Genomic DNA, 54,976 nt, shown 5'->3' with positions numbered 1-54,976 from the left:
GCGTGCACGGATTTGCAGTCCGCTGCGTCACCACTCCGCCACCGGGCCATCCGGGTCAACGCAGAGCGTTGGCGAAGAGGGGCGTTGGCTATCAGACCGGGCACTGGCGGGCAATGGAAAATCACGCGCGCTGGAGGGGTCTCGAGCCGATCTAGAGTTCGGCGCCATGGCTCAAAGACGCTCGCGCGGCCTTGCCTGGATTGGCCAGCGCCGTGAGGCGCAGGCCAGAGCGCGCCTCGACGCCGCGCACCAGCTTCTCGCGATTATCGGTGACGATGGTCGCGCCGCGTCGGGCGCGAGAGATCGCGACATAGAGCGTGGCCTGGTCGACAAGATTGCTTCGGTTGCTTTCGGCGTGGAACAGGACCTGCTCGGTGGTGCGGCCTTGAGCGGCAAAGGCCGTTTGCACATAGGCATGACGGATGTGGCGGTCTTGGACGGCGTCCAGGGAAAGGGGGCGGGTGCGCCCCCGTTCGTCCCGCACAACAACTTCATGGCTGCCAGCGTCGACCGAGAGGACCTCGGCTTGAAGACCATTCACTCGTCGGGATCGCCGATCGTTCCGGGTGAACTCGATCCGGTCGCCAGCGCGGATTTCCCGGTCGGCGACCTCGAAGGTGTCGGCGCGACCCCAGCGATGCGGCGCCCAGTCAAGCCTGCCGCCGTTGCTATCAACGAGCGTGACGACCCGTCGCTCGGCGTCGATGTCCTGCACCGCGTAGGCGGCGCCCTTGATGATCGACCGGCTGGCGAGTGACTTGGCGAAGATGACGACATCGCCCGCCGCATAGCTGCCGGCGTTCTTGGACTCCGCGCGCGTGAGATCCTTGGCGACCAGAGCCTTCATGGTCACCGCCGCATCGCCAAGCTGTCCGCTCTTGATCAGGTCCGCGCGAATACGAGCCGTCAGGAGGTCGCGCCCCTCTCGCGATGGATCGATGACGAGGGTGTGCTGGCGTACGGCCGCGTCGAGGCCGGCATAGTGGGCCGCGATCAAGGCATAGCGATCCTGGGCCTGAGCGACCTCGACGATCCGGCCGCCGCCGCGGTCCAGCGCGTCGAGCGCCTTGCGCGCGTCGCCGACGATGGAGGCTTCAACCGCCTCCAGAGTCAGAGCGTTCGACTGTCGGACGATCTTGGTCAGGTGGGCCGCCTCGAGACCGGCCTCCTGCAGCTGGCGGAAGGCCGCGCCGGCCCCGACCGAGCCGAGCTGGCGCGTGTCACCGACGAGCAGGGTTCGCGCGCCGGCCCGCTGCGCGTCTTCGAGAAGGCGGGCCATGTCCTTGGCCGATACTAGGGAAGCCTCGTCGACGATCCAAAGCTGGCGCGATCCTGGGCGCACCGTCGAGCGCTCGAGCAGATGACGAGCGATGGTGCGCCCCTCCATCCCGAGCGCTTCGCCCAAGGTGAGAGCGGCGGAGGCGGACGGCGCCAGCGCCTTGATCTCGTACCCCTGCGCCTGTGCGGCCTTGGCGACCGTCGCCAGGACGGTGGTCGTCTTGGCCGAGCCAGCGTAACCCTGAACGCCGACCACGGCGTTGCGGCTTGTCAGAGCTTTTCGCGTCGCAAGCCGCTGGTCGTCCGACCAGGTCAGACCACGCTCTGCGGCTTGGAGGCTCGCCTCAGCCACGATGCGGCCGGCCAAAACAATAGACGCGATTGGAGCGAGCTTGTCTCTGCCGAGGCGCTCGATCTCGATCATCCGCCGCTCATGGGCGATCGCACGGTCTGTCGCGAAGCCCTCCAAGTCCACGCCGATCGTGTTGCGCAAGGCTCGGGCCTCCAGCTGCCGTAACGCCAGACGCTTCTCCACGGCGCGCGTGAGCTGATCCCTCGCAACCTTGCCGATCGCCTTGCGCCCCGCCTCGCGCTCGAGGTCGGCTCGGGAAAAGACCGCCTGACGCTCGCCCAACTTATCGGCGGCGAAGCGCACCGCTTCTTGGGCGATCAGCTCCGCCTGGCCTTGAGCCGCAAGTGACAGGCGCTTCGAGCGTTCCGTCGCCTTAGCAACCATTATGCGCCTTGTGCCCGCGTCAAAGCCGAGAACCTCGGCCTCGGCGCGCCAGGCCTTGCCGAGCTCCGCACGATCGGCCTGGCCCTTCGCCGCGCGCGTATATAATGTGGCGAGCTGCTTTTCCTCGGCGCTGGCGGTGGCGCGTGTCTGGCCTCGCGCGGCCAAGTGCGCCTCCACCTGCTGGGCGCGTTCGCTGAAGGCGGTGAGCAACTGCGCGGAAAGCCCGCGAATCTCGAACATCGACTCCTTGCCGATGTCGATCTCATAGCCCAGGCGACGAACGCCGACCGCCAACTCCTGGCGGTAGACTTCGCCGATCGCCTTCTGCAGCTGATAGAGGGGCCGCGAGTCCAGGCTGCGCCAGCCCCCGTTTTCGTCGCGCGTCATATTCAGAATGACGGCGTGGCTGTGGAGCTGCGGGTCTTGGGCGCGACTGGTGTCATGGCGGAAGGTCGCCGCGGCGACGTTGCCGGTGCGGACGTGCGCGACATGCTCGCCTTCCCGAATGCGCGTGCCGCCCGCATGACGCTCGGCGAAAGACAGCGCCGCCGCCACGGCTTGGGCGTGAGCCGCGTCCAGCCGGCGATCGCCGGCGACGAGCGCCATGATGGAAACCGACTTGGGCGCGCTGAAGGTCAGGTCCCAGCCGGGGCGATGCTGCCGGCCGCCCTCACGATGCGCGCCCAGCGTCTGCCCCGTTGGAAGGTGACCTTCGAGCAATTGACGGAATTGCTCGGGATCGACCTCCCCCTCCAGCCCCAGGAACTCGGCGCCGGATCCTTGCCAAAGGCTCGGGGCGGCGCCGTCCTCGGCATAGTAGTCGTCGGCCTCGTAATAGCTGGCGGCTTGGGCCGAGCTCGAAAGGCTGGAGAGGGAAGCGACCATTAGACCGGCCCGCCGTCGTTCAGCGGCGTTTCAGCCGGCGGGGGCGGAGGCTTGGGGCGGCCCCAGAGCGTCTGTTTGACGTCTATGGCGACGAAGCCCTGACGGCGCGGCGGTCCTCGGCGGACGATGTGGTTGTTGCGCAGGATGACGCTCGCCACCGGATAGCCGTCGGGCAGTTGCAGGAAGCCGTGGTGCGGCGGAAGCCGGAACTCGCTTTCCAGCAACAGAGGCAGGATCTGGCGACTGCTGCCCAGCGAGGTTCTACCTTTGCCGACCTGGTGGTCGAGGTTCTCCGATGCGCCGCGCACCTCCGTCTCTACCGTCCCGGTCGCCTGGCTGGCCCATTGGCGGGTGGCCGAGTCAGCAAGCTGCAGGAAGAGCTTGGTGTTGGCGTTGGCGAGCAGGGCTTCGGCGCCATCCGGTCCGTACCGGTCGCGCATCTGCCCGATCGCTTGGAAAGTCAGAACAACCGACGCCCCGAACTTGCGACCTTGCGGCAAGAGGCGGGAGAGGTTCTCGACCTTGGGCAGGTCCGCCAATTCGTCCAGCATCAACCAGACGCGGCGGGACGGGTCGGGGCTAAGGCCCAGGATCGCGGTGGCGGCGCATTCCAGGAAGCAGGCTAGTAGGGGACGTGTCGCGGCGAAGTACTGTTCCTGCCGGGGAACGAAGATCCACGGCCGGAAGCCACGCTTTTCGTCCAGCGCGGAGAAGTACTCTCGGAAGCTGAAGACCTTCGCCTCGTTGGGCGAGGCTCTGAGGTACTGCAGGAGCTGAACACAACGCGACAGCATGAACAGAACGCTGCTGGTGGCGCGCTCGGCGCCTTGTTCGAACATGCGAGCCGAGGAGGTGTCCGCCAGCCACTCGCGAAGATCTTCGCGAGAAACGCGGCTCAAGGTGTCGATCAGGGTCGGAAGATCGGTGCGGCCTTCGGCGTGCAGCTTTCGGAGGACGTCCGCGACGAGGATGCGGGCAGCCTCGAGCCAAACGTCCTGGTCTGAGGTTCCCGTCGAAGCGATCAGCTGGCGGGCGATGTGGTCGGCGTCGGCCGGGTGCTCGATTTCGTCGAACGGAGACCAAAAGGCGCCGCGGGCGTCGAACGGGTTGAGGATGATGTCGCCGCGTTCCGGTCGATAGTAGTGGGCGATGAACTCGCCGCTGGTGTCGTAGACGATCGCCGTGTCGCCGCGAGCCTCGACGGCGTCGAGCATCTGGCGCAGCGCGGTCGTCTTTCCGGATCCCGTCGAGCCGATCAGCGCGACGTGGCGCGTCTCGAGGTCTTGGGGAATAGGGACGCTGGCGAGATAGACGGGATCCTGCCCGGAGCGTCTTCGCGTTTTCCGAGCCAGTGTCTTCTCGGAGACGATGCTGGCGCCGCGGCGGGCGCTGTCCTGCGTGGCGCTCCGACCCCAACCCGCCGCGAGATGAGCCCAGAGAATGCAGAGCCCGATACCGACTAAAAGTCCGGCGACGGCACCTAACTGCATCTGCTGCAGCGCTTGGTCAGCAAGATGCCGGTAGCTGAGCGATGCCGTCACAGCGTAAGCGCTGACCGTCTGCGGTCCCGCCGTGGTATAGCGATCGATCGTGGCGTTATCGTTGAACGGAAGCTGCAGCACGGCCTTGGCCAGCAGGTAGTCCAGGGCGAAACGCCAGGTGTCTCCCGCGAAATAGCGAACGCCGAAACCCGCGCCCGCGGCCGCTGAGACGACGCAGGTGTTGAAGTAGCCGCGAGCTCGGCGAAGGATGTCGCCGATGGATCCCGCGAACAGCGCTTGGCCGCGGGACAGGTTCTGATGATAGCTGGTCATTGTTGAGCGCCTCGCGCGAGGTCGCGTTGGCGGCGGTAGGCATCCTGCGCCGCCTCCGCGATGAGTTGATCCATTTTGCTGTCGGTCTCGGACCGGACGACGCCGCGCCGCGCATAGGCGTAGGCCGCACTGGCGGTGAAGAGCGTCCGGTCGATCATGGCCTCTAGGCGCGCTGCCCGGGCGAGCAGTTCGCCTAGGCCGTCGGCCACCTCGTCGTCGGCCGCGCCAAGATGGGCGGAGCCGACTAGAACTCCGAGACCTGTTTCAAGTGCGCGGATCGCAGCCTGGTAGCGGCTGCAGTAGCCTGGCCCCTTGGCGTAGTCCGCCAGAACTGCGTTCAGGGCGGCGGGGATGCGGAGGGAAACCGTCACCTTGTTCATAGGACGCCTCCGCCCTTGAGCACGCCGACAGCGTTTGCATAGCGCTCAGAATTGGCTGGCCTTTTCCGAGCCGCCCATGGTCCGCACGCCATTGGCAGGCTGTGGAAAGCCTTGTGGACCGGTAGGCACGCGTGCGTGGGGTGTGTTCTTGCAATCCTTCGGCGAGACGAAGTCTCGTCGATACGGATCGCGGTGGTTGGGGAAAGTTGTCGTTGGCGCCATGCCGTTGGTTCGACGGGGCGTTGATCGGGCGCACGAAGGCGACCGCATAGCGGTTTAGCCATGATGGCTCCTTTGGACCGGCTGTGAGCCGGCCCGTTGCGTTGAGGTTTTGAGGGGAAGTGCTCGCGGAGCGAGCTGCGCCTAAGGCGCTATCGGCGGTCCTTGCTCGCCCACCAGGCGCGAGCTTCGGCCGTCGGCACGAGGGTCCGACCGCCGGCCTTGCGCACGCGCAGCCGGCCGGCCTTTACCTCTTCGTAGAAGTAGCTCTTGCCGACCGCGAAGGTTCGGCAGAACTCGGCCACCGAGATGGCCATGCGGGGGAGATCAGAGAGTTCTACAGTCATTGTCTGTTTCCAGCGCTTGGCGTGCTTGCTCAAGCCAGGACAGACAACATCGGATCGCCGCGGCTGTCGGACGACAATGGCGAAAACCTTATAGAGTCTAATTTTGGCTAAGTAATATTAAGCATCATTGGTCTTTTGTAGTTCATCATAGATGCGACGGGCATGCTTCTTCAGAATGCTGTCTTGAGGGCCGTTGTCAGGACCGTAGGCCGCCGTGAACACCCCGCGCAGCATCGCGATGATTTGTGTCTGGGTGGTTCGATCCGACAGTTCGTTGCTGACAAAAAGGTGCCTGATGCAAAGCTTTAGATAGGCGTCGGCCCAGTCGTATTTCTGCGGGCGCCCGCCCTGTGACTTCGGAAAAACAAACGCGTCGGCTCCGACGTTCACCAGCCGGTAAGTCCGCTCGAACCGACGCTGCTCGAGCTCCGGGTCTGCGCTGAAATCCTGGGTCGCACTGGACCGGGCTTCGATCCAGTCCTCGACGTCCTGCTTATTGATAAAGATGTCGAGGAGCGGCCGGCCGTCCGCGAGATTGATGCTGTTGTCGTGGATGTTGATGCTGATCGAGGTCGCCCATTGGTGCGGATAGACCGCGAGATAGAACTTCTCGTAGCTGACGGCATGGCCGCCATCGCGCTCGGTGACGTCGGTCCTCGTGATCGTTCCGTGGATGGCCAGGATCGATGCCGATTTGAGCGCGGCCACGAGAGTGACCAGGATATCGCCGCTGTTGCGTAGGATTTCGCTGCGCGCCACCAAATCGACCGCTGCCCGCAAACGGATCCAGTCGCTCGGATCGATCGGCGTGGCGCGGTCAAGCGTGCCGCCTGAGCTGATCTCGTAGCTACGCGCGCTATCGCCAGAGCTGGAGTCGTGGAAGTCACCGGCGTCGACGTAGTCTTCCCGGTCGGCCGCCGCGAACGCAAAACGTTCATTCATGGGCTACGCTCACTCCAGAGTGGAGCGCCTAGTTCGCCTGGCGAGTGTTTCGATTTGGGAAACGAAGAGCGCGGTGGCCGGTAAAGAACAGCTAGCCGCCTTCAAGAGCAGACCGCAGTCGCGGTAGACGCTGGGCGATCGCTCCATTGATGCTGTCATGGATGGCCTGATGGAACCCTGACGGCATCTGCGCCAGAGCGAAGGCGCCCGCGCTGGCGGATAGGTCGAATATCTCCTCGATCACCGCCCTGACCATCGCCGGACGAAGGCCCGCTTCCTTGGCGGTTTCGGCGAAGTGGCGTCCGTGAATGTCGAGGATCTTGTAGTGACGCTTCGCGCCCGCCGACATCGCCAAGGTGTAGGCGCGGTGGGGGATGGCCTTGGCGTCAAAGGCTGGTTGTGCGCTCAGCACATCGTAGAACGGGGTCATCGAGAAACGGCCGTTCGGCTTCAGGAAGAGGCTGAAGTTCTTGGCGTGGCCGTCGGTGGCGCCCATCAGCCAAAAGAGGATCTGGCTCTTGAGGAAAGCGGCCTGATCGTCCTGCGGCGTATCGGAGGCCTTGAGTAGGCGCAGGATATCGACCGCGCCTGGCCCCTGTTGAGTTTGATATTTCTGAGAAGGTGGTGTCGACAGGGCCTGGCAGAAATCCTCCTGCGGCAGGCGAAGAAGCTTGGCGTCGCGCCAGGCTCGGTCGAAGCGCTCGATCACCAGGACGGTGCGTTCGCCAAAGCGCGCGATCTGCGTCTTGGCGACCTTCAAGCCATAAGCCTCGATCAGTTTGAGGCAGTAGTGTTCATTCTCGACACTGTTGGACAAGTCGATGACCCCCGATGGGGTCGGAATCTGGCCCAGCTGTGGCTTGAGGATGTGGGTCGTGGCTGTGGCGCCCATCGGGCGCTTCCATTGGCCGTCCTGATGGAGCAGGGCGGTTTTCTCCTGAGCGCCGGCGACCGAGATGCGAAAATCCCGCTCGAGGTCCAGGCCTAGCGGCGCGCGGGCGAGATTGGCCAGGATGGCCTCGATCTGCGCGTCGGTAAGTGGCTCGCCGGTTGCCGGAGCGGTCGCGTCGACGACTTCGCCATCGGGCAGAAACTGCAAAGCGCCCACGCAGTCGCGCCCGATCTGTTCCAGCAAACCGTAGGCGTCAGCGCTGCTCGCGCCGGTGCGCTCGGCGACGATCCGACGCACGTCAGTGTTGTCGGGCAGCAGGTTCTCGAACACCGCCGCCACTTGCGCGCCCCTGTAGGCGCTCTTGCGCAAGGGGAGGGATAGCGACACCGGAAAAGCCGGCTCCCAATCTAGCCATGCTTGGTCGTAGCGGAAGTCGATGGCGCCGCTTGACGCCTTCTCCAAGCGACCGACCCGTCGATTGTTGATCAGAACCTGCAGAGGGGCATAAGCCCGGTGGCGTCCCATTAGAAGATATCGAGAACTTCGGTTGCGGTGGGCTTGGCCCGCGCGGCCAAGGTCAGATCGGCGTCGAGCGCCTGGAGCAAGTCGAGCAGCGTTGAAATCTTGGCCCCGCCATGGCCGCGTTCGATGATCGAGACCATCTCTTGGCGCGTTGCGGCCAAGTCGGCGAGCTGCGACTGGCTAAGGCCGCGTTGTTGGCGGAGATGCTTGATATGGGCCCCCAGCTGTTCTGGGGAGCGTGCAATCAGGGACATTGGGCTTCTCCGATCTCCCTTTATGGCGGAAAACGCATAAAAATGAAATATTCCATTTCCAGCATAACATTTTTTTATGCGATATGTCGCATATTATTGAGTCAGTCTGGTCTAGCGCGCAGCGTGAGATCGTTACGTGCGCTCCCCGCTGCCTCAAGGTTTCCCAGCGCTCAGGCGCTACAGTATGCCGCCCAATCCCGCATCAGCTCCCGGCGTTTCTCCAGCAGATCCCCCCGCCGATAGGCGGCCTCCACCTTGCCGCCGATCGTGTGGGCAAGGGCCATCTCCACCACCTCGTTCTGATAAGCCGTCGTCTCGGCCGCCCAGTCGCGGAAGGTGCTGCGGAAGCCGTGGGTGGTGAGATCGGGATGGCCCATCCGTTCGAGGGTCTTGAGCATGGCCATGTTGGACAGGCCTTTGCCGCGACGCATGCCGGCGAAGATGAAGCCCTCGAGCGCGATGTCTTTGGGGATCGGTTTCCCGTAGAGGCTGAGAAATTCACGCTGGCCCTTCAGGAAAGCGTCCCGCATGGCCTCCAGGATTTCCATCGCGGCGTCGGACAGCGGCACGCGGTGTTCCTTGTGGGTCTTGGTCCGCGTCGCTGGTTGGGTCCAGACCCGCGCCTCAAAGTCGATCTCCGACCATTGGGCGCCGATCACTTCGCCGGTTCGGGCGGCGGTCAGGATCGCGAACTCCAGGGCGCGGGCGGCGGCGCCGTCGCGTGTTTTCAGGTCGCCCATGAATGCGGGCATGGCTTTGAAAGGCAGGGCGGCGTGGTGCTCGACGCGGGCGACCTTCGACTTGGCGGGGAGGATCTTGTCGAGGTGGCCTTTCCAGCGCGCCGGGTTCTCACCGTCGCGATGACCACGCGCCTTGGCCCAATCGAGGACCGACTCGATCCGCCCGCGTAGGCGGCTGGCGGTCTCGGCCTTGGTCGACCAGATCGGCTCCAAGACCCTGAGGACGAGGACGGTGTCGATCTCATCGACGGGGCGATCGCCAAGCACCGGATAGGCGTAGGTCTTCAGCGTGCTCGACCACTGGGCCTCGTGCTTGGCGTTGCGCCAAGCGGCGCTGTTGGCGTCGATATAGGCGGCCGCGGCGTCCCTGAAGCTCGGCCCCCGATCGGTCTCGCGCGGCGGCTCGGGCGCTGGCCTTGAGGCGGCGCGCGCGTCGATCGGATCAACCCCCTTGTTCTTCAGGAGCCGGGCCTCCTGCGCCATTCCGCGCGCTTCGGCCAAGGACACGAGATGAGTCGGGCCAAGGCCCATGGCTCGCACCCGGCCATGGAGCGTATACCGATAGATCCACGATTTCGATCCGCCGGTGTGAATCTGCAGGTAGAGGCCCCGTCCATCGGGGTGCATCCCGACCCGGTCGAGACGCTTGACTTCGAGCGCGGTCAGACGGTCAACAAGGCGCGCCACTCTCCACTCACACTTTCACTCGCATTTTCACCCACATGTATAATACGGATTTGAGCGGACGTGCGCAAGCGGCTCTGAACGACGACTTGGTATAAGCCTTGGCTTTATTGGGATTTTTCGCGCTTCAGCGGACGTCTGCGGAAACTGGCGAAAGAGGGGGTGGCGGAGAGGGTGGGATTCGAACCCACGGTGCCCTTCCAGGCACGCCGCATTTCGAGTGCGGTACATTCGACCACTCTGCCACCTCTCCACAGGTGTTTTTTCGGGAGCTTTTTAGGGCCGCCCGGGTCGAGGGCGCGATAACTAGCGGCGTCGCCGCCGGGACGCAAGCCCCTCCTCCCGGCTTTTTTCGCCTCAGTCTTTCGGCCGCAGAATCATCTGGGTGCAGCGGAAAAGCGCGATGGTCTTGCCCGTCGTCTCGTTGGTGACGACGGCGTCCCAGACCTGGGTGTTGCGGCCGCCGTGCGCCAGCCTGGCCTCCACCGCCACGCCGCCGTCGCGCGCCGTGCCCAGGAAGTTCGACTTGAGCTCGATGGTCGTGAAGCTGGTCCCGCCCTCGGGCAGCGAGGTCATGCAGCCATAGCCGCAGGCCGAGTCGGCCAGGGCGATGACGCTGGCGGCGTGCAGGAAGCCGTTGGGGGCCATGTGCCGCTTATCGACGTCGAAGCGGCCCCTCACATGGCCGGGCGTCGCCTCCAGCCACTGCAGGCCCAGCAGGTCGGGCAGGCTGCCGGCCTGGGCGGCGGTCAGGGCGGCGCTGAAGTCTTCGGCCATGGGGACGCTCCGCAAAGGGTTTCAGACCCTATGCGGCCGCGCGTCGGCGCAAGTCAATTGCTAAAGAAAACGAAGTCTAGAGCTTGGTCAGGTCGACCGGGGCGAAGCGGGCGCCCGCGCCGATATCGGGCGGCAGGCGCCCGGCGCGGACGGCGACGCGAAGGGCGGGGCCCGCCACCATCGATTCCGGGAGCATCGCGTCGGCGGTCGTGCGCAGGGCGATGAAGTTCAACCGATCGACGGTGTCGTTCAGCTGGATGTTGGACGCCTTCTCCTCGGCCACGGTCGACTCGCAGGGAAGCGCCGCGCAGACGCCCGGCAGGATGCGGGTTTGGGGCGGCAGGCTGAGGATCTTGCGGGCGTCGTCGAAGGTCTTGCCGGCGTCGGCGCCAGGAACGTCGCAGCGGCCCGAGCCTTCGGACGGGGCCAGCAGCACGTCGCCGGTGAAGATGGCGTTGGCGACGCGGTAGGCCACCGCGCCCGGAAGTCGGCTTTCCAGCGCCAGGGCGGTGATCTTGAGTCCGCCCATCGGCAGGGACTCGCCGTGCTTGGCCAGCTTGTCGAAGTCCCAACCCTCGAGGTCGACGCCATCCTCGGCGAGGAGGGGGGCCAGGCGCTTCAGGCTTTCGACCACGCGCGCGCCGATGCAGATGGAGGCGCCGGTCTCGTATTTCAGGTGGCCGGCCGCCGACAGGTGGCCGGTATGCAGGCCGGTCTCGAGAATCCAGGTCGGGCCGAGGTCGCGCGCGCGGATGTCGGCGATGATCTTGTCCACGAAGCCGGTGTCGACCGCTTCGGTTTCGGGATCGAAATCCAGGACGGGATCGACGATGGCGCAGAGGAATGTCGCGGGGTCGATGATGAGATAGGTCACCGTCCCGGTCGCGGGATGGTGATAAGCGATGATTTCCGGCTGCATTCCGTAAGCCCTAGCCCCGAGGCGGCCACCTTGACCGCCAAGCCGTTAAACATCAGCGAACGGCAACCCTTGAAAAAAAGTATCCGGGAGACGGGATACGCTTTCAAGGACAGCCAAATACTGGCTGGGGAGTTGCGATGACCCAAATTGGGTCCTAGCGCGACGTTGCGTCGCAGGGGTGAGCGCCGTCGCGCATGCCCGCGACCCAGACGGGTTCGACATAGCGACCGCCGGTTCGGAAGCCGGGGGCGCAGCCTTCGGGCGTGTCGTCCGTCCGGCCTGAGCTCCCCGTCATGACCGACAGGGCGACCGACTGCTGCGAGCCGCCGCGCAGGCGACCATAACCGTAGCCATAGGGCCCGCCGTAGTAGGGACCGCCAGCGTACGGATCGGCGTAGAAGCCGCCGTGCTTGCCGAAATCGGTCTTGGAGACCGCGACGCCCACCGTCGTGTTCTCGCCGACGGGAAAGAGGGCCGAGGCGTAGGCGCTGCGGTATCCGCCGGTGCCGACCGAGACGCCCATCGAGCCGTGGACCTTGCGCTTGCCGTCCTCGTCCCGGTCAGCGGGCAGCAGACCGCGCGGACTGCTTTCGGAACGCGGCGCGGGGGTCTCGGCCAGGAAGGCGGCGATCTGCTCCTGGGTCGTCAGGGGCTTGGACGTCTGCGGGGCGATCGGCGCGGCCTGGGCGGCGGCCTTCAGCGCTTCGGGCGTGGGCTTGGCCTGAGCGGTGGCGATCACCTCATCGTCGCCGGCCGAAGCGAGCAAGGGCGTCGCGGCCAAGGCGGGAGCGGCGGCGGAAAGGCTGACGGCCAGGATCGCGATAAGACGCCGCATGGCTAAGCTCCAGGGTGGCACGCTACCACACTAGAGCGCCAAGCCAGCGCAATTAGGGCGCTTTTGTTGCGCCGGCGCAAGCTTGACCTGACGCGGGCGCGGAAGCCAGCTAGAGCGCTTCCAGGCTTCTCTGGAGCGTCGCCATGTCGGCTGGAAGCGGCGTCTCGAAGCGGAGGGTCTCGCCGGTGATCGGATGGACGAACCCCAGCACCGCCGCATGCAGCGCCTGACGCTTAAGCCCGGCCGCCTGGATGGCCTCTCGGACCGCGGTCGCCGGCTGGCCCGCGCCATAGACGGGGTCGCCCAGGCACGGACTGCCCTTGCTGGCCATGTGGACCCGGATCTGGTGCGTTCGGCCGGTCTCGAGGCGGCAGGCGACGCGGGCGGCCAGGGGCTTGTCCTGTGGACCGAACGCGGCCTCGACCCTGTAATGGGTGATCGCCTCGCGCCCGCCGGACCGCAACACGGCCATCTTCTTACGGTCGCCGGGCGAGCGGCCCAGCTGCGTGGTGATCGTTCCCGAGGGCGGCGACGGCGCGCCGCGGGTCAGGGCGATGTAGAGGCGATCGATGTCGTGCGTGGCGAACAGGGCCGAGAGGCCCTTGTGCGCGGCGTCGCTCTTGGCGGCGACCATCACGCCAGAGGTGTCCTTGTCCAGACGATGGACGATGCCGGGGCGCGCGACGCCGCCGACGCCCGACAGGCTGTCGCCGCAGTGGTGCAGCAGGGCGTTGACCAGGGTGCCGGTCAGGCTGCCCGGCGCGGGATGAACGGCCATGCCGGCGGGCTTGTCGACCACGATCAGGTGCGCGTCCTCGTAAAGCACGGCCAGGGGGATAGCCTCCGGCTCGGGATCCGCCGGGATCGGCGGCGGGACAAGCAGGACGTAGGTTCCAGCCTTGGCCTTGCGCGAGGCGTCGGCGACCAGCTGGCCGTCCAGCGACAGGCGGCCCTCGGCGATCAGCGCCTGCAACCGCGCGCGAGACAGGTCGGGAAGCAGCGCCGCCAGCGCCTTGTCCAGGCGCTGGCCGGCCAGCTCCGGCGGCAGGACGGCCGTCAGGGCCTCACCGCCCTCGTCGGATACGGCGTCGTCGAGGACGTCGTCGTCCAGCCTGTCTTCCGTGCGCGTCACCTGGGTTTCATCGCTCCTTCACACGTCCGTCGCACCAACGACACGCGTCATGCCTACGGGCCAGATCGAGTTTCGCATTCAGGGGGATAGTCGATGCGCGCTTTCCGCACCACCACGCTGTTGACCGCCAGCCTTCTGGCCCTGGCGGTCGCCGCCCCGGCCTTCGCCGCCGACGCGCCAACGACGCCGGCCGCCGATGATCAGGACACCCGCCTGGGCGAGGTCGTGATCACCGCCCAGAAGCGCGCCCAGGACCCCGTCGAGGTGCCGATGGCGGTCACCGCCTATTCCGGCAAGTTCCTGGAGGCGATCGGCGTCAAGGCGTTCGACGAGCTGTCGGCCTTCACCCCGGGCTTCCTGGTGCAGAACCAGTCGAACAACAACTCCGGCTTCGTAATGCGCGGCATCACCTCGGACTCCGGCTCGGCCACCGACGAGACCCGCGTGTCGATCTACCAGGACGGCGTGCCGATCTCGCGTTCGCGCGGCTCGTATGTCGAGCTGTTCGACATGGAGCGGGTCGAGGTCGCCAAGGGGCCGCAATCGACCCTGTTCGGCCGCGGCGCCCTGATCGGCGCGGTGAACCTGGTGCAGAACAAGGCCAATCCGGCCAAGAACGACTGGCTGCTGAAGGCCGAAGGCGGCACGGGCGGCTATTTCGTCGGCGAGGGCATGGTCAACTTCGCGTTCGGCGACGACAGCGCCCTGCGCATCGCCGCCCGCGCCCGCAAGAACGACGGCTATGTCGACGACGCGGCCGGCGGGGACGCCTACAACTCGACCAACACCAAGGCCGTGCGCGCGGCCTATCACCTGGAGCCGGGCCCGCTGAAGCTGGACCTGATCGGCAATTACCAGGAAGACTCCACCACGGGCACCTCGTTCAAGAGCCATACGTTCAACCCGACCAACCCGGTGACCGGCCAGGCGCTGGGGGACACCGGCGTCTCGTCGGCCGCCACCCTGGCGCCGGGCGCGGGTTTCGAGGGCGGCGCGCCGCTGGGCCTGGAGCGCAAGGTCTACGGCCTGACGGCCCTGGCCGAGTACAAGATCAGCGACAGCTGGACCCTGTCGTCGATCACCGCCACCCGCGCCTTCCATTCGGTTGAGGTCTTCGATCCGGACGGCTCGTCCCTGCCGATCCTGACCTTCGCCGAGGACGCGCAAGGCCGTCAGCAGAGCCAGGAGCTGCGCCTGCGCTATGATGACGGTGGCCGCTTCACGGGTTTCGTCGGCGCCAACTACTTCCACGAGACGGGCTCCTGGCGCATTCCCGGTCAGTATGACGAGCGTCTGGTGCTGGCCCTGCTGGCCGGCAATACGCCGCTGGGCATCAGCCGGCCGAACCCGCAGCCGTTGGCCGTGCTGACCAACCCGGCCTACCTGGCGCAGGTGCTGCAGCTGGGTTTTGGCATCCCGTCCGCGATCGCGCCGGGCATCGTCTCGAACCTGAAGCCGATCCACCGCGAGGAATTCGCCAACTACGGCGAGAACACCGCCTATGACGTCTATGCCGACGGCACGTTCAAGCTGACGGACAAGTTCGAGATCACCGCCGGCATCCGCTACACCAGCGAAGACCGCTGGGCGGCCTACCGCTCGAACGTCCAGAACGGCCGCTCGATCCTGGGCATCCTGCTGGCCGCGCCGACCGCGACCAACCTGTTCCTGGCCGCCCAGCCGAACGCCGTGAACAATCCGCTGCTGCCGACCGTGGGCCTGATCACCCAGCCGACCACCAACAACGGCGACACCTTCGCCAAGTCGATCGACGATAACGGCCTGACCTGGCGCGTGGTCGGTCGCTATGAGCCCGCCGACAATCTCAGCCTCTACGCGTCCTACGCCCGTGGCCGTCGCCCGGACGTGATCTCGTCCAGCGCGCCTTCCGCGCCGCTGGGCGCCGCGCGCTTCAACGTGGTCGACTCCGAAAAGGTCGACAGCTACGAGGCCGGCGCCAAGGGCAAGCTGATGGACGGCCGTCTCTACCTGTCGGGCGCGGTTTTCCGCTACGACTACGACAACTTCGCCACCAGCTTCCGCCAGGGCGCCCAGGTCGTGACCCTGAACGCCGGCAAGGCCAAGGCCTACGGCTTCGAAGGCGAGGCTCGCCTGCAGGCCGGCGACTACTGGACCCTGTTCACGACCTACGCCTACAACCACGCCCGCCTCGAAAGCGGCCTGCGCAAGGGCAATTCCTTCCGCCTGTCGCCCGACCAGAGCTTCTCGGCCGGCGCCGCGTTCAGCCGCGAGGCCCTGGGCGGAAAGCTGACCTTCACGCCCACCTACACCTGGCGCTCGAAGATGTTCTTCGACGACGACAACGACCGCAGCGATCTGCAGTCGTCGGGCCTGTTCCCCGACACCAAGGTCGACGAGTTCCAGAAGGCCTACGGCCTGCTGAACGTGCGCGTCGGCTTCGGCGCGGTTGACGATCGCTGGAAGGTCGAGGCCTTCGTCGAGAACCTGGGCGATGTCAGCTACCTGAAGGACGCGGGCAACACCGGCGACAGCTTCGGCATCCCGACCTTCATCGCCGGCAAGCCGCGCTTCATGGGCGTGGGGATCACCTTCCGCCACTAGGATCAGGGGATCGCCTCTCCCGGCGGATGTCGGGAGAGGCGATCACGGCTGCTCGACAGCCTCGTCTTTCCATTGTCTCGTTCCGCGTATCCAGGGGGAGAGCGCATCATGACCATCGACCGCCGTAAGGTGCTGGGCCTTCTGGGCCTCTCGGGCGCCGCCGCCGGCGAAGCCGCCGCCGCCACGGTCAAGGGCCTGCACGAGGGTCCCGTCCGCTTCGAGCACGGCGTGGCCTCGGGCGATCCGCTGCAGGATCGCGTGATCCTTTGGACGCGGGTGACCGCCCCGGGCGCCAAGCTGCCGGTGGGCGTGCGCTGGGATGTCGCCGCCGATCCGGATTTCAAGACCATCGTCCGCCAGGGACACGCCACCACCGACGCCAGCCGCGACCATACGGTCAAGATCGACGTCACCGGCCTGAAGCCGGGGACCGAGTACCACTACCGCTTCCGCGCCAGCCGCGCGGGCGAGGCCGTGGGCGAGGCGGTCGTCGGCCGCACGCGCACTCTGTCGGTCGGCGCCGTCAAGGACGTCGTCCTGGCGGTCACCTCGTGCAGCCTCTATCCGAACGGCTACTTCAACGCCTATGACGCGATCGCCAAGCTGCCGCGCGTCGACGCCGTGCTGCACCTGGGCGACTACATCTACGAGTACGGCGCCGCGCCGGGCGACTACGGCATGAATTCGCCGACCGCCAAGACGCGCGTACCCGATCCGCCGCACGAGATCGTCACCCTGGACGACTATCGCCGCCGGCACCGCCTCTACAAGACCGACCCGATGCTGCAGGCGGCCCACGCCCGCGCGCCGTGGATCGTGGTCTGGGACGATCACGAGACGGCCAACGACAGCTGGATCGGCGGCGCCGAGAACCATCAGCCGAAGACCGAGGGCGACTGGGCGACCCGCAAGGCCGCCGCGCTGAAGGCCTATTACGAGTGGATGCCGATCCGCGAGGCCGCGCCGGGAACCCTGCCGGAGGCTGCTTGGCGCGGCTTCCAGTTCGGCGACGTGGCCACCCTGCTGATGACCGAGACGCGGCTGACCGCGCGCACGCATGAACTGGATTATGAAACCGACCTGCCGATCGTCGACGGCAAGCCGGACGTCGCGGCCTTCGTCGCCAAGTGGAAGGATCCTTCGCGCCGGATGATGGGCCAGGACCAGGAGCGCTGGCTGGCCAGCCAGGTCCAGGCCTCGGTCAAGGCCGGCACGGCCTGGCAGGTGCTGGGCAACCAGGTGGTCATGGCGCGCGTCGCCACGCCCAACCTCCAGAAGACGATGGGCGAGGAGAAGTTCGCGGCCCTGGTGGCCCAACTGCCCGACTACGCCAAGAAGCGTGTCGCCCAGTCCGTGGCGATGTCGGCCTACGACATTCCGTCGAACCTCGACGCCTGGGACGGCTATCCGGCCGACCGCCAGCGGGTCTACGACATTTTCACCGCCGCCAAGGCGCGGCCGATCGTGCTGGCGGGCGACAGCCACATGTTCTGGGTCAATGAGCTGTGGAACGACGCGGGCGACAAGCGCGTGGCCGCCGAGTTCGGCGCGACCTCGATCACGTCGCCCGGCTATGGCGACCTGATGCCGGGCGCCCCGATCGGCGAGGCCTTCGTCCAGCGCAACAAGGAAGTCCGCTACAGCCATGGCAGCGCCAAGGGCTTCGTCCTGCTGACGCTGGAACACGGCAAGGCCACGGGCGAGCTGATGACGGTCTCGACGATCCTGGATCCGAAGTACGAGACCAGCGTGCTGAAGCGCTTCGTGGTGACCCCGTCGGCCGACGGCGGGGTGGAGGCGTTGAAGGAGGGGTAGGGGCGACTTCAGGATGCTCCCCTGCGATGCGGGGGAGCTGTCGCGGAGCGACTGAGGGGGCAAGCTGGGCGAACCGCCGCGTTAGCCCCCTCCGGCCCTCTGGGCCACCTCCCCCGCGGCGCGGGGGAGGAACTAGGCGACCGCCGCCGGCGCGTCGAAACGCATCACGTGGATCGCCACCCGCACCTTGCCGCCGACGAAGTTTCCGCCCACCGCCGTCAGCATCACGGGCGTGTCGGCGTAGTAGGCCGTCGGACCGACCACCCCGATATTGCTGGAGTTCTTGGCCACGCCCAGCGAGCCGCCGAACTTGCTGGCCTCGCCCGCGACGCCGCAGTTGTAGGCCGTCGCGCCGGTGATCGCGGCGGTGGTCCGGGTCGAGACCGCCAGCACGATCGCGCGATTGGGAATGACGATGCTGGTCGCGGTCGAGGCGCCCGCCAGCGTCACCTCCTGCTCCAGGATTTCGACACGCGTGTTGGCGAGGTTCGGCGAGGCGGCGGCGGTCAGGCTTCGGAAGGTCGTCGACAGAGGCGTCCAGGCCGCGCCGTCAAAGGCGACCATCTGGTTCTCGTCCTTGACCCAGGCCAGCACGCCTTCGGCCGGGGCGAGCGGCTCCCAGGCGCCGGTCTCGAAACGCATGAGGGTTCCGGCGGGTTGGCCGCCCCAAGCCGCGCCACTAGCGCCGGCCGGGAGGATCCAGACGCCGCCGACGGAAGGACTGGCCGGCTGGACCGTCACGGCGCGGCTTTCGACGGCCAGTTGGACGAGGCCGTCCAGCCGGGCGAGGCTTTCATTGATGGGGATATGCTTCTGGGCCTGGGCGGCGACCACATAGGGCAGGCCAAGGCGGGGCGTGACGTCGTCGAACATGGAGCGGCTCCGGGAGCGATGGAAGACGCTCCCAGCATCAGGTCGCCGCTAGGACCGGGGACGAAGCGACCTCCGTCCCCGTCGAACGCCCGTCTACTCGGCGGCGAAAGCCAAGTGATTTCCGGAGGTAAGCGCGGTCTTGGCCGCCAGTTCGGCCTTGGCTTGCTCGTACTCGGCCGCGAAACGCGCGATGAGTTCGGCGGCCGGCAGCACTTCCTTGATCGCGCCGATGCCCTGACCCGAGCCCCAGATGTCGCGCCAGGCCTTGGCCTCCTGGTTGCCGCCCGAGCCGAAGCTCATCTTGGACGGATCGCTTTGCGGCAGGTTGTCGGGATCCAGGCCCGCGGCGATGATCGACGAGCGCAGATAGTTGCCGTGCACGCCGGTGAACAGGTTCGAATAGACGATGCCGTCGGCCTGGCCCTCGACGATGGCGCGCTTGTAGCCCTCCACCGCGTTGGCCTCCTCGGTCGCGATGAAGGCCGAGCCGATATAGGCCAGGTCCGCGCCCATGGCCTGGGCGGCCAGGATCGAGCGACCGCAGGCGATCGAGCCCGACAGCGCCACCGGCCCGTCGAACCATTGGCGGATCTCCTGGATCAGCGCGAACGGCGACAGCGTGCCGGCGTGACCGCCGGCGCCGGCCGCGACCGGGATCAGGCCGTCGGCCCCCTTCTCGATCGCCTTTCGGGCGAAGCGGTCGGTGATGACGTCATGCAGGGTGATGCCGCCATAGGAATGGATCGCCTGGTTCAGGTCCTCGCGGGCCCCCAGCGAGGTGATGACCACCGGGACCTTGTATTTGACGCACAGCTCGATGTCCTCCTCGAGCCGGTTGTTGGTCTTGTGGACGATCTGGTTGACGGCGAACGGCGCCGAGGGGGCGTCCGGGTTAGCCTTGTCGTAGGCGGCCAACTCCTCGGTGATGCGCGCCAGCCATTCGTCCAGCTGGGAGATGGGTCGGGCGTTCAGAGACGGAAACGAGCCGACGATGCCCGCCTTGCACTGGGCGATCACCAGGTCGGGATTGCTGATGATGAACAGCGGCGAGGCGATGACCGGAAGGCGCAGACGGTCGCGCAGGATCGGCGGCAGGGCCATGGGCGAAGGTTCTCCCCTTTTGGAGATCGGCTTGAGCGCCGAATATATGATCACCGTTCAGCTTAAACGCTCGTTTGGCGCCCGCGCAAGGCTTGACGGCCGTAGCGGCAGGGGCGCATCACGATCGAAAATAAAAATGCTGCAGTGCAGGAGAGAGACGCTTTGACCGAGGCGACCACGCCCCTGGCCGAGGATTTTGGTCTACAAGGCGACGACGCCACGCGCGCGCGCTGGATGGCCCTGGTCGAAAAGACCCTCAAAGGTCAGAGCTTCGAGGACGCGCTGACCACCTCCACACCCGACGGCGTCACGATCCAGCCGCTCTATACCGCCAAGGACGGCGTCGCCGTCGCTCGCGACCTGCGCATCCGTGACGCCGAGCGTCCGTGGGACCTGCGCGTTCGCGCCGCCCACCCCGATCCGGCGCGATCGGCCAAGGACCTGCTGACCGACCTCGAGAACGGCGCGGCCTCGGTGCTGCTGCAGCTGGATCCGACCGGCGCGAACGGCGTCGCCGTCGGCTCGGCGGATGACCTCGCCAAAGCGCTTTCCGGCGTCCTGCTGGACCTCGCGCCCGTGGCGCTGGACGCCGGCTTCCTGGGCCCCAAGGCCGCCGACTGGCTGGGCGCGCTGGCCAAGGCCGCGCCCAACGCGCCGCTGGCCTTCCACCTCGATCCGCTGACCGCCTTCATGCAGGCCGGCGCGAGCCCTGGGCCGATCGAGAGCCACATGTTCAACGCCGCGACGGTGGCGACACGCCTGGCCGCGACCTACGCCAAGGCCAGCCTGTTCCTGGCGACCGGCCGCGCCGCGCACGAGGCCGGCGGCTCCAATGTCGAGGAGCTGGCCGCCATGACCGCCGCCGCCCTCGCCTACGCCAAGGCGCTGACGCGCTCGGGCCTGTCCACCGAGGACGCCTTCAGCCGTATCGTGCTGGGCGTCAGCCTGGACGGCGAATACTTCACCGGCGTCGCCAAGATCCGCGCCGCCAAGGCGATGTGGGCGCGGCTGACGCAGGCTTGCGGCGTCTCGGTCCCCGCCAAGATCGAGGCCCGCTCGTCGCGCCGGATGCTGGCCAAGGCCGACGCCTGGACCAACCTCCTGCGCCTGACCTCGGCCGGGTTCGCCGGCGCGGTCGGCGGGGCGGACGCTATCGTCCTGGACGCCTTCACCGACGCGATCGGCCAGCCCACCGCCTTCGCCCGTCGCCAGGCCCGCAACACCCAGCTGGTCCTCATGGAAGAGAGCAACCTGGGCCGCGTCGCCGATCCGGCGGGCGGGGCCTGGTACCTCGACAGCCTGACCGACCAGTTGGCCCGTGCGGCCTGGAACGGCTTCCAGGCCATCGAGGCCGCCGGCGGGATCATCAAGGCGCTGGAAAGCGGCTTCGTCGCCAGCAACGTCGCCAAGACCCGCGCGGCCCAGGAAGCCGCCTTCGCCGACAAGACCCGCAAGATCCTGGGCGTCACCGTCTTCCCCAACGCCGACGACAAGCCGCCGGAGGTCGAGACGCCCGATCCGGCCGCCTTCGCGGTCGCCGCGCCGGACGTCCGCCTGCCCGGTCCGGATAGCAAGTGCCCCGCCCTGACGCCCATCCGCTTCGCCGCCGCCTTCGAGGGAGCCTGAGCCGTGACCAAGTTCCCCGACTTCACGACGATCGACTTCGCCGAGATCGCCCCCGGCGCCGCGCCGGACGGCCAGGCCTGGAGCACGCCCGAAGGCGTCGATGTCGCCCCCGCCTTCGACGCCGGCGACATCCAGGGCCTGGACTTCCTGGGCGGCTATCCGGGTGTCGCGCCGTATGTGCGCGGCCCCTACCCGACCATGTACGTGACCAACCCGTGGACGGTGCGGCAGTACGCGGGCTTCTCGACCGCCGAGGATTCCAACGCTTTCTACCGCCGCAACTTGGCGGCGGGTCAGATGGGCTTGTCGGTGGCCTTCGACCTAGCCACCCACCGCGGCTATGACAGCGACCATGAGCGGGTGAAGGGCGATGTCGGCATGGCGGGCGTGGCCATCGACTCGATCCTGGACATGCGCACGCTGTTTTCGGGCATTCCGCTCGACAAGATGAGCGTGTCGATGACCATGAACGGCGCGGTGCTGCCGATCCTGGCGCTCTACATCGTCGCGGCCGAGGAACAGGGCGTCAGCCCCGACAAGCTGTCGGGGACGATCCAGAACGACATCCTCAAAGAGTTCATGGTGCGGAACACCTACATCTATCCGCCCTCGCCCTCGATGCGGATCATCTCGGACATCTTCGCCTACACCTCGGCGAACATGCCCAAGTTCAACTCGATCTCGATCAGCGGCTATCACATGCAGGAGGCCGGCGCGACGGCCGACCTGGAGTTGGCCTACACCCTGGCCGACGGGGTCGAATACGCCCGCGCCGGCGTCGCGGCCGGCATGAGCATCGACCAGTTCGCGCCGCGCCTGTCGTTCTTCTGGGCGATCGGCATGAACTACTTCATGGAAGTGGCGAAGATGCGCGCCGCGCGCCTGCTCTGGGCCCGCCTGATGAAGCGCGAGTTCGATCCCAAGGACGACCGCTCGCTCAGCTTGCGCACCCACAGCCAGACTTCCGGCTGGTCGCTGGCCGCGCAGGACGTGTTCAACAACGTCGCCCGGACCTGCGTGGAGGCCATGGCCGCTGTGAACGGCCAGACCCAGAGCCTGCACACCAACAGCCTCGACGAGGCCCTGGCCCTGCCGACCGACTTCTCGGCCCGGATCAGCCGCAACACCCAGCTCTTCCTGCAGATGGAGAGCGGCACGACCCGCGTCGCCGACCCCTGGGGCGGCAGCTACTATGTCGAGCGCCTGACCTACGAGCTGGCCCAGAAGGCGTTGGCCCACATCGAGGAGGTCGAGGCCCTGGGGGGCATGGCCAAGGCCATCGAACAGGGCCTGCCGAAACTGCGCATCGAGGAAGCCGCCGCCCGCACCCAGGCCCGCATCGACAGCGGCAAACAGAGCGTAGTCGGCGTCAACCGTTACAAGCCCGAGGTCGCCGACGACATTCCGGTGCTGAAGGTCGACAACAGCGCCGTGCGCGCCGCCCAGCTGGAGAAGCTGGCCCGCCTGAAGGCCGAGCGTGATCCGGCCGCCACCGAGGCCGCCCTGAAGGCGCTCGAAGATGGCGCGCGCGGAAACGGCAACCTGCTGGCCCTGGCCGTCGACGCCGCCCGCGCCAAGGCCACGGTGGGCGAGATCAGCTACGCCCTGGAGAAGGTGTTCGGCCGCCACCGCGCCGAGATCAAGTCGATCCAGGGGGTCTATATGAAGGAGGCCGGCAACGATCCGAAGACCGCGCGCGCCAAGGCCATGGTCGAGGCGTTCGAGCAGGCCGACGGCCGCCGCCCGCGCATCCTGATCGCCAAGATGGGCCAGGACGGTCACGACCGCGGCCAGAAGGTCATCGCCACAGCCTTCGCCGACCTCGGCTTCGACGTCGACATCGGCCCGCTGTTCCAGACCCCGGCCGAGGCCGCCCGCCAGGCGGTGGAGAACGACGTCCATGTGGTGGGGGCGAGCTCGCTGGCCGCTGGTCACCTGACCCTGGCGCCAGAGTTGAAGGCGGAACTCGCCAAGCAGGGCCGCGACGACATCCTGATGGTCGTGGGCGGGGTCATTCCGCCCCAGGACTTCCAGGCCCTGCGCGACGCCGGCGCGGCGGCGATCTTCCCGCCTGGCACGGTGATCGCCGACGCGGCGATCGAACTGCTGGACAAGCTGAACCGGCAGCTCGGCTACACGCAGGAAGCGGCCTGAGGATCGAGTGCGCCTAACCGTACGGTGTGGTACGATCAGGGTATGAACGCCCTGGCCCGAGCGCTGGAGACATCGCAACAGCACCGCTTCACGCTGGACGATGTCCTGCGCATGCAGGAAGCTGGCATCCTCGACGAGGGCGCCCGCGTCGAGTTGATCGACGGAGCGCTGGTCGAAATGGCCCCGGAAGGCACGCCCCATACGCGGGTGAAGATGCAACTGGCCATGCGGTTCATGGCCAGCGCTGGCGACGCCATCCGTGTGATCGTCGACTCGACCTTGCGCCTGGCGCCGACGTACGCCCCGGATCCGGATCTCTATCTGTACGACGCGACGCTGCCGCTCAGCGCGGTGAATGGCGCCAACGTCGGTCTGGTGATCGAGGTCGCGCACTCGACCCTGAAGAACGACCTTGCGGTGAAAGCCGAGATTTACGCTCAGCACGGCGTGCGAGACTATTGGGTCGTGGATGTGAACACCGACACGCTGATCGTGCATCGCGGTCTGGCGGGCGGCGTCTATCGCGACGTGACGCATCACGCGGCGCGCGAGACGGTAACGGCCCTTGTTCTGCCAGGCGTGTCGCTATGCCTGGCGGAGCTGCCAGTCATTCGCTAGCCAGCTTTTCGCCGGAAGAGGCCCCGCTTCTTCTGGCTGCGCTCGAAGGCGACTTCTTCGGGCAGGCCATGGCGGGCCTCGATGTCCTTCTGCAGCGCCTTGGCCGCCATCAGGTGGCCGGGGAACAGGGTGTCGACGGCCCATCCCAGGACCGGCACGGTGTCGGACAGGTTATCGGCGGCGAGATAGGCGGCCATCCGGCCCATGGTGGCGGGCGAAGCCTTGGCGTGAGCCGCATGGAACAGCAGCAGCGCCCCGGCGCCCAGGCCATAGGCCAGACCAACGCCCGGCACCCAGGCCAGCACGCCGTCGAGGCCGATGCCGACGGGGCCGACGCCGATCAGGCGGTCGGAGAGACGCTTGATCGTTTCGGCCGCGCGCCAGGCGCGATGCGCCTTGAAGCGCTGGTCGTCCACCAGACTGGCTTGCGGCTCGGCATAGGCGGAAGCCATGGAGAAGTCGTCGGTCATGATCCCAGAACGTTCCGCTTCGTCCGTCGTTGCCTCGACCTCAGATCGTCGACCTTGCCCGGCGCCGCAAGACCGATTGACCGTTTTGGTTTCGCGATCGGCCGGCCTCGGCTAAGCGAGGTCTGGTGAATCCTGCTCTCGACATCGACGCCCTGGAACAGCGCCTGGTCGCCGGCGACCGCGCCGCCTTGGCGCGCGCCATCACCTTGGTCGAAAGCCGCCGCGCCGATCATCAGGTCGCGGCCCGGACGCTGCTTTCGCGGCTGATGCCGTTGACGGGCCGGGCTCAAAGGATCGGGATCACCGGCGTGCCTGGCGCGGGCAAGTCGACCACGATCGAGCGTTTTGGTTGCAACCTGGTCGAGGCGGGCTGCAAGGTCGCGGTGCTGGCGGTCGATCCGTCGTCCGGCCGCCACGGCGGTTCGATCCTGGGCGACAAGACGCGGATGGAGCAGCTCAGCGTCCAGCCCAACGCCTATATCCGCCCTTCCCCCTCCGGCGGCGCGCTGGGCGGCGTGGCGCGCAAGACCCGCGAGGCGATGCTGCTGTGCGAGGCGGCCGGCTTCGACGTGGTGATCGTCGAGACCGTGGGCGTTGGGCAGTCCGAGACGGTGGTGGCCGACATGGTCGACATCTTTCTGGCGCTGCTGATCCCCGGCGGCGGCGACGAGTTGCAGGGCATCAAGAAGGGCCTGATCGAGCTGGCCGACCTGCTGGTCATCAACAAGGCCGACGCCGATCCCGCCAAGGCCGAGCGCTCGGCGCGCGACTATCGCAACGCCCTGCACATCCTGACGCCAGCCCACCCCGACTGGACGCCGCCGGTGCTGACCGCCTCGGGTTTGACCGGCCAGGGTCTTGATGTGCTGTGGACCCAGATCCAGCGCCACCGCGAAATCATGACCGCCAATGGCGCGCGCGCCGCCCGCCGCGCCGACCAGGACGCGCGGTGGATGTGGGCGATGGTCGAGGACCGACTGCGGGATGCGTTCCGGACAGCGCCCGCCGTGGCCGCGTTGGCGCCAAACCTCGAAGCCTCGGTTCGCGCTGGCGAGGTCCCAGCTTCGGTCGCCGCCGATCGCCTGCTCGCCGCTTTTGGGCTGGACTGACCCCGTCCGAGGCGGCGTACGGCTTCGGGATCAGAGTTGTCGACACTTTGGCAATTGCGTCGGTTTGGGTCTAAAGACCCCGCATGCTCAAGAAGACGATCGTCAGCAAGGTCACCGATCCCGCCGCAGAGGCCGACCGCGCGTGGTTCGAAGCCAACGCCGAAAGGCGCTTCCGCCTGCGCGATCCCGCGCCGCTGGAGTTCAAGGACCCTCTCGGCGATCCCGGCGACGGCTTCTCCTGGCGCGTCCTGGTCGCCCTGCTGCCGGATGGCGGCCGTCTGCGTCTGCCGGTCTCGCTGTCGTGGGAGCTGCACAACGACCACGCCAAGGACCAGCACCTGCGCATCCTGTTCGACCAGATCGCGCCCGCCGAGGCCAAGGCGCGACTGGGCTGAGAGGCCATTGACGACGGCCGGGGATCGCGCCCCCTCGGCCGCGTGACCCGTACGATCCTGATCTGGGCGCTGGTCCTCGCGATCGGCGCCTTCATCCTGCAGTGGCTGGAGCAGCAGTTCCTGCTGCGCGTGCTGTCCTGGAAGATCTCAGCGCGGCGCTGCTGCGCAATCCGCGGTTCCTGCCGGCCAAGGCCTAGGGGAGTCGAGCAGGCGGCCTCAGGCCGCCTGCAACTGCTGCTTGACCCGCTCGGCCAGGGTCTTGATGTCGATCGGCTTGGGCAGGAAGGTCACACCCGTCTCGCCCTCCAGCAGGTCGCTAAACTCGGCCTCGGCGTAGCCGGAGATGAACATCACCGGCGCGGTCCCCAGATAGCCGCGCGCCTTCTTCAGCAGGGTGGGGCCGTCGATACCCGGCATGATCACGTCGCTGATCAAGAGGTCGATCGTGCCGGCGTGCTCCTCGGCGATCAGCAGGGCCTCCTCGCCGTCGGCGGCCTCCAGCACCTCGTAGCCGCGAGCGCGCAGCAGGCGGGCGGCGACGCTGCGGACCGCGTCCTCATCCTCGACGAACAGGATGCGGCCGGCGCCCGAGAGGTCGCGGGCGGCGCGCGGCTTGGCCGGCTCGGTCGTCGCGGCCTGAGCGGCGGCGACGCCCACCGGCGCGTCATACACGGGCAGGAAGATGCGGAACGCCGCGCCTTCGCCCGGACGGCTGTGGACGTGGATCCAGCCGTCGCTCTGCTTGACGATGCCGTAGACTGTGGCGAGGCCCAGGCCCGTGCCCTCGCCCACCGGCTTGGTGGTGAAGAACGGGTCGAAGATCTTGCCCATGACGTCGGGCGGAATGCCCGGGCCGTCGTCGCTGACCTCGATGAAGGCGCAGTCGCCATCGGCTGCGGGGAAGCCCAGTTGGATGGCCTCGTCGCGGTTCAGGCGCGCGGTGCGGATACGCACGACACCGCCGCCCTTGGCCGCGCGCACGGCGTCGCGGGCGTTGACGGCCAGGTTCATGACCGCCGTCTCGAGCTGGCTCTTGTCGGCGCGGACCTGCGGCAAGTCGCGGCCGTAGTCGGTGATCAGCTTGACGTCTTCGCGCAGCAACCGGCGCAGCAGCACCTCGAACTCGGAGATCAGTTCGCCAAGGTCCAAGACCTCGCGCTGGACGGTCTGCTTGCGCGAGAAGGCCAGCAGCTTGCGAACGAGGTCGGCGGCGCGCACGCCCGTCTGGCGGATCTCGTTGAGGCCCTCATACGAAGGGTCGCCGACCGGGTGACGGTGCAGCAGTTCGTCCAGGCGCAGCTGGATGGCGGTCAGCAGGTTGTTGAAGTCGTGCGCCACGCCGCCGGCCAGCTGGCCGATCGCCTGCATCTTCTGGGCTTGGGCCAGTTGCAGCTCGATCTGCTTCTGCTCCGACACGTCGATCATGTAGGCCACCAGGCGGCCTTCGGCGCGGTAGAGGTAGAGGTGGGCGATGCGGGTCGCGTCGCGCGCCAGGCGCACCTCGTAGGGACCAGCCCGCCCCTCGGCCAGACGTGTCTCGGCGTCCGCGCGCGAGCCCGCGTCGATCAGGTCGCCGAACACCACGCCGGCCTTGGCGCCGGTCATGGTCGTCAGGGCCGGATTGGCCTCCAGCACGCGCGAGGTGAACGGCTCCAGACCTTCCAGCAGGGCCGCGCCGAACGGCGAAGCGCCGGCGAAGGCGTCCAGAGAGTTGGGCGGCGGCGCGGCGCGCTCGGCCGTCGGCGCGATCGCGACGGGCTCGGCCGCCGGCTCGGGCGCGGCGACGGGCGACAGACGGATCAGCAGGCGGCCGCCGGGCAGGCAGGAGACCTTGGCGAGATGATCGGCGTCGCCGGCGCGCAGCGCGCCCTCGGCCATCTCGCCATGACGGGCCTGGATCATGGCGGCGAACAGGCCAGCGCCGGCCACGCCCTTGGGTAGGCGGCGCTGCGAGCCCATCAGGGCGCGCCAGGCGGCGTTGGCGGCCAGCACCCGGCCGTCCGGCGCGGCCAGGCTGGCGGGCTCGCTCAAGGCGGCGATGAAGGTCTCGGCCTGATCGGAATCATCGCCGCTCTGGGCGGCGCCGCGGATGGCCAGCAGGCCCAGCACGGCCACGCCCGCCACGCCCAGCAGCAGCAGCAGACCCGCCAGCGTGGCCGGCCCCGCCTTCAGCGCCGGCGCGGCCGAGAAGCCCGCCGCCGCCAGGAAAAATAGCGCCGCGCCCGCCAGCCACGGATCGAAGCGCCGACGCCCCGCGCCGGCCATGGCTTTGTCCTGGAGGTGAAGATCGGCCATCGGCGGCATGAATACCTTGGTTACGGCGAGGCTGCGACTCACCGGAGATCGTTGAAACAATAACCTTTCCCGAGGGCTAGGTCTTTTTCGGAAGTAGGGCCTACAGCGGACGCGCCCGTGACTGAGGCTTCTTGCCGTTGAGGATGAAGCTGATGACCTTGGCCACCGCCTCGAAGTGCTCGACGGGGATCTCCTCGTCCACCTCGACGCTGGCGTAGAGGGCGCGCGCCAGAGGCGGATCCTCCAACACCGGCACCCCGTGCTCCTCGGCGATCGCGCGGATCTTCAAGGCCAGTTCGTCAACGCCCTTGGCCACGCAAAGCGGCGCGGGCGTCTCGCCGGCCTCGTATTTCAGCGCCACGGCGTAGTGGGTCGGGTTCATGACGACCACGGTCGCCTTGGGCACCTGCTGCATCATCCGCTGGCGCGAGCGCTGCATCTGGATCTGGCGGCGCTTGCCCTTGATGTGCGGGTCGCCGTCCGACTGCTTGAACTCGTCCTTGACCTCTTGGAGGGTCATCCGCATCCGGTTCATGAAGCGGTGGCGTTGCCAGAACCAGTCGAAGGCCGCCGTGCCGGTCAGGAAGATGATCACGGCGATCAGCAGCGACTTGGACAGCTTCATCGCCTCGGGCAGCATCAGAGCCGGGTCGAGGCCCACCAGATTGCGCACCTCGCCGACATGCGGCTTCAGCACCATCCAGGCGATCAGGCCCGTGACCAGGAACTTCACCGCCGACTTCGCGAACTGAACGAAGCCGTCGATGCCGAAGATGCGGCCCAGGCCCTTGATCAGGTCGAGCTTGCTGAAATCGGGCTTCAGCTTGGAGGGCGTCAGAAGGAAGCCGGACTGGGCGATGTGGGCGACCGCGCCGGCGAAGGCCGAGACCAGCATCACCAGGATCAGCGGCGGCAAGGCGGCCATGGTCGCCTGCTTCATCACCACCATCGCGCCGCCGCTCGAAAGGTCGATCGTGCCGGCGTGGGCGATGAACGGGTAGAGCGCGGCGGAAAGGTCGCGGGTCAGCCAGCCGCCGGCCAGGATCACCACCGAGACGGCGCCGACCAGCGAGGCCAGTTGCGGGATATCGGCCGACTTGACGACGTCGCCCTTGGCGCGCGCGTCCGATAACCGTTTCGCCGACGGTTCTTCTGTTTTCGACTCGGGATCCGTATCGTCCGCCATGCGCGCCCCCTAGGCGAAGACCTGCAGGAGCTCGCGATAGCGATCGGTCCAGACCATGGCGATGCCGCCCAGGGACAGGGCCAGCAGCGACAGGCCCAGGATCACGCTGAGCGGCGAGGCGACGAAGAAGATCTGGAACGCGGGCATCACCCGGCCGACCAGACCCGTGGCGAGGTTGAAGACCAGCGAGAAGACGATCACGGGAGCGGCCAGTTGGACGCCCAGCGAGAACGACTCCGCCACCGTCCGCACGGCCAGGGTGACGGCGTCGTTGACCGGCACGGCGCGCGTGAACGGGAACAGGGTGTAGGACTTGACGATCGCGCCGATGAACAGGTGATGCAGCCCGGTCGCCATGATCAGCGTCAGCCCCATCATCGACAGGAACGTCGCCACCGCCGTGCTCGAGCCCTGCATCGACGGATTGGTGGTCTGGGCGAAGGAGAGCGTCGTCTGCAGCGAGATGATTTCGCCGGCGGTGGTCAGCGAGATCATGAACAGCCGCAGCACCGAACCGATCATCAAGCCGATCAGGATCTCATGGATGATCGCGCCGACCAGACCGCCCAGGGTGGTCGGGATCGGCGGCACGGTGTCCTGGACCAACGGCCCCAGCAACAGCGCCATCAGGAGCGCGAACGACAGGCGGATGCGCGGCGGCACCGTCTGGTCGCCAATGCCAGGCATGGTCATGACCATGGCGCCCACTCGCGAGAACACGAGGGCGGCGACATAGACCTGAAACGCCGTGGCGAAGGAATTCACGCGCCCCCTGCCCTTCCGCTACAGGCCCGCGATGCGGGCTGCGATCTGGCGCATGAAGGCGCTCATCAGCGCGCCCATCATCGGCAGGAAGATCAGCAGTGAAATGAAGATCGCGACGATCTTCGGCGCGTAGACCAGGGTCTGTTCCTGGATCTGGGTCAGGGCCTGGAACAGGCCGATGGCGACGCCGACCACGAGGCCGACGATCAGCACGGGCGCGCACAGCTTGAGCGTCAGCCAGATCGCGTCTCGGCCGACATCTAGAACCTCGGCGCCCGTCATCGAAAGCCTCTTGGGAATCGGCCGCCAAAGGCCGTGGAATCGAGGGCTTTAGCTTGGGCGAGATATGGTTAACGAGGCGTTAGGAGTTAACCTTCCGATGGCCTTATCCCGCAGGCCGCGACGGCGCGTCGCGGCCCATGAGCGCTGCGAGGGAAGCGCTTTATCGGATGCGAATCCGCACCGGCACCTGGATGTAGGAACCCGCGCGGCTCTTGCCGTCGGGGCCCAGCAGGTCGACCTGGAACTGCGAGGCCATCGACAGGGCGGCTTGGCCGACGCCGAGTTCGCTGGGGGTTTCGTCCTGAACCGTGCAGGCCGTCAGGCGGCCGTCGTTCTTCACCAGGCAGTTCAGCAGGGCGACGGCCTCGCGCGGCTGCGAGGCCGGGACGAGCATGTCCGAGGCGGTCTTGGCCGGAACAGGAGCGGCGACCACGGCGGCGGCCAAGGCGAGCGAAGCAATCACGAGTTCATCCCTTTACTTGTCGTTCTTCTGGCGGGTCCGCCGCGTCCCGTTTCGGGTCAGGCCGCCGGAGCCCGCTGGAGACGTTGCAGGCCTTGTGCCGCCAGATCAGTCAGCGAGCGCAGGCCCAACTCCGAGAAGATGTCGAAGGCCGCGGCCAGGGCCACGCCAGCCCGGGCCAGACGACCGTCGTCGCGACCGGTGATCTCGACCCGCGCCTCGTACAGGCGAGCGAGGTTCATTTGCGCCACCGCCCAGCTGGCGGGATCGCGGGCGCCGCGCACCTCGGCCAGCTCGGCCTTGAAGGCCAGCTCGGCGGCGTCCAGCACCGCCAGGTCGGCGGTGAGCTCGGCGCAGCGCGCCAGACACAGGGCGCGGTTGTTGGCGACATGAGCGCGGAGGGCCAGGGCCGGCTGGACCTTCAGGATTTGCGTGGCGCGGTCATAGGCCGAGACGGCTTGTTCGAAGACGCGCTCGCTGGTGGTCGCCTCGCCCATGGTCTGCAGGACGGCGCCAAGCAGCGCCTGGGCGCGGGCCCAGTCCATCGGACTGTGGTCCAGCGAGATCACCTGCCCCGCATCGGTGATCGCCTGGACGCCTTCGCCGATACGGGCGATCTCGCCGTCCAGGTCGCCCAGTTGCACCAGGGCGGCGCCGCGGAGACACTCCAGTCGCGCCCACACCAGCGGTTCGAAGTCGGCGTCGAGTCCCTCGAGCGCGCTCTTGGCCTCCGACGCGGCGAGTTCCGCCAGGGCGCGATCCTTCAGGCGCGCGGCGCAGTTCAGGATCAGGTCGATGCGGTTGGCGCGCTGATCGGCCAGCAGCAGCCGCGCCGCGCCGCCCTTGGCGCGCTTGGCGGCGGCCAGGGCGCGTAGCGGCGCCTCAAAGGCCTGGACAGCGGCCAGGGCGCGGTCGAGATCGCCCGCCGCCAGGGCCGCACGGCCCTCGAGGGCGGCGGAAAGGGCGCCGCAAAGCGCGGTGCGGTGTTGGGCGGGCGTCCGAGCCAAGGTCGAGATGGCGGCGGCCACAAGGCCCTCGTCGCCGAACAGGTCGGCGCCTTGCAGCGCCAGCATGACCTGCTCGCAGCGAGCGGCCGCGAGGCCGTCTTGGCGGCGCTCGGTCTCGAAGATCTTCACGGCGGCCTCGGCCTGGGCGGCGCCCTTGCGCAGCGCCGTGGCGTCACCGGTGCGGCGGGCCAGTTCGCGCCAGATCACGGCGGCTTCCAGAAGGCGCGCGCCGCGCTCCTTGGTCCCCAGCCGGCTGGCCGCGACGTCGGCCGAGCGGGCCTCGTTGGCCAACAGGCGTGTGTCGAGCAGTTCCAGCAGCGAGGTGTCGCCACCGGTCAGGCCGTCCCGCCAGGCGCTCTTGGCCTCGGTCTCGACACCGAACAGCCGCTTCAGATCTCGTCCGAATTCGAACATGGCAGCGCACTCCACTTGGGGACGTCCCCACCCGGGACAGCCGTCGAAGGTTCAACGCCCAAGCAGCAAAACCGGAGCCAGCAGCTTTAACAAGTGGTTAATAGGTCTTTACGGCGCGTTAACCATAAATATTTCCCAAGCCTTTACACCTCGCGGCCAACTTCGCCCAAAATGGCTGGAGACGCCTCGATTTGGCACACTTTTTGCTTCAACGAACTCGCCCACTTTCTTCCCCAGGAGGCATTTATTAGAACGACGTTCATTGATCTTAAAATGACGTTAACTATAAGTTTTAGGGCGATGTTTACCTTCTGTTCGCACCCCTCCCCCAACTTGACCGAAGCAGGTTAGAAACCGGCCAGAACGTTGATTGGGAGCTCGCCATGGTCGCCGTCACCCTATGGATCGCCAGCCTCTGCCGCCAGGACCCGAGCTATGGCGGCTGGGCGTATGTGCGGCGGATCGACGGCGAGACCGGCGCCGCCGCGATCAAGGGCGCGGCGGGCGGCGAGCGGCGCACAACCGCCGCCAAGATGAGCCTGACGGCGCTGACCGAGGCTCTCGAAGGCCTCTCGGACCTGCCCGCCGACGCCGCGGTGACCCTGCGCTTTTCGGACCTCGACCTCGCGAGCCAACTGGTGACGACCGACGGCGACTACGCCACCGCCGAGCCGGAGGCTTGGACGGCCGCCCGCGCCGCGGTGGCCGCGCGGCCCGTGCTGGAGATGGTCCCGGCCTCGCCCGACGAAGAGGCCAACGGCTTCCTGGCCGCCTGGGCGGAGTTCGGTCTCGACACCAGCAAGTCGCGCGGGACCTTCAAGGCCGCGATCCCCAAGCCGAACCTAATGAAGTTTCCGGGCTAGCTAGGCTGGCGGGCCACGATCAGGTCGGCCGTCGCGGGATTACAGGCGAAAGGGATGTTCGCCAGCGTCGCCATGCGGATCAGCGCCTTGACGTCGACATCGTGGGGCTGGGGCGACAACGGATCGACGAAGAAGATCAGCACGTCCAGCCGCCCCTCGGCGATCATCGCGCCCAGCTGCTGGTCGCCGCCAAGAGGACCGCTTTTTAGCCGGGTCAGAGTCAGGTTCGGCAGCGCCTCCAGAACCCGACCGCCCGTGGTGCCGGTCGCGAACAGCGCCTTGCCCTTCAGGAAGTCCGCATGCGCCCTGGCCCAGTCGACCAGCGCGGCTTTCTTGTCGTCGTGGGCCACGAGTCCGATGGCGAGAGGCGCGGGCATGGAAAAGAGACTCCTGGCAGGCGGAGCCGCACTCATTTCGCGCCTCGAGGGCGATGGCAAGCCTGACGCTGCCCGCGCCTTGGGCAGGAGGGCCGTCGCGCGCCCTCTCCCTCTTGCGCGATCGCGCTCCGAGGTTCGTCCTGACGCCTCAGGCCATGGGGAGCGAACGAAATGACCACGCGGATATCCGACGAGCCGGCGCTGGGACGCCGCGCTTTCCTGCGCAGTGCGGCGCTGATCGCGGCCGCGGCGCCGATCGTCACCGAGGCCAGCCTGGCCCACGCCGCGGCCCAGACAACCACCGCTCCGCCCTCCGGAATGGCGCTGCACGGCCAAAGCCCCAACGCCCCGCCGTCCGGCGCGGTGCTGATCAACGCCAACGAGAACCCGCTGGGCCCGAGCAAGGCGGCCTGCGACGCCATCGCCCGCGTGGCGCCCTTGGGCGGCCGCTACGACTTGAACGGAGAGACCGATCTCCTGGTGCGGACCTTCGCGGCCCAGAACGGCCTCAAGCCTGAATACGTCGCGGCCTACGCCGGCTCGTCCGAGCCCTTGCACTACAGCGTGCTGGCCTTCACCTCGCCGACCAAGAGCTTCGTCACGGCCGACCCGTCCTACGAGGCCGGGATGTACGCGGCCAGGACCAGCCAGGCCAAGGTGGTGAAGGCGCCGCTGACCGCCGATTGCGCCCACGACGTCAAGGCGATGGTCGCCGCCGACGCCCAGGCCGGCGTCATCTACATCTGCAATCCGAACAACCCGACCGGGACCATCACCACCAAGCAGGACATCGTCTGGGCGCTGGAGAACAAGCCGGCGGGCGCGATCCTGCTGGTGGACGAGGCCTATATCCACCTGACCGACGAACCGGACACGCTGGACCTGGTCGCCCAGGGCAAGGACCTGATCGTCCTGCGCACCTTCTCCAAGATCTACGGCATGGCCGGCATCCGCTGCGGCTTCGCCGTCGGCCGCCCCGATCTGCTGGCCAAGCTCAAGCCGTTCGGTCAGAACGCCATGCCGATCACCGGCTCGGCCGCCGCCCGCGCCTCGCTGGAGGACGCCAGCCTGGTCCCCGAGCGCCGCAAGATCATCGGCGACACCCGCCGCGATACGATCGCCTGGCTGAAGGCGGGCGGCTACAAGGTGATCGGCGATCCCCAGACCAACTGCTTCATGATCGACACGGGCCGGAACGGCAAAGCCGTGTTCGCGGCGATGAAGGCTAAGAACGTCCTGATCGGCCGCACCTGGCCCATCTGGCCCAACGCCGTCCGGGTCTCGGTGGGCACGCCCGAGGAAATGGCGGCGTTCAAGGTGGCCTTCAAGGAGGTCATGGACGCCAAGCCGATGGCGCTGGGCGACCACGTCCAGCACGCGGAACTGGATTACCACGCGACACTCTAGACGGCGGTGGAAGGCCGGCGCACGGGATGTCGCCGGCCTCCCCATCACGCCAGCTTGAACTTCGGCGGCGGCAGGCTCAGCCGGGTGTCGGCCACGGCGTCGCCACGGAAGAACCGCACCAGCAGGCCCTGCACGTCGGGATGAGCCTCGAAGACGTTGTGGCCGGCGTTCTCGACGATCACGCGGGCCTTGCGCGTGAACTGGGCCGCGACCTCGTCCTGTTCGGACATCGGCGTGCGGCCGTCCAGCGTGCCGGCGAGCAGAAGGGCGGGATGGTCGATCCGCAGCGGCGTCCGGAAGGTTTCGCCCAGATCGACGCCTGGGACCGCGCCCAGCAGTTGCGGCATCGGGAAGTTCAGGGCCTCGCCCAGCACGGCGGTCTTGGCCTCGTGTCGCACCAGGGCCAGGCGAGCCGGTGAAATGCCCGACGCCAGGTCCGTCGCCTCGGGCATGCCGGCGATGCCGAGAAGGTTCGCGAACTCGCCCACGAACGGCTTGAGCACGTCCGTATTCCCAGCGTCCAGCGCCAGATAGAGTGCCGGCAGCATGACCAGGGTCGGCGGATTGGCGATCATCCCGCCGGTCATCAACTGCATCGCGAAGCCGCCCAGCTTCAGCTCGACCGGCTTGCCGTTCAGCGTCGCGGCCATGCTCACCGGCGCGGCCTCCATCTTGGCGTGAACCCGCCGCATCAGAGCCGGCAGGTCGGGGATCGCCGCGCGGACGGCCGGGTCGGCGGCCAGCAAGCCGTCCACCTGGCGCAGGAGGGCGTCGACCGCCGAGGGCCGCTTCACGGTCTGGTCCTGACCTTCCAGGCTGGCCAGGGCCACGCGGTTCACCCGCTCGCCGTGCCGCTTGAGCATGCTGAGCGCCAGGTGCGTGCCGTAGCTGATGCCCCACAGGTCGACCTTCTCGGCCCCAAGATGGCGGCGCAGGTCGTCGATGTCGTCGGCGTTCTGTTCGGTGTTGTAGCCGGTCATTGCGATGCCGGCCTTGGTCCAGTCGGCCCACGCCTCCTGGAAGTCCGCGCGGAAATAGGCGGTCAGCCCCGCCCGCGTGAAGTCCGGCAAGGGCCGCGTCGAGAGCGGCCGTTCGGGGATGTGGTTGGACAGACCCGTGCCGCGCTGGTCGAAGGCGATGACGTCCGCGATCTCGCGCAGGGCCATCATGATCGGAAAGCGCGGTCCGGCCAGCGCGCGGGTCGCCAGGCCGCCCGGTCCGCCGGCCAGATAGATGATCGGCGGCCCCGGCTTGGCCGCCGTCGAGGCGAACCGCACATAGCTCAGCCGGATCTTCCGGGACCGGGGATCGCGGCGATCCTCCGGAACCTCGAAGAAGCCGCGCTCGGCGTCGGTGTCCTGGCCCTGCCAGCCCTTGAAGCGGAACGGACCGGGCGGCGGCGAAGAGGACGCGCCTGTTTGGGCCAGGGCCACGCCAGAGACGGCGAGGCCAGGAAGGGCGAGGCCGGCGAAGAGCACGGCGCGGCGGTTGAGCGATGCATGGGTCATGGCGGCAACCGAGCCGATCGACGGGCCTTCCGCCACGCCGCTTCGGTCAACGGCGCCGCTCGATCGGTGAACGGTGGCGCGCCTCGGCGAACGGCGCTCTAAGGTGACGCCATGTGGCGAACCCTGCTTCTCACCCTCCTGCTCACGAGCCTGGCGACCCTGGCGCGGGCCCAAGACATGGCGTGGGAGGCCTGCCATGGCGCGGCCAGCCCTTCCGGCCCGGTGCTTAGCGACTGCCGTCCAATCGGAGATTTCGTCGATCCCCAGGGCCGCGAGCTCTGGATTCGCGCGACGATCCCTGCCCCCAGCGACACCCAGCCGCGCGCCCTCTACGTGGCCGGCGCCGCCTCGTCCGAAGCCTGGCTCAACGGCGAACGGCTGGGGTCCAACGGCCGCCCTGGAGCGTCGGCGCGCGACGAAGTTCCTGGAAAGTATCAGGCGATCTTTCCGATCCGCGAGACCGCCTGGCGCGCCGGCGCGAACACCCTGGTGCTGCGCCTGTCTTCCTTCCATGGCGGCCTGCGCTTCGCCGGCCCGATGAGCGCCATTGTCGTCTTGCCGTCCCCCTATCCCCAGCGCACCGCGCCGCTGGCCATAACCTTCGTGGCGACCGGCGCCCTGCTGGCGGCGGCGTTCGGGTTCGGCGTCATCCACGCCCTGAGACGGACAGGCTCCAGCCTCATCCTGGCCGGCATGGCCGGCGTCGCGGCCGTCCAGTCCATCGTCGAGAGCCTGCGAACGCTCTTCAACTATCCCTATCCGCTCCATGCCTGGCGGATGAGCGCCATCTGGGGACTGGCGGCCGCCTTCGCGATCCTGCTGGTCGCCTATGTCACCAGCCGGTTCCTGCCCAAGGCGCGGGGGCTGATGATCGGTCTGGCGCTGGGCGGGGTCGGCGCCACGGTCCTGCTGCCGGGCTTCGACACCAAGACGGTCTGGGCGCTGATCCTGGGCGTGGGCCTCGCCGTGGCGCCGGCCGTCGCGGGCGTGCGTCGGCGCATCCCCGGCGCCCGGCCCGCCCTGGCCTATCTGGCGCTATTCCTGGCCCTGGCCCTCGGCTTCCCCCAATGGCTGGCCGACTTTTCTTACTTCCTGCTCGCCGCCAGTCTGGTGCTGCCCCTGCTGATGGTCGAGGTGGTTCGGCTTGGCCGCGAGGACCGTGGACGCGAAGCCGCCCTGACCCGGGCCGTCAGCCTTCCCGACCGACTGACCGTGGCCTCGGCGCGCGGCGTCGAGCTGGCGCCCGTCGCCGAGATCCTGGCCGTGGTGGGAGCCGATGACTATGTCGAGCTACGGATGGTCGGCGGCCGCAGCCTGCTGCACGCGGCACGCCTGGACGGGCTGACGGCCCAACTGCCAGCGAATTTCCTACGCGTCCACCGGTCGGTCATCGCCAACCTGGCGCACGTCCAAAGACTAGAGCGCGACGGCGACCGCTGGCGGCTGCATCTGAGCGAGGGCGCGCCCCTGCCCGTCAGCCGTTCCCGCCAGCCCGCCGTGCGCGAGGCCCTGGAAGCGTCCCTCGTCTAGGCGCGTTCCTTGGTCCGCTCGAAGCGCACCTTCGGGTAGCGCTCGGCGACATAGCCGATCTCCCAGGAGGACTTGCCCAGGAAGACCGGGGCCTCGTCGATGTCCTGGCCCATGGCCGACTTGTGCTTGTTCACGAAGTCCTCGACGTCGGCGCGATCGCCGCCCAGCCAGCGGGCCTCGGCGTAGGGGCTGGCCTCGAAGATCACCTCCAGCTGGTATTCGTTGGCCAGGCGGTCGGCCATGACCTCGAATTGCAGCTGGCCCACGGCGCCGACGATGAAGTCGCTGCCGATCATCGGGCGGAACAGCTGGGTGACGCCCTCCTCGGCGAGACCCTCCAGCGCCTTCTTCAGGTGCTTGGCCTTCAGCGGATCCTTCACGCGTACGCGGCGTAGGATTTCCGGCGCGAAGTTGGGCAGGCCGGCGAAGCGCAGCGTCCCGCTTTCGGACAGGCTGTCGCCCACCCGCAGCACGCCGTGGTTTGGAATCCCAATGACATCGCCGGCGAAGGCGTCCTCGGCCAGCTCGCGGTCGGAGGCGAAGAACATGATCGGCGCGTTGACGCTCATCGCCTTGCCGGTGTTCTGAGCCTTCAGCTTCATGCCACGCGTGAAGCGGCCGCTGGTCAGGCGCAGGAAGGCGATCCGGTCGCGGTGGTTGGGGTCCATGTTCGCCTGGACCTTGAAGACGAAGCCCGAAACCTCGCTGTCGCCGGGCGCGACATGGGTCGCCGCGCCGTTCTTGGTGGCCGGCATGGGCTTGGGCGGCGGCGCATAGGCGCCGATGCCGCCGAGCAGCTCAGCGACGCCGAAGTGGCGCAGGGCCGAGCCGAAGAACACCGGCGTCATGTGGCCCTCCAGGAACGACTGGACATCGAACGGCTTGCCGGCCTCGGTGACCAGCATGGCGTTGTCCTCCAGCTCGGCCTTTTCCTCGGGGTCGAGGTACTGGACCACCGCATTGCCCTTGAAGGCGACCGGGTCGGGATGGCCCTCCTCATCGGTCGAGCTCTTCTTGGCGTAGGGGATGAACTTGTCGTTGCGCAGGTCCAGCATGCCCTTGAAGCGCCCGCCCGAACCGGCCGGCCAGTACAGCGGGGCCGGATCCAGGGCCAGCTTCGACGAGACCTCGTCCAGCAGCTCGAACGGGTCCTGGGCCTCGCGGTCCATCTTGTTGATGAAGGTGATGATCGGGATGTCGCGAAGGCGGCAGACCTCGAACAGCTTCAGGGTCTGGGGCTCGATGCCCTTGGCCGCGTCCAGCACCATGATCGCCGCGTCGGCGGCCGTCAGGGTGCGGTAGGTGTCTTCCGAAAAGTCTTCGTGGCCCGGGGTGTCCAGCAGGTTGAACATCAGGCCGTCGTGGTCGAACGTCATGACCGAGGCGCTGACCGAGATGCCGCGTTCGCGCTCGATCTTCATCCAGTCCGACTGGGTGCGCCGCGTCTGGCCGCGCGCCCGCACCGCGCCGGCGGCCCGGATCGCCCCGCCGGCCAGCAGCAGGTTCTCGGTCAGGGTCGTCTTGCCGGCGTCGGGGTGACTGATGATGGCGAAGGTGCGCCGACGGGCGGCTTCAGCGGCGGGGGAAGTGCTCATGGGCGGGGACTAGCCTCCTCCGCCCTTTTTGTCACTCTCCGGCTTCGTCACAGCTAGCCGCGCGCGCCGCCCTGAGATCGGTCCTGGCGACTCTATGATTGGCCGTCCTGTCCGCCACGGAGCAAACGACATGAGAACGCCAACCCAATTCACCCAGGCAGAACTTCACGTTCTGCAGGCCGTCCTTCTGGATCGATATGATCGCCTGGCTGACTTTGGTCCAACTCTAGATCAACTGGCGACCACAAGAACCGTACTAGTGACTACAGGGGGTTTCAGACTACCCGATGAAATCAGGGAGATGATGCAGCCATTCAGGAAGACGGACTTTGGGTTTGGTCCACCTTAGACCTTTCTGGCGAGATCCCGGCGAGGCCGAGCCTCGCCGGGGAAAGATTGTGGCCTAGAACTTCGCCGACAGACGCGCGTACCAGAGGCCGCCGTCGGTGTCGTACGGGGCGTTGCGCGAGTAGATCAGGCCGCGCGAGGCCTGGAAGGTCGCCTCGTCCGGATAGGTGTCGAACAGGTTCTCGGCCCCGACCGTCAGCTTGATCGCATCGGTCAGCTGGGCGCTGACCGACAGATCAACCAGCGCCTTGCCCGAGAACTTCTGGATCAGGTCGGCGGTCCCGTTGGCCTGGGCGTCCGTCCACTCGCCCGACCAGCGGGCGCGGATCAGGCCGCTGAAGCGCCCCTTGGCGTAGTCGAACGACACGTTGGCGGCGTTCTGCGGCAGGCCGTCTTCCAGGTTGATGCGGGCCAGCTTCGAGACCTCGGTCAGCTTCGAGCGCGTGACCTTGGTGTCGTTCCAGTTCCAGGCGGCGGTGACGCCGGCGCGCCCGCCCCAAACCTGTCCGCGCCATGAGCCGACCACGTCGACGCCCTGGGTGCGGGTGTCGAACGAATTGGTGAAGTAGCTGACCGTCGTCAGGCTGTCGGCGCCGGGGATGCCCGCCGCAACCAGCTGGGCGCGCAGGGCCGGGGTCACCGTGAAGTTCGGCGAGACGGCGAAGCGATTGTCGACCTCGATGCGATAGTAGTCGACCGAGGCGGTGAAGCCCCCCTGGCGGAACACCGCGCCCAGCGACAGGTTCTTGGACTCTTCCGGCTCCAGCGGCTTGCCGCCCAGAGCGACCGAGATCGGGTTGATCGGCGACAGGCGGCCCGAGGTGAACAGCAGCAGGGTCGTAGTGTTCAGGCCCTGCGAGGTGCGGGTGTTGTTGATCTGGCCGGCGGTCGGGGCCCGGAAGCCGGTCGAGACCGCGCCGCGGAGGGCGAAGTTCGGGGTGAACTCGTAGCGCGTGGCGATCTTGCCGTCGGTCGTCTGGCCGAACTCCGAGAAGTCCTCGTGACGGATGGCGATGTCGGCGTTGAACTTGTCGGTGATCGGCAGGTCGAGGTCGGCATAGGCCGCGTAGCTGGTCTGGTCCCACGACCCGGCCTGGCTGGGCGCGTAGCCGGGGAACCCATTCGAGCCGCTGGGCAGGCCCGCCGCCGCGCCGGGCCCGACGTCCCACGAATAACGGTCGCCCGCCTCGATCTTGTAGGTCTCCTTGCGGGCTTCCAGGCCGAGCGCCAGGTTGGCCGGCTTGGCCAGGAACGACCATTCCAGCGGGCGCGAGGCGTCGAGGTTCAGGGTCGCCTCTTCCTGGATCAGCGAACCGGCGTCGAAGCTGGTCGGCGATTGCGGGCCGAACGAGGCGTTGATGCTGTTGTTCAGGAAGTAGTCGACCTTGTCGCGGCCCCAGCCAGCCGAGACGTCCCACGACCAGCCCTTGGCGTCGCCGCGCACGCCGCCGTTGACCGAGGCGTTGGTCTCGTCCTGGCCGAACTTCGGCGAGAAACCGGCCGGATAGATCTTGTTCAGCGACCAGCCCGGGAACACCGTGCTGGTCTTGTAGGAGCTGTCGGTCGACGGGTTGCGCCAGTTGAAGTCGGTGACGCCGTGCAGATCGCTATAGGTCGCGAAGCCATAGGCTTCCGCGACGTCGCCGAGCGGCAGGACCATATTGAGCGAGCCGCGCCACACTTCGCGGTCGGGCTGCCCCCAGCGCTGCACGGGGTTGGGCACCTTGATGTTCGGATTGGCCGCCTGGAAGGCGATCGCGTCAGGACGTTGACGGGTCCGCGAGGTGGCCTCGGCGTTGGTGTAGTCCAGCGCCGCGACCACGCTGCCGCCATTGCCGATCGCCAGGCCATAGCGCGCGCCGATCTCGGTCTTGTCACCGTCGCCGGCGAAATAACGGCCCGTCTGGGCGTAGCCCTCGAAGCCGGTCTTGTCGCTGAGGATGATGTTGATCACCCCGGCGATGGCGTCGGAGCCGTACTGGGCCGACGCGCCGTCGCGCAGCACTTCGATCCGCTCGATGCCGCTCGTGCCGAGCGCCGCCAGATCGACGCCCTGCTGGCCGCGCCCGCCCAGAACCGCCGAGCGGTGGCGGCGCTTGCCGTTGACCAGCACCAGGGTCTGGTCGGGGGACAGGCCGCGCAGGGTCGCGGGACGCACGAAGGCCTGGCCGTCGGCGGCTGGCAGGCGCTGGACGTTGAACGACGGCGTGGTGGCCGCCAGCTTGTCCATGATCTCGTCGGAGACGATGCTCTTCAGCGCCTCCTGGCCGACGACGTCCACCGGCGCGGTCGACTCGAAGGCCGTGCGGTCGACGCGGCGCGTGCCGGTGACGACCAGGGTGTCCACCTCCGCCGTTTCGCCGGCGACTGGCGCCTGCTGGGCGTGGGCTTGGGTGGATAGGACCAGGGCGAACACGCCCCAGGCGGCCGTCGTCATAAGCTTCATCGTGAACCTGCGCTGTTGTATGCGGCGCGGGGTAACCAGGGCTCTTGTCAGGTGGACGACAGGCGCGTGTTGGTTATGTGAAGGCTCAGAACAGCGTTCGCGGAATATTTACACCGCAGGTTGAAGGCCGCTTCAGACGAGGGACCGGCCAAGCACAACCGCGTCATCATGTCCTGCAAAGTGCTCATCGGACACTCAGAATCCCCCTATTCGAAGAATGGGTTTGGAGTCATGCTTCCTCCATCGCCAACGACGGCTTTAGATCGTCGGGTGTCTGGAGGAAGTCGAACGATGGCCCTGCTCGACCATCACCGTCCCCAAGGCCGGCAACATCCCGCCGGCAGCGCCTTGTGCTTTGGGATCACCATCGCCGGCCTCGTCGGCTTGGCCGTGACGATCAGCTGGCTGATGACCTTCGTGAAGTTCTAGGTCCCGGCGGTCGACAAGGCCCTAGGCGGCCAAGCGCTGCCAGACCTGACGGTCGGCTTCGGCGTTGGTTAGCGCGCCCGCATTCTGGCGATGCAGCAGCGCGCCCATGACTTCCACGCTCAGCTGCACGTAGCGCGCCTGAACGTCCTCGACCTTGCAACCGCGCGTGGGCGCGATGAACAGCGCCGCGTTGATGTCCGGCGCCTTGGCGATGATCAGAGCGGCCAACCGCTGGGCGCGTTCGATGTCCTTGTGCTGCAGTATCGGCTCTTCCGAAAACAGCTCCTTGCCCAGATCCAGCACGCTGTTCAACGACAGCTTGGCGAAGCGATCACGCGTCACCGGCGGCGCCAGCTCGCTGGGGTCGAAACTGAGAATGACGTCGTTCATCAGGAAAAGCATGGGCGTCACGGACTCGGCGGCTACGGCCGAAACACGTACCCGATCCGGGCTTTCGGTCCGGTTTAGGATCAGGGTTAATGCCGCCCGTTAGCCGTCAGGACGGATCGGCTTCGACCGGCTCCGTGAGGAAATGGCGCCCCTCGCGGTCCTCGATCTCAACCAGCCAGACATCGGGATCGATGCGCGCCGCGCGTTCGACATAGGCGTCCAGATCGGGCTCGAACGCCGACCTGACCGGCTGCATCCAGAAGCGCTCGCCGTCGCCCCGCATGGCTTCGCTATAGAGCCTGGCCGTCCCGTCGCGGCGGTTGACGATCTTGACCAACACCGCGCCCGCGCGCGCGTCTCCCTTGCGGGCCACCGTCGCGAAGGCTCCGCCCAGCTCCGCGCGTCGGATCAGCGCGCCGACCCAGATGTCCGTCGAAAGTAGCATGCTAACCGAACCGCAACCCGGGCTGGCCTAGAACCGCCCCTCCGAATGTCTCACCCATAGGCCAATGACGTCCGCAGAGCATCAGAAAGGTCGCGCCCGCCAGGGGATGGCGGCGATCGCACTCGCGGCGATGCTGAGCGCGCCCACGGCGTCGCGCGCGGCCGAGGCCGCCGATCAGCTCTATGAGCGTACGCTGATGACCGCGGCCGACGCGCGCTGTCGCCTGTTCGCGCCCCAGATCTCCGCGACGCTGGACGCCGCGCGCGCCCAGGCCCGCGGCGCGACCCTGCGCTCCGGCGTCAGCGAACTGCAGGTCGCCGCCCTGGAGCAGCGGGCGCGCGCCAAGGCCGCCAGCGCGGCCTGCAATTCCAAGGACATCACGCTGGCCGCCTCCCGGGTCAAAGCCGCCTTCGACGGCTACGCCCAGATGCAGACCATGACCTATCCCGGCGACGTCTCGTCGTGGAAGGCGGACCGCGCCTCGTCGGCGACCATCCCCTTCTGGCGGCTGTCGCAGATGTCGGCCTTCGGGGCGGATCGGCTGATGTTCGGCCTGGCCGGACGCAACAAGGCCGTGACCGCCGTCGCCACGTTCGAGAACGGCCAGCGCCCCTACGCGGCGCGGGTCATCCTGCGCGACACGAAACGCACGCTCGGCCCCTATATCGACAATCGATCAGGCCGCGCCCTGACCGGCAAGGTCGCGCCGCGCAATGCGAGCCTGGTGTTCAACGCCGAGACTCGCGAAGAGGCCCCGCCGACCCTGCTGCCGACCGGCGCCAAGACGGGACTGGCTTTTCGCTTCCCCGTCGCGGTCGCCGAGGCGATGTCGCAGCTTGACCCGCGCGAGGCGGTCACGATCGAATTCGTCTTCACCGGCCGCGGGGACGAGATGACCCGCAAGGCCTATGTCGAGGTGGGCGATTTCGCGGCGGGACGGGCGTTCCTGCACTAGAGCCTTTTAGGCTCTGTTTTGCGCCTTCGATCACCGCGGCGCGAACGCGATGACGTTGTCGCCCAGGCTGGTCGGCGGCAAGGGCTCTTGCTCGACGGGGGCCGCGGGCTCAGCTGTCTTGGCCGGCAGAGCCGCCAGCAGGACCGGCAGGCGCACCGACACCGTGGTTCCGGCGCCGAGGCGGCTCTCGATCGCCATTTCGCCGCCATGCAGCTTGGCGAAGGCGCGAACCAACGACAGGCCAAGACCTGTACCGCGCGCGCGTTGCTCGGCGCCGCCAGCCTGCTCATAGGGTCGGCCCAGCCGCTCGAGGTCCTCGGGGCTGATGCCGACGCCCGTGTCGGCCACGACGATCTCCAGGACGCCGTCATAGCCGTCCAGCGTCACCGTCACCTGACCGCCGCGCGGCGTGAACTTCAGGGCGTTGGACACCAGGTTGAGGACGATCTGCTTCAGCGCGCGGCGATCAGCGTCGACCTCCAGCTCGCCTTGCGGCAGGACGCCGCGCAGCTGGACTCCCGCCGTGTCGGACTGGACCCGCAGCAGGCGCATCGCCGCCTGGACGGCCTCGCGCGCGTCGAAGACGCCGCGCTGCAGCTCGAACCGCTCGGCCTCGATCTTGGACATGTCCAGCACGTCGTTGATCAGGTCCAGCAGGTGCCCGCCGCTCTCGTGGATCAGTTCGGCGTACTCGGCGTAGCGGTCGGTCAGCGGACCAAACATCCGCGCCCGCATGATGTCGGAGAAGCCCATGATGGCGTTGAGCGGCGTGCGCAGCTCGTGGCTCATATTGGCCAGGAAGCGCGCGCGGCCAGCGGCCAGACCCTCGGCGTCGGCGCGGGCCTGTTCCAAGGCGGCGGCCCGGTCGCGCTCGGCCGTGACGTCGCGCAAGACCCCGACCAGCTGGTTGGGCGCCACGCGCTGCAGGTCCAGCGTCACAACGCGTTCCAGCCCCTGCGCCGGGACAAAATCGAGGCTGGCGGCGCCGTCGCGATGCGCCTGGGCGATGGCGGCGGCCAGACGCGGCCGATCCGCCGGGGCGGCGGCCTCGGCGAGGCCGCGCGTCATCAGTTGCTCGGTCGACAGGCCCAGCGGCGCCGAACCGCGCACGGTGGTCACCTGCTCATGCCCGCGCACGGCGACCGCCAGATATGGCAGGCCGTCCAGCAAGGTCTCCAGCCAGCCGATCTCCAGGGCGTCGCGATCCTCGCGCAGCTCCTGACGACGACGGCCGATCAACAGCCCGGCGGCGAGGCCCAGCCCCATCGTCACCAAGGCCAGGAAACCCAGCAGAAAGGCCAGCGGCCCGGTCGGCGCGGCGGGCGCCAGGCCCGAAAGCTGAACCAGAGCGGCGACGCAGCCGCCGATCAGGGCCAGCGCAGCCCCTTCGGCCAGCCGCTTGGGCCGATCCATGGTGGAGGCCGCGGCGACAGGCGCCAGGCACCAGGCCGCCATGGCGCCGGAAACGCCGCCGGTCAGAGCGGCGGCGGATGCTCCGCCCACGGCCCAAAGCACCAGCAGCAAGGATTCAGTCCGCTCGCCTCCCCGGGCGAACATCAGGGACGCCAAGGCAGGAACCGCGCCCGCCGCCATGGCGCCCCAGACGGGCCAAACGCGGGCGTCGACGATGAACAGCGCCGCGGCGGAAGCCAGGCAGACAGCGCCCAGCCACCCCAGACGCCAGGCAAGCGCGGGGTCGAATCCCGCCTGGGAGGCGGGACGGCTAATCGGATCTGGACGCGTTTTAGGTTCCAAGGCCGGGCGGTTTCGACTGCGGCGGGAGTCGCCGCGTCTTGAAGCCTAACGCGAGGGGCGTGTTCCGGCCAAGCGCACACAATCGTTAAGCAAGGTTAACGGCGGACTTCGCTGTGGACGGAAACGGAATCGTAAGCGCCTTGCGTCATGGTCCGCCTCTGATTGGTGCGGACAGAAGGTCCGGGAGTTCGTAATGCCAGAACCGGCGTCCCTGGACGCATCGCTTATCGTCCCTTTCGCGGACCCCGTTCCCGCTGAGCGTCGGACCGCCGCGGAGGAGCGTCGCCGCGCGGCCTTGGACGATCGCAAGCGCTCCTTCCTGCGCATGGTCAGCCATGAGCTGCGCACCCCTCTGAACGCCGTCATCGGCTTTTCGGAGATTTTGTCGCATGAGCTGTACGGCCCGCTCGGCGCGCCGCAGTACCGCGAATATGCGCAGATCGTGCACGAAAGCGGCGTGAAGCTGCTGAAACTGGTCAACCAGATCGTCGAGATCGCGCGCCTGGAAGGCCACGTCACCGACATCAAGATGACGCCCGAAAGCCTCGACGAGGCCCTGGAGGACGTGATCGAGGGCCTGCGCCCCGAGATCGCCCGCCGCGAGGTCATCATCCACATCATCGGTCAGGGCGCTCTGCCCCTGGTCATCGCCGACAGCCGGGGCCTGCGCACCATGCTGTCGAACCTGCTGCAGAACGCCGTGACCCACTCGCCGGCCGGCGGGGTGGTGCACGTCGCCGCGGGTCGGATCGGCGCCGAGGTCGAGATCACCATTCGCGACCAGGGCCCGGGTGTCGACAGCGCTGAATTGCCGCGCCTGCTGCAGCCGTTCGAGCAAGGGGGCTCGCCGCTGACCCGCGCCAACGAGGGCGTGGGCCTGGGCCTACCGATCGTCGACCTGTTGTCGCGCGCCATGGGCGGGCGGCTGAAGCTGTCGTCCAGCCTGGGCGCGGGCTTCCTGGCGCGCCTGATCCTGGAAGCGGGCTGATCGCCACGCCAAGCTTGCCTTGGACGGGCGAAGGCGACTAAACGCCCGCCCATGACAAACCCGATCGACGCCGCCCTCGACGAACTGGCCGACGAGTTCGAACTGCTCGGCGACTGGGAAGAGCGCTACCGCTATGTCATCGAACTCGGCAAGGACCTCGCGCCACTCACCGACGCCGAGCGCTCGGACGAGAACAAGGTGCGCGGCTGCGCCAGCCAGGTGTGGCTGGTCACCGAGCCGCAAGCCGACGGGACCTTGAAGTTCCGCGGCGACAGCGACGCCCATATCGTCAGCGGCCTGGTGGCGATCATGCTGCGCCTCTATTCCGGCCGCGCGCCCGCCGACATCGTCGCCTTCGACGCCAAGGCCGCCCTCGACCGCCTGGGCCTGTCCGAAGCCCTGTCGTCGCAGCGTTCGAATGGTCTGAAGTCGATGGTCGCCCGCATCCAGCGCGACGCCCAGGAGGCGCATGCAAACCTTGGCTAGGTATCGCGTCGCCGCGCTCTATCGCTTCACGCGGTTCGAGGACCCGGCCGCGATCCAGGGGCCTCTGGCCGCCCTGTGCTGCGGCCTGGGCGTCAAGGGCACGCTGCTGCTGGCGCGCGAGGGGATCAACGGCACGATCGCCGGCGAGGACGCCGCCATAGAGGCGGTGCTGGCCCATATCCGCGCCCTGCCCGGCTGCGCCGATCTGGCGCCCAAGACCGCCTGGGCCGAGCGCATGCCCTTCTACCGGATGAAGGTCCGACTGAAGAAAGAGATCGTCACCCTGGGCGAGCCCGATCTCGACCCGACCGATCCCGGGACCTATGTCGCGCCCGCCGACTGGAACGCCCTGATCAGCGACCCCGACGTCGTGGTGATCGACACCCGCAACGACTACGAGGTCGCCGTGGGCCGCTTCGAGGGCGCTGTCGATCCGAAGACCGCCAGCTTCTCGGAATTCCCCGGCTGGTTTCGCGACTGGCGCGCCGAGGTCGAGGCCGCGCGCGGTCCGGACGCCCCGCCGCTGAAGGTCGCCATGTACTGCACCGGCGGCATCCGCTGCGAGAAGTCGACCGCCTTCCTGAAGTCCGAGGGGATCGAGCAGGTCTTCCACCTGAAGGGCGGCATCCTCGACTACCTGGAGCAGGTGCCCGAGCCCGAGAGCCTGTGGCGCGGTGAGTGCTTCGTGTTCGACGAGCGGGTGGCGGTCGGCCATGGCCTGACGCCCGGAACCCATGTGCTTTGCCGAGGCTGCCGCATGCCGGTCAGCCCCGAGGACCAGGCCTCGCCGCTCTACGTCGAAGGCGTCGCCTGCCCTGCCTGCCATGATCAGCGGACGGAAGACCAGAAGGCGCGCGCCGCCGAGCGTCACCGTCAGGCCCTGCACTGCGAGGCCCTGGGCATCGACCATGTCGGCGCCCAACTGTCCGCCAAGACCGGCTGAACCCTTCGGCCTCGCCCCGCGTTGACCCGGCTCCCCTTCCCCAAGCGAGGAGCCCTTCGATGCACACCAACGAAGACCACATCAAGCTCGTCAACGGCCTGGTCGAGACCACGATCGACAGCGCCGACGGCTATGCCGAGGCCGCCAAGGACGCCGACAACAGCCGCTACAAGGAACTGTTCGAACGCCGCGCCCAGGAGCGCCGCTCGATCGCCTCGGAACTGCAGAACGAGGTGCGTCGTCTCGGCGGCGAACCCAAGGACGACGGCACGATCCTGGCCGCCGCCCACCGCGCCTTCCTGAACCTGAAGGACGCCGTGACCAAGGGCGACGAGGCCGTGATCAACGAGGTCGAGGCCGGCGAGGACCACATCAAGGACAGGTACGAAAAGGCCCTGCAGGACGGCGACGTCGATCCCCAGACCCGGGCCGTGATCGAGCGCGCCTGGACGTCGGTGAAGTCCGGCCACGACCAGATGCGCGACATCAAGCACATGCTCAAGCACTAGGCTTCGCGCGGTATTTGAAAGGGCGGGACCGAAAGGCTCCGCCCTTTCTCGTATTTGCGTCCGGCGCGGCGAGGCCGCATATGAAGCTCATGGAAGACGCGCCGCGCCCCGCCTCCGCCGAACGCCTCGTGCTGGACGAACGGCAGGTCAATCTGATCGCCAAGGCCCTGGCCGAGCCGCGCCGGCGGCAGATCCTCAAGGAAATCGGGACCGCCAGCGAGCCGACGCCGTGCGGCGCCGTCGCCCAGCACATCGAGGTCAGCGCCGCCACCTTCTCGCACCACATGAAGGAGCTGGAAAACGCCGGCCTGATCCGTATCTGCCGCCAGGGCAAGTTCGCCTTCCTCGTGCTGCAGCGGGACGTGCTGAACGCGTACCTGGCCCAGCTGGCGGAAATCTAGGCTTTTGGCGCGGCCTGGCTGGGCGTCCCGCTGGCCGACGCGCCACGATCAGCGCGATCGGCATCCCGACCAGAATGCAATGCGAGAACAGAGGACCGGCTCTGAAAATCTCGCGTCGCGCATTGAATCAATTCGATGATTATCTAAATGTCTAACCGTTCGCCAAATGGGCGATGGAGAGACAGATTATGAGCAAGCTTGCGGGCAAGACCGCCGTCGTGACGGGCGCGTCGAAGGGCATTGGGGCGGGGATCGCCAAGGCGTTGGCGGCCGAGGGCGCCGCGGTGGCGGTCAATTACGCTTCAGACCAGGCCGGCGCCGACAAGGTAGTGGCCGAGATCAAGGCGGCGGGCGGCAAGGCCATCGCCGTCCAGGGCTCCGTCGCCAAGGCCGAGGATGTGGCCCGACTGTTCGACGAAGCCCAGACCGCCTTCGGCGGGATCGACATCCTGGTCAACAACGCGGGCGTCTACGCCTTCACGCCGCTGGAGGCTGTGACGGAGGCCGAGTTCCACCGCCAGTTCGACACCAATGTGCTCGGCCTCTTGCTCGCGTCGCAGGAAGCGGCCAAGCGCTTCGGCCCCGAGGGCGGAAGCATCATCAACATCAGCTCCTCGGCGGTGACGCTGGAGATCCCGTCCTTCTCGATCTACACGGCCACCAAGGCCTCGGTCGACGCGATCACCCGCGTGCTGGCCAAGGAGCTGGGCCCGCGCAAGATCCGCGTCAACGCCATCGCGCCGGGCGCGGTCGAGACCGAAGGGACCCACACGGCGGGCATCGTCGGCTCGGACTTCGAGACCCAGATCGTGGCCGGCACGGCCCTGGGTCGGATGGGCCAAACCTCGGACATCGCGCCGGTGGCGACCTTCCTGGCCTCCCCCGACAGCTTCTGGATCACCGGCGAGGTGATCGCCGTGGCCGGCGGCAACCGCTAGATCATTCGGTAGTGCCGCGCCAGGCGCTGCAGGGCGAGCTTCAGCACCGTCTTGCCCGTCCGGCGCGGCAGTTTCAGAGCGGCCTCCGCCGCCTCGAGCGCCGAGCCCATCAGGCAAATCCGTTCCAGCATCTCGCGCAGGCCCGGCCCGACCGACTCTAGCGCTCGGGCGATCCGCCGGCGGGCGGCGTGGTCGCGCTCGGCGGGCGCCAGGCCCGGCAGTCCGCCGTCGACGCGCGAGGCGTCCCAGCGCATGGTCAGACGCCCCTGGGTCCCCAGCCGCTCGTACTCCTCGCGCAGGCGTTCGCCAGCGGCGGCCTCGACCGGCGTCAGCCAGGGCTGTCCATCCCGATCGCGACGACGGGCCAGCCAGGCGATCGGCGACTCGCCAAGATTTCGCCGGACAGGCTTGGACGCCTCCGGCAACAGGACTTCGCCTTCGATGACGCCCGGCCGCCCTGGCGGCGGCGACATGGGGGGCGGTCGGTCGATCATGGTCCAGCCGCCCTGCGGACGGGGCCTCAACGTCGCCTCGCGGGCCAGGGCCTGGAAGCCGGCTTCATCCAGGATCAGCATCGGGCGGCGGCGGCGGTTGGCGCCCAGCCGTACGCCGTAGCCCTCCCCCTGCGCCTCGACCACCGCCCCGGGACGCGCCAGCAGACGCATGGCGCGCTCGGCCTGACGGCGGGCTTCCAGTTCCTGATCGAACGTCGAGCTCATTGCGGCAGGGCCTCCGCATGGGCCGGCGCCTGGCGCAGACACGCTTCAAGCTCGGCGAGGCGGCGGTCGAAATCGGCGTTCTCGCGCAGGTCCTCGATCTTGCGGCACGCGTGGCCGCAGGTCGTGCGATCGCGGCCGAACGCATAGGCCACCCGGTGCAGCGGCCAGTGGAAGGTGATGTGGGTCAGATAGATGGCCAGATGCCGCGCGCGGACGGCGGCGTTGGTGGTCCGGCGGGCCGTATTGATCTCGGCGGCCGGGATTCCCGTGGCCAGGGAAACGAGTTGGGTGACGAAACCCGCCATCAGGCGGTCGCGTCGGGGATCGGGCGTGATGACCCAGATATCCTCAAGGGCATGAACCAGCATGGCGCTCTCTCCTCCCGACCGCGAGCAGGTCGGATAGCGCCACTATAGGTTTATTTTCTCATTGAGAGGAAGATATTCCTATACGCCCATTCCCTCAAGGACTAAAGCATTGATTTTATTGGACCGTAAAGCGGCTACACCCGTAACGGAACGAGCATTGGTGCGTGTCATGTCATGCACCGCAATGGATTTTGCCGGAACGTTGAGAATGCGAATCTGCGGCACGCGGTCGAACATCTCGCCCATTCGGTCAATCCAGGCGGCGTCGAGCGAGGCCGCCCTGCCCCGCAATGCGCGGCAGGCTTCCAGGCTCGCCTCCCGCGTCGCCGCCGGATTGGCGGCAAGGATGTCGGCGGGACAATTGTTACGGACGCCTTGGACCACCGCCAGCGGCGGCTCAGGCGCCGCGCTTAACCAGCGTTCGGACTTCTGGAACCGATCAGACGCCAGCAGGCGCATCATGTATCCCGTCTTGGACTGAAGCAGGACGCGCTGGTCAGGATCGACGATGATCACCGGAAACAGCGGCGCCAAGGCGGGCAAGGCGGTGTTGGCGTAGCTTCGCACCCCCCAATAGCGCTCGGCGATCAGTGCGAAGTGTGGAATGTCCCGCACAAGCTCCAGGCCTGACTCGGCCATGGGCAGGATTTCCACCTTGGGCTTGAGCGGATCGACGCTGTCGTTGGCGACGTCGACATAAAGCGAGCCCAACTGGATCGCGTTCTGGAAGTAGCGGTCTCGCAGCACGCCCCACACCATGGTCCCAACGCCGCCGTGCTTGAGAAAGGCGCTGAGGGCTCTGGCCGCCGAGCTGCGCGCCCTGGCGTTGCGGGCGCGAAGGTTGGTCACGACGTCCTGTGTAATCTCCAGGCAATAGCCGTAGGGATACGCCTTATCGCGGCGCGCAAAGGCGTTGGCGGCCATCTCCCTGTCCGTCTCGGCCCTCATCGCCAGGAACAACGTCTCCAACTCCGGAAGGACGGGAAGGAGAAACCGGCGTGTCAGCGCGGTTTGCAATCGATTAGATTCGAGGGCTTCGGGGGGCAGGATCACGCGGGAAACGAACACTTGTGGATACGGAGCGGCTGTCTCGCCGCCCCACGCCAGGATAGCGCTGGCATGCGGCGGCGTCAGCTTGCCGTTGGGACGGCCAAACCCGAATACGGGTCGACCTACCCCTCAGCGCTTCGCGTTCCGCTCAGCGATCCAGGCGTCGACCCGGCGCTCCAGAACCGCCAGCGGCAGCGAGCCGTCCAGCAGCACGACGTCGTGGAACGCGCGCTCGTCGAAGCGCGGCCCCAGCGCCTGCTCGGCCCGGCGGCGCAGCTCCAGGATCTTCAACTCGCCGACCTTGTAGGCCAGCGCCTGGCCGGGCCAGGAGACGTAGCGCTTCAGCTCGACCTCGATATTGACCGGCGACAGGGCCGTGTTGTCGGTGAAGCAGGCGCGCGCTTGGTCCAGGCTCCAGTGTTTCCAGTGGATGCCGGTGTCGGCCACCAGACGGCAGGCGCGCCACATCTCGTAGGACAGGCGGCCGAACAGTTCGTAGGGATCGCGATAGATCCCCATCTCCTCGCCCAGCCACTCGGAATAGAGGCCCCAGCCCTCGCCGAAGGCGGTGAAATAGAGGCTCTTGCGGAAGTCCGGCGCGCCGGTCTGCTCCTGGGCCAGCGAGGTCTGGATGTGGTGGCCCGGCGCGCCCTCGTGCAGCACCAGGGCCGGCAGCTCGTACAGCGGGCGTTGATCGAGCTCGGAGGTGTTGATCATCAGCCCGCCGGCGCGGCCGACCTTGGGATCGCCGCCAAAGTACCGGCCGGTGGTGTAGCCCTTCTCGATCGCCGCCGGCACCGGCCGCACGCCATAGGTCAGGCGCGGCAGAACGCCGAAGTGGGCGGGCAGTTGGTCGTCGGCGCGCTTGGCGATCTCGCTGGCCTTCTCCAGCAGTTGCTGGCGGCTGGTCGCGTAAAAGCGCGGATCCCTGCGCAGCATGGCGATGAACGCCGGCAAATCGCCCTGGAAGCCCGCCGCCTTCATCGTCTCCTGCATCCGCGCCCGGATGCGCGCCACCTCGGCCTGGCCGATGGCATGGATCTGGTCCGGCGTCATCGTGGTGGTCGTATGCCGCCGGGCCAGGAAGGCGTAGTAGCGCTTACCGTCAGTCAGGTCCGACGCCGCCAGGCTCTTGGCGGCGTGGGGGACGTACTCCTCGGTCATGAACTTGACGAAGCTGGCGCGGGCCGGCGCGACCTTGGCCGTGACGGCCTTCTCGCCCTCCGCGACCAATGCCAAGCGCGTCGCCTCGGGGATGCTGGCCGGCAGGCCCCTCAGCGGCGCCAGCAGCGGATCTTCGGCCAGCGGCGCGGCGGCGATGCGCTGGGCGCGCTCGAGCACGGTCTGCGCCGTCGGAACCGCCTGGACGAAGCCGGTCTTCACCCCGCGCCGAGCATTCTCGATATTGGCCGCGTACCAGTCGGGCATGCGGTTGAGCAGCGCGATCCAGCGCCGCGCCTCCGCCTCGTCCTTCAGCCGAAGCCCGCTGGCGCGGTACAGCATCATCACGTCGAAGCCGCCGTCGCTGCTGAACGGCAGGCGGGACTCGTCGAAGCCCGCGGCTTCGATCCGGTCATTCAGCGTCCACAGGAGGAGCTCGCGGGTCAGGACCTCCTCTTCCGACAGCCCGGACGCCCCCATCGCGGTCAGCTCGGTCCGGATGGCCTTCAGCTTGACCAGACGCGCGGCGTCGGCGGCCGGAGACACTTCGGGCAGGCGCCAACGCGCCTCGGCCGCGCCGCCGGAATCGGGATCCTCGTCGCCGCCGCCCAGCGACTCGAACCGGGTCACGAGGCTCGTCAGGGATTCGGAAGGGCCAGCCCATGCCGCCGAGGCGGTCAGAGCGGTGAGACAGACGCCGACCAGAGCGGCGCGCCAAGGTGCGATGCGAGTCATGCGCCGCAGCTTAAGCGAACGGCTGTCGCCTCGCGAAGGCCTGTTTGTCCAATGTCGGAGAACCGAGAATGGAGCGGGCGAAGAGATTCGAACTCTCGACATCCACCTTGGCAAGGTGGCG

General features: G+C 67.7%; 50 protein-coding genes and 1 tRNA gene. 18 read left to right on the top strand and 33 right to left on the bottom strand.

Translation table 11 applies throughout. The annotated features are described in order from the left end of the window. Nucleotides 1–151: 151 nt before the first annotated feature. The 13 genes from mobF to AX690_RS20720 form a co-directional block, all read right to left on the bottom strand. Nucleotides 152–2,899 (bottom strand): MobF family relaxase, encoded by a 2,748-nt coding sequence (gene mobF, locus AX690_RS20775; protein ID WP_066687437.1) that lies wholly within the window; start codon nucleotides 2,897–2,899, stop codon nucleotides 152–154. Next, complete coding sequence (locus tag AX690_RS20770; RefSeq protein ID WP_066687439.1) at nucleotides 2,899–4,713, bottom strand: type IV secretion system DNA-binding domain-containing protein; 1,815 nt, start codon at nucleotides 4,711–4,713, stop codon at nucleotides 2,899–2,901. Before AX690_RS20770 ends, mobF begins: the two co-directional genes overlap by 1 nt. Then, nucleotides 4,710–5,093, bottom strand: coding sequence for a hypothetical protein (locus AX690_RS20765; protein WP_066687440.1), 384 nt, complete (start codon nucleotides 5,091–5,093; stop codon nucleotides 4,710–4,712). Before AX690_RS20765 ends, AX690_RS20770 begins: the two co-directional genes overlap by 4 nt. Before the next feature lie 371 nt (nucleotides 5,094–5,464). Then, a complete protein-coding gene (locus AX690_RS22510) occupies nucleotides 5,465–5,659 on the bottom strand; it encodes a hypothetical protein (protein WP_082769788.1) in 195 nt (64 codons plus the stop codon). A gap of 117 nt (nucleotides 5,660–5,776) precedes the next feature. Then, on the bottom strand, nucleotides 5,777–6,601 hold the full coding sequence (locus tag AX690_RS20760) for a hypothetical protein (RefSeq protein ID WP_066687442.1): 825 nt from the start codon (nucleotides 6,599–6,601) through the stop codon (nucleotides 5,777–5,779). A 91-nt stretch (nucleotides 6,602–6,692) separates the two neighbouring features. Beyond that, complete coding sequence (locus AX690_RS20755; RefSeq protein ID WP_066687443.1) at nucleotides 6,693–8,018, bottom strand: type II toxin-antitoxin system HipA family toxin; 1,326 nt, start codon at nucleotides 8,016–8,018, stop codon at nucleotides 6,693–6,695. Continuing rightward, nucleotides 8,018–8,269 carry a helix-turn-helix domain-containing protein gene (locus AX690_RS20750; protein WP_066687446.1) on the bottom strand — a complete coding sequence of 84 codons (252 nt, stop codon included), beginning with the start codon at nucleotides 8,267–8,269 and terminating at the stop codon, nucleotides 8,018–8,020. Before AX690_RS20750 ends, AX690_RS20755 begins: the two co-directional genes overlap by 1 nt. 170 nt (nucleotides 8,270–8,439) lie before the next feature. Next, nucleotides 8,440–9,696 carry a site-specific integrase gene (locus tag AX690_RS20745; protein WP_066687448.1) on the bottom strand — a complete coding sequence of 419 codons (1,257 nt, stop codon included), beginning with the start codon at nucleotides 9,694–9,696 and terminating at the stop codon, nucleotides 8,440–8,442. Between the two features lie 160 nt (nucleotides 9,697–9,856). Further along, nucleotides 9,857–9,946, bottom strand: a tRNA-Ser gene (locus AX690_RS20740). 104 nt (nucleotides 9,947–10,050) lie between these two features. Next, nucleotides 10,051–10,470 (bottom strand): PaaI family thioesterase, encoded by a 420-nt coding sequence (locus AX690_RS20735; RefSeq protein ID WP_066687464.1) that lies wholly within the window; start codon nucleotides 10,468–10,470, stop codon nucleotides 10,051–10,053. Nucleotides 10,471–10,546: 76 nt separating this feature from the next. Next, a complete protein-coding gene (locus AX690_RS20730) occupies nucleotides 10,547–11,389 on the bottom strand; it encodes an MBL fold metallo-hydrolase (protein WP_066687473.1) in 843 nt (280 codons plus the stop codon). A gap of 154 nt (nucleotides 11,390–11,543) precedes the next feature. Continuing rightward, nucleotides 11,544–12,224 carry a hypothetical protein gene (locus AX690_RS20725; RefSeq protein WP_066687486.1) on the bottom strand — a complete coding sequence of 227 codons (681 nt, stop codon included), beginning with the start codon at nucleotides 12,222–12,224 and terminating at the stop codon, nucleotides 11,544–11,546. A 109-nt stretch (nucleotides 12,225–12,333) separates the two neighbouring features. Beyond that, a complete protein-coding gene (locus tag AX690_RS20720; protein ID WP_066687487.1) occupies nucleotides 12,334–13,356 on the bottom strand; it encodes an RluA family pseudouridine synthase in 1,023 nt (340 codons plus the stop codon). Between the two features lie 93 nt (nucleotides 13,357–13,449). On the opposite strand from AX690_RS20720, the gene AX690_RS20715 reads away from it, so the two are divergent. Beyond that, nucleotides 13,450–15,939: a TonB-dependent receptor gene (locus AX690_RS20715; RefSeq protein ID WP_066687488.1), complete on the top strand. Its 2,490-nt coding sequence runs from the start codon at nucleotides 13,450–13,452 to the stop codon at nucleotides 15,937–15,939. Nucleotides 15,940–16,047: 108 nt separating this feature from the next. After that, entirely contained in the window at nucleotides 16,048–17,754 is a 1,707-nt protein-coding gene (locus tag AX690_RS20710; RefSeq protein WP_066730543.1) for an alkaline phosphatase, read from the top strand. 132 nt (nucleotides 17,755–17,886) lie between these two features. Here the strand turns inward: AX690_RS20710 and AX690_RS20705 are convergent, their stop codons facing one another. Together AX690_RS20705 and AX690_RS20700 are read right to left on the bottom strand one after the other, a co-directional pair. Then, entirely contained in the window at nucleotides 17,887–18,627 is a 741-nt protein-coding gene (locus AX690_RS20705) for a DUF2793 domain-containing protein (protein ID WP_066683005.1), read from the bottom strand. Between the two features lie 93 nt (nucleotides 18,628–18,720). Continuing rightward, complete coding sequence (locus AX690_RS20700; protein ID WP_066683006.1) at nucleotides 18,721–19,728, bottom strand: nitronate monooxygenase family protein; 1,008 nt, start codon at nucleotides 19,726–19,728, stop codon at nucleotides 18,721–18,723. A 234-nt stretch (nucleotides 19,729–19,962) separates the two neighbouring features. Between AX690_RS20700 and AX690_RS20695 the strand changes: the two genes are divergently transcribed. Genes AX690_RS20695 through AX690_RS20685 form a run of 3 tightly spaced genes read left to right on the top strand, consistent with a single transcriptional unit; the run spans nucleotide 19,963 to nucleotide 24,126 of the window. Beyond that, nucleotides 19,963–21,354: a methylmalonyl-CoA mutase family protein gene (locus AX690_RS20695; protein WP_066683045.1), complete on the top strand. Its 1,392-nt coding sequence runs from the start codon at nucleotides 19,963–19,965 to the stop codon at nucleotides 21,352–21,354. A 3-nt stretch (nucleotides 21,355–21,357) separates the two neighbouring features. Next, a complete protein-coding gene (gene scpA, locus AX690_RS20690) occupies nucleotides 21,358–23,508 on the top strand; it encodes a methylmalonyl-CoA mutase (protein ID WP_066683007.1) in 2,151 nt (716 codons plus the stop codon). Nucleotides 23,509–23,550: 42 nt separating this feature from the next. After that, nucleotides 23,551–24,126 carry a Uma2 family endonuclease gene (locus AX690_RS20685; RefSeq protein ID WP_066683008.1) on the top strand — a complete coding sequence of 192 codons (576 nt, stop codon included), beginning with the start codon at nucleotides 23,551–23,553 and terminating at the stop codon, nucleotides 24,124–24,126. Here the strand turns inward: AX690_RS20685 and AX690_RS20680 are convergent. Next, a complete protein-coding gene (locus AX690_RS20680; protein ID WP_066683009.1) occupies nucleotides 24,123–24,596 on the bottom strand; it encodes a DUF4112 domain-containing protein in 474 nt (157 codons plus the stop codon). The genes AX690_RS20685 and AX690_RS20680 overlap by 4 nt on opposite strands. A 125-nt stretch (nucleotides 24,597–24,721) precedes the next feature. Here AX690_RS20680 and meaB point away from each other — a divergent pair, with 125 nt between their 5' ends. Then, entirely contained in the window at nucleotides 24,722–25,705 is a 984-nt protein-coding gene (meaB, locus tag AX690_RS20675; protein WP_066683010.1) for a methylmalonyl Co-A mutase-associated GTPase MeaB, read from the top strand. Nucleotides 25,706–25,788: 83 nt separating this feature from the next. Beyond that, complete coding sequence (locus AX690_RS20670; protein WP_066683011.1) at nucleotides 25,789–26,100, top strand: hypothetical protein; 312 nt, start codon at nucleotides 25,789–25,791, stop codon at nucleotides 26,098–26,100. 216 nt (nucleotides 26,101–26,316) lie between these two features. On the opposite strand, the gene cckA is transcribed toward AX690_RS20670, so the two are convergent. From cckA to AX690_RS20640, 6 genes are all read right to left on the bottom strand, one after another. Further along, nucleotides 26,317–28,395: a cell cycle histidine kinase CckA gene (cckA, locus tag AX690_RS20665; protein WP_066683046.1), complete on the bottom strand. Its 2,079-nt coding sequence runs from the start codon at nucleotides 28,393–28,395 to the stop codon at nucleotides 26,317–26,319. A gap of 100 nt (nucleotides 28,396–28,495) precedes the next feature. After that, nucleotides 28,496–29,581, bottom strand: a complete 1,086-nt coding sequence (gene flhB, locus AX690_RS20660) for a flagellar biosynthesis protein FlhB (RefSeq protein WP_066683012.1) — start codon at nucleotides 29,579–29,581, stop codon at nucleotides 28,496–28,498. 9 nt (nucleotides 29,582–29,590) lie between these two features. After that, entirely contained in the window at nucleotides 29,591–30,346 is a 756-nt protein-coding gene (fliR, locus tag AX690_RS20655; RefSeq protein WP_066683013.1) for a flagellar biosynthetic protein FliR, read from the bottom strand. An 18-nt stretch (nucleotides 30,347–30,364) separates the two neighbouring features. Further along, complete coding sequence (gene fliQ / locus AX690_RS20650; protein ID WP_066683014.1) at nucleotides 30,365–30,628, bottom strand: flagellar biosynthesis protein FliQ; 264 nt, start codon at nucleotides 30,626–30,628, stop codon at nucleotides 30,365–30,367. 160 nt (nucleotides 30,629–30,788) lie between these two features. Then, on the bottom strand, nucleotides 30,789–31,091 hold the full coding sequence (locus AX690_RS20645; RefSeq protein ID WP_066683015.1) for an energy transducer TonB: 303 nt from the start codon (nucleotides 31,089–31,091) through the stop codon (nucleotides 30,789–30,791). 56 nt (nucleotides 31,092–31,147) lie between these two features. Beyond that, nucleotides 31,148–32,509: a hypothetical protein gene (locus tag AX690_RS20640; RefSeq protein WP_066683016.1), complete on the bottom strand. Its 1,362-nt coding sequence runs from the start codon at nucleotides 32,507–32,509 to the stop codon at nucleotides 31,148–31,150. A gap of 383 nt (nucleotides 32,510–32,892) precedes the next feature. Here AX690_RS20640 and AX690_RS20635 point away from each other — a divergent pair, with 383 nt between their 5' ends. After that, entirely contained in the window at nucleotides 32,893–33,372 is a 480-nt protein-coding gene (locus AX690_RS20635) for a ribonuclease H (RefSeq protein WP_066730542.1), read from the top strand. Here AX690_RS20635 and AX690_RS20630 read toward each other — a convergent pair. Then, nucleotides 33,369–33,749 carry a methylglyoxal synthase gene (locus AX690_RS20630; protein WP_066683018.1) on the bottom strand — a complete coding sequence of 127 codons (381 nt, stop codon included), beginning with the start codon at nucleotides 33,747–33,749 and terminating at the stop codon, nucleotides 33,369–33,371. The two genes, AX690_RS20635 and AX690_RS20630, sit on opposite strands and share 4 nt — an antisense overlap. 171 nt (nucleotides 33,750–33,920) lie before the next feature. Between AX690_RS20630 and AX690_RS20625 the strand changes: the two genes are divergently transcribed. Further along, nucleotides 33,921–35,156, top strand: coding sequence for a pyridoxal phosphate-dependent aminotransferase (locus AX690_RS20625; protein WP_066683019.1), 1,236 nt, complete (start codon nucleotides 33,921–33,923; stop codon nucleotides 35,154–35,156). 44 nt (nucleotides 35,157–35,200) lie between these two features. On the opposite strand, the gene AX690_RS20620 is transcribed toward AX690_RS20625, so the two are convergent. Continuing rightward, nucleotides 35,201–36,664, bottom strand: coding sequence for an alpha/beta hydrolase (locus AX690_RS20620; RefSeq protein WP_066683047.1), 1,464 nt, complete (start codon nucleotides 36,662–36,664; stop codon nucleotides 35,201–35,203). Between the two features lie 111 nt (nucleotides 36,665–36,775). On the opposite strand from AX690_RS20620, the gene AX690_RS20615 reads away from it, so the two are divergent. Next, nucleotides 36,776–38,194 (top strand): LytTR family DNA-binding domain-containing protein, encoded by a 1,419-nt coding sequence (locus AX690_RS20615; protein WP_066683020.1) that lies wholly within the window; start codon nucleotides 36,776–36,778, stop codon nucleotides 38,192–38,194. On the opposite strand, the gene AX690_RS20610 is transcribed toward AX690_RS20615, so the two are convergent. After that, a complete protein-coding gene (locus AX690_RS20610; protein ID WP_066683021.1) occupies nucleotides 38,191–39,789 on the bottom strand; it encodes a peptide chain release factor 3 in 1,599 nt (532 codons plus the stop codon). The two genes, AX690_RS20615 and AX690_RS20610, sit on opposite strands and share 4 nt — an antisense overlap. A gap of 403 nt (nucleotides 39,790–40,192) precedes the next feature. Continuing rightward, nucleotides 40,193–42,583 (bottom strand): TonB-dependent receptor, encoded by a 2,391-nt coding sequence (locus tag AX690_RS20605; RefSeq protein WP_066683022.1) that lies wholly within the window; start codon nucleotides 42,581–42,583, stop codon nucleotides 40,193–40,195. Between the two features lie 291 nt (nucleotides 42,584–42,874). Between AX690_RS20605 and AX690_RS23475 the strand changes: the two genes are divergently transcribed. Then, nucleotides 42,875–43,012 (top strand): hypothetical protein, encoded by a 138-nt coding sequence (locus tag AX690_RS23475; RefSeq protein WP_197426932.1) that lies wholly within the window; start codon nucleotides 42,875–42,877, stop codon nucleotides 43,010–43,012. Between the two features lie 21 nt (nucleotides 43,013–43,033). Here the strand turns inward: AX690_RS23475 and AX690_RS20600 are convergent, their stop codons facing one another. Both AX690_RS20600 and AX690_RS20595 read right to left on the bottom strand, forming a co-directional pair. Beyond that, nucleotides 43,034–43,414: a hypothetical protein gene (locus AX690_RS20600; RefSeq protein ID WP_066683023.1), complete on the bottom strand. Its 381-nt coding sequence runs from the start codon at nucleotides 43,412–43,414 to the stop codon at nucleotides 43,034–43,036. A gap of 94 nt (nucleotides 43,415–43,508) precedes the next feature. Further along, nucleotides 43,509–43,847, bottom strand: coding sequence for a DUF1491 family protein (locus AX690_RS20595; RefSeq protein WP_066683024.1), 339 nt, complete (start codon nucleotides 43,845–43,847; stop codon nucleotides 43,509–43,511). A gap of 64 nt (nucleotides 43,848–43,911) precedes the next feature. Here AX690_RS20595 and AX690_RS20590 point away from each other — a divergent pair, with 64 nt between their 5' ends. Beyond that, complete coding sequence (locus tag AX690_RS20590; protein WP_066683025.1) at nucleotides 43,912–44,802, top strand: hypothetical protein; 891 nt, start codon at nucleotides 43,912–43,914, stop codon at nucleotides 44,800–44,802. Between the two features lie 30 nt (nucleotides 44,803–44,832). Here AX690_RS20590 and AX690_RS20585 read toward each other — a convergent pair whose 3' ends face one another. Beyond that, the gene (locus tag AX690_RS20585) at nucleotides 44,833–46,557 is read right to left on the bottom strand and encodes a HAMP domain-containing sensor histidine kinase (RefSeq protein ID WP_066683026.1); all 1,725 of its coding nucleotides are present in this window, start codon (nucleotides 46,555–46,557) and stop codon (nucleotides 44,833–44,835) included. Nucleotides 46,558–46,750: 193 nt separating this feature from the next. On the opposite strand from AX690_RS20585, the gene AX690_RS20580 reads away from it, so the two are divergent. The 6 genes from AX690_RS20580 to AX690_RS20555 all read left to right on the top strand — a co-directional run bounded on the left by AX690_RS20580 (nucleotide 46,751) and on the right by AX690_RS20555 (nucleotide 50,822). After that, nucleotides 46,751–47,545, top strand: coding sequence for a sensor histidine kinase KdpD (locus tag AX690_RS20580; RefSeq protein WP_066683027.1), 795 nt, complete (start codon nucleotides 46,751–46,753; stop codon nucleotides 47,543–47,545). A 51-nt stretch (nucleotides 47,546–47,596) separates the two neighbouring features. Further along, a complete protein-coding gene (locus AX690_RS20575; RefSeq protein WP_066683028.1) occupies nucleotides 47,597–48,031 on the top strand; it encodes a SufE family protein in 435 nt (144 codons plus the stop codon). Further along, nucleotides 48,024–48,974, top strand: a complete 951-nt coding sequence (locus AX690_RS20570; protein ID WP_066683048.1) for a rhodanese-related sulfurtransferase — start codon at nucleotides 48,024–48,026, stop codon at nucleotides 48,972–48,974. The genes AX690_RS20575 and AX690_RS20570 overlap by 8 nt, the downstream gene beginning before the upstream one ends. A 59-nt stretch (nucleotides 48,975–49,033) precedes the next feature. Then, the gene (locus tag AX690_RS20565; RefSeq protein ID WP_066683029.1) at nucleotides 49,034–49,483 is read left to right on the top strand and encodes a PA2169 family four-helix-bundle protein; all 450 of its coding nucleotides are present in this window, start codon (nucleotides 49,034–49,036) and stop codon (nucleotides 49,481–49,483) included. Nucleotides 49,484–49,563: 80 nt separating this feature from the next. Beyond that, nucleotides 49,564–49,884, top strand: a complete 321-nt coding sequence (locus AX690_RS20560) for a helix-turn-helix transcriptional regulator (protein ID WP_082769787.1) — start codon at nucleotides 49,564–49,566, stop codon at nucleotides 49,882–49,884. A 188-nt stretch (nucleotides 49,885–50,072) separates the two neighbouring features. Further along, the gene (locus tag AX690_RS20555; RefSeq protein WP_066683030.1) at nucleotides 50,073–50,822 is read left to right on the top strand and encodes a glucose 1-dehydrogenase; all 750 of its coding nucleotides are present in this window, start codon (nucleotides 50,073–50,075) and stop codon (nucleotides 50,820–50,822) included. Here AX690_RS20555 and AX690_RS20550 read toward each other — a convergent pair. The 4 genes from AX690_RS20550 to AX690_RS20535 form a co-directional block, all read right to left on the bottom strand. Next, nucleotides 50,819–51,541 (bottom strand): DUF6456 domain-containing protein, encoded by a 723-nt coding sequence (locus AX690_RS20550; protein WP_066683031.1) that lies wholly within the window; start codon nucleotides 51,539–51,541, stop codon nucleotides 50,819–50,821. The genes AX690_RS20555 and AX690_RS20550 overlap by 4 nt on opposite strands. Then, nucleotides 51,538–51,909, bottom strand: coding sequence for a helix-turn-helix domain-containing protein (locus AX690_RS20545; RefSeq protein WP_066683032.1), 372 nt, complete (start codon nucleotides 51,907–51,909; stop codon nucleotides 51,538–51,540). Before AX690_RS20545 ends, AX690_RS20550 begins: the two co-directional genes overlap by 4 nt. A 78-nt stretch (nucleotides 51,910–51,987) precedes the next feature. Next, nucleotides 51,988–52,833, bottom strand: coding sequence for a hypothetical protein (locus AX690_RS20540; RefSeq protein WP_156449745.1), 846 nt, complete (start codon nucleotides 52,831–52,833; stop codon nucleotides 51,988–51,990). 255 nt (nucleotides 52,834–53,088) lie between these two features. After that, nucleotides 53,089–54,855 (bottom strand): DUF885 family protein, encoded by a 1,767-nt coding sequence (locus tag AX690_RS20535; protein WP_066683034.1) that lies wholly within the window; start codon nucleotides 54,853–54,855, stop codon nucleotides 53,089–53,091. Nucleotides 54,856–54,976: the final 121 nt, after the last annotated feature.

The organism is Caulobacter sp. CCH9-E1, assembly GCF_001556515.1.
Lineage (GTDB): Bacteria > Pseudomonadota > Alphaproteobacteria > Caulobacterales > Caulobacteraceae > Caulobacter.
The sequence above is the reverse complement of the archived record's forward strand: the minus strand, read 5'-3'. Positions and strand labels throughout refer to the sequence as shown.

What these genes read in the sequence shown, in the direction of transcription:
- mobF (WP_066687437.1), bottom strand. Translation starts at nt 2,899, where the DNA reads ATGGTCGCTTCCCTCTCCAGCCTTTCGAGCTCGGCCCAAGCCGCCAGC.
- AX690_RS20770 (WP_066687439.1), bottom strand. Translation starts at nt 4,713, where the DNA reads ATGACCAGCTATCATCAGAACCTGTCCCGCGGCCAAGCGCTGTTCGCG.
- AX690_RS20765 (WP_066687440.1), bottom strand. Translation starts at nt 5,093, where the DNA reads ATGAACAAGGTGACGGTTTCCCTCCGCATCCCCGCCGCCCTGAACGCA.
- AX690_RS22510 (WP_082769788.1), bottom strand. Translation starts at nt 5,659, where the DNA reads ATGACTGTAGAACTCTCTGATCTCCCCCGCATGGCCATCTCGGTGGCC.
- AX690_RS20760 (WP_066687442.1), bottom strand. Translation starts at nt 6,601, where the DNA reads ATGAATGAACGTTTTGCGTTCGCGGCGGCCGACCGGGAAGACTACGTC.
- AX690_RS20755 (WP_066687443.1), bottom strand. Translation starts at nt 8,018, where the DNA reads ATGGGACGCCACCGGGCTTATGCCCCTCTGCAGGTTCTGATCAACAAT.
- AX690_RS20750 (WP_066687446.1), bottom strand. Translation starts at nt 8,269, where the DNA reads ATGTCCCTGATTGCACGCTCCCCAGAACAGCTGGGGGCCCATATCAAG.
- AX690_RS20735 (WP_066687464.1), bottom strand. Translation starts at nt 10,470, where the DNA reads ATGGCCGAAGACTTCAGCGCCGCCCTGACCGCCGCCCAGGCCGGCAGC.
- AX690_RS20730 (WP_066687473.1), bottom strand. Translation starts at nt 11,389, where the DNA reads ATGCAGCCGGAAATCATCGCTTATCACCATCCCGCGACCGGGACGGTG.
- AX690_RS20725 (WP_066687486.1), bottom strand. Translation starts at nt 12,224, where the DNA reads ATGCGGCGTCTTATCGCGATCCTGGCCGTCAGCCTTTCCGCCGCCGCT.
- AX690_RS20715 (WP_066687488.1), top strand. Translation starts at nt 13,450, where the DNA reads ATGCGCGCTTTCCGCACCACCACGCTGTTGACCGCCAGCCTTCTGGCC.
- AX690_RS20710 (WP_066730543.1), top strand. Translation starts at nt 16,048, where the DNA reads ATGACCATCGACCGCCGTAAGGTGCTGGGCCTTCTGGGCCTCTCGGGC.
- AX690_RS20705 (WP_066683005.1), bottom strand. Translation starts at nt 18,627, where the DNA reads ATGTTCGACGACGTCACGCCCCGCCTTGGCCTGCCCTATGTGGTCGCC.
- AX690_RS20700 (WP_066683006.1), bottom strand. Translation starts at nt 19,728, where the DNA reads ATGGCCCTGCCGCCGATCCTGCGCGACCGTCTGCGCCTTCCGGTCATC.
- AX690_RS20695 (WP_066683045.1), top strand. Translation starts at nt 19,963, where the DNA reads ATGGCCCTGGTCGAAAAGACCCTCAAAGGTCAGAGCTTCGAGGACGCG.
- AX690_RS20685 (WP_066683008.1), top strand. Translation starts at nt 23,551, where the DNA reads ATGAACGCCCTGGCCCGAGCGCTGGAGACATCGCAACAGCACCGCTTC.
- AX690_RS20680 (WP_066683009.1), bottom strand. Translation starts at nt 24,596, where the DNA reads ATGACCGACGACTTCTCCATGGCTTCCGCCTATGCCGAGCCGCAAGCC.
- AX690_RS20670 (WP_066683011.1), top strand. Translation starts at nt 25,789, where the DNA reads ATGCTCAAGAAGACGATCGTCAGCAAGGTCACCGATCCCGCCGCAGAG.
- cckA (WP_066683046.1), bottom strand. Translation starts at nt 28,395, where the DNA reads ATGGCCGATCTTCACCTCCAGGACAAAGCCATGGCCGGCGCGGGGCGT.
- flhB (WP_066683012.1), bottom strand. Translation starts at nt 29,581, where the DNA reads ATGGCGGACGATACGGATCCCGAGTCGAAAACAGAAGAACCGTCGGCG.
- fliQ (WP_066683014.1), bottom strand. Translation starts at nt 30,628, where the DNA reads ATGACGGGCGCCGAGGTTCTAGATGTCGGCCGAGACGCGATCTGGCTG.
- AX690_RS20640 (WP_066683016.1), bottom strand. Translation starts at nt 32,509, where the DNA reads ATGTTCGAATTCGGACGAGATCTGAAGCGGCTGTTCGGTGTCGAGACC.
- AX690_RS20635 (WP_066730542.1), top strand. Translation starts at nt 32,893, where the DNA reads ATGGTCGCCGTCACCCTATGGATCGCCAGCCTCTGCCGCCAGGACCCG.
- AX690_RS20630 (WP_066683018.1), bottom strand. Translation starts at nt 33,749, where the DNA reads ATGCCCGCGCCTCTCGCCATCGGACTCGTGGCCCACGACGACAAGAAA.
- AX690_RS20625 (WP_066683019.1), top strand. Translation starts at nt 33,921, where the DNA reads ATGACCACGCGGATATCCGACGAGCCGGCGCTGGGACGCCGCGCTTTC.
- AX690_RS20620 (WP_066683047.1), bottom strand. Translation starts at nt 36,664, where the DNA reads ATGACCCATGCATCGCTCAACCGCCGCGCCGTGCTCTTCGCCGGCCTC.
- AX690_RS20615 (WP_066683020.1), top strand. Translation starts at nt 36,776, where the DNA reads ATGTGGCGAACCCTGCTTCTCACCCTCCTGCTCACGAGCCTGGCGACC.
- AX690_RS20610 (WP_066683021.1), bottom strand. Translation starts at nt 39,789, where the DNA reads ATGAGCACTTCCCCCGCCGCTGAAGCCGCCCGTCGGCGCACCTTCGCC.
- AX690_RS20605 (WP_066683022.1), bottom strand. Translation starts at nt 42,583, where the DNA reads ATGAAGCTTATGACGACGGCCGCCTGGGGCGTGTTCGCCCTGGTCCTA.
- AX690_RS23475 (WP_197426932.1), top strand. Translation starts at nt 42,875, where the DNA reads ATGGCCCTGCTCGACCATCACCGTCCCCAAGGCCGGCAACATCCCGCC.
- AX690_RS20600 (WP_066683023.1), bottom strand. Translation starts at nt 43,414, where the DNA reads ATGCTTTTCCTGATGAACGACGTCATTCTCAGTTTCGACCCCAGCGAG.
- AX690_RS20595 (WP_066683024.1), bottom strand. Translation starts at nt 43,847, where the DNA reads ATGCTACTTTCGACGGACATCTGGGTCGGCGCGCTGATCCGACGCGCG.
- AX690_RS20590 (WP_066683025.1), top strand. Translation starts at nt 43,912, where the DNA reads ATGACGTCCGCAGAGCATCAGAAAGGTCGCGCCCGCCAGGGGATGGCG.
- AX690_RS20580 (WP_066683027.1), top strand. Translation starts at nt 46,751, where the DNA reads ATGCCAGAACCGGCGTCCCTGGACGCATCGCTTATCGTCCCTTTCGCG.
- AX690_RS20575 (WP_066683028.1), top strand. Translation starts at nt 47,597, where the DNA reads ATGACAAACCCGATCGACGCCGCCCTCGACGAACTGGCCGACGAGTTC.
- AX690_RS20565 (WP_066683029.1), top strand. Translation starts at nt 49,034, where the DNA reads ATGCACACCAACGAAGACCACATCAAGCTCGTCAACGGCCTGGTCGAG.
- AX690_RS20560 (WP_082769787.1), top strand. Translation starts at nt 49,564, where the DNA reads ATGAAGCTCATGGAAGACGCGCCGCGCCCCGCCTCCGCCGAACGCCTC.
- AX690_RS20555 (WP_066683030.1), top strand. Translation starts at nt 50,073, where the DNA reads ATGAGCAAGCTTGCGGGCAAGACCGCCGTCGTGACGGGCGCGTCGAAG.
- AX690_RS20550 (WP_066683031.1), bottom strand. Translation starts at nt 51,541, where the DNA reads ATGAGCTCGACGTTCGATCAGGAACTGGAAGCCCGCCGTCAGGCCGAG.
- AX690_RS20545 (WP_066683032.1), bottom strand. Translation starts at nt 51,909, where the DNA reads ATGCTGGTTCATGCCCTTGAGGATATCTGGGTCATCACGCCCGATCCC.
- AX690_RS20540 (WP_156449745.1), bottom strand. Translation starts at nt 52,833, where the DNA reads ATGGCCGCCAACGCCTTTGCGCGCCGCGATAAGGCGTATCCCTACGGC.
- AX690_RS20535 (WP_066683034.1), bottom strand. Translation starts at nt 54,855, where the DNA reads ATGACTCGCATCGCACCTTGGCGCGCCGCTCTGGTCGGCGTCTGTCTC.